The 43,529-nt window shown below is 41.0% G+C and carries 34 protein-coding genes and 1 pseudogene; 17 read left to right on the top strand and 18 right to left on the bottom strand.

From position 1 onward, the window contains the following. The first annotated feature begins 554 nt into the window (after positions 1-554). Entirely contained in the window at positions 555-3,191 is a 2,637-nt protein-coding gene (mprF, locus tag ACPK8D_RS14895; RefSeq protein ID WP_424718641.1) for a bifunctional lysylphosphatidylglycerol flippase/synthetase MprF, read from the top strand. A gap of 277 nt (positions 3,192-3,468) precedes the next feature. Next, positions 3,469-5,892 carry a PKD domain-containing protein gene (locus ACPK8D_RS14890; RefSeq protein WP_424718640.1) on the top strand — a complete coding sequence of 808 codons (2,424 nt, stop codon included), beginning with the start codon at positions 3,469-3,471 and terminating at the stop codon, positions 5,890-5,892. A gap of 222 nt (positions 5,893-6,114) precedes the next feature. Here the strand turns inward: ACPK8D_RS14890 and ACPK8D_RS14885 are convergent, their stop codons facing one another. After that, on the bottom strand, positions 6,115-7,293 hold the full coding sequence (locus ACPK8D_RS14885) for a DUF4238 domain-containing protein (protein ID WP_424718639.1): 1,179 nt from the start codon (positions 7,291-7,293) through the stop codon (positions 6,115-6,117). A 212-nt stretch (positions 7,294-7,505) separates the two neighbouring features. Beyond that, complete coding sequence (locus ACPK8D_RS14880; RefSeq protein WP_424718638.1) at positions 7,506-8,201, bottom strand: type 1 glutamine amidotransferase; 696 nt, start codon at positions 8,199-8,201, stop codon at positions 7,506-7,508. A gap of 280 nt (positions 8,202-8,481) precedes the next feature. On the opposite strand from ACPK8D_RS14880, the gene ACPK8D_RS14875 reads away from it, so the two are divergent. Beyond that, the gene (locus tag ACPK8D_RS14875) at positions 8,482-8,775 is read left to right on the top strand and encodes a hypothetical protein (RefSeq protein ID WP_424718637.1); all 294 of its coding nucleotides are present in this window, start codon (positions 8,482-8,484) and stop codon (positions 8,773-8,775) included. A 416-nt stretch (positions 8,776-9,191) separates the two neighbouring features. Here the strand turns inward: ACPK8D_RS14875 and metX are convergent, their stop codons facing one another. From metX to nifS, 5 genes are all read right to left on the bottom strand, one after another. Further along, entirely contained in the window at positions 9,192-10,787 is a 1,596-nt protein-coding gene (metX, locus tag ACPK8D_RS14870) for a homoserine O-acetyltransferase MetX (RefSeq protein ID WP_424718636.1), read from the bottom strand. Between the two features lie 2 nt (positions 10,788-10,789). Further along, positions 10,790-12,133, bottom strand: a complete 1,344-nt coding sequence (locus tag ACPK8D_RS14865; protein WP_424718635.1) for an O-acetylhomoserine aminocarboxypropyltransferase/cysteine synthase family protein — start codon at positions 12,131-12,133, stop codon at positions 10,790-10,792. A 403-nt stretch (positions 12,134-12,536) separates the two neighbouring features. Beyond that, positions 12,537-13,535, bottom strand: a complete 999-nt coding sequence (nadA, locus tag ACPK8D_RS14860) for a quinolinate synthase NadA (RefSeq protein WP_424718634.1) — start codon at positions 13,533-13,535, stop codon at positions 12,537-12,539. A 55-nt stretch (positions 13,536-13,590) separates the two neighbouring features. Next, positions 13,591-13,980 carry a Fe-S cluster assembly scaffold protein NifU gene (gene nifU, locus ACPK8D_RS14855; RefSeq protein WP_424718633.1) on the bottom strand — a complete coding sequence of 130 codons (390 nt, stop codon included), beginning with the start codon at positions 13,978-13,980 and terminating at the stop codon, positions 13,591-13,593. A 126-nt stretch (positions 13,981-14,106) separates the two neighbouring features. Next, positions 14,107-15,264, bottom strand: coding sequence for a cysteine desulfurase NifS (nifS, locus tag ACPK8D_RS14850; RefSeq protein ID WP_424718643.1), 1,158 nt, complete (start codon positions 15,262-15,264; stop codon positions 14,107-14,109). 297 nt (positions 15,265-15,561) lie between these two features. Here nifS and ACPK8D_RS14845 point away from each other — a divergent pair, with 297 nt between their 5' ends. The 3 genes from ACPK8D_RS14845 (at position 15,562) to cysE (ending at position 18,348) form a co-directional block, all read left to right on the top strand. Then, positions 15,562-16,002 carry a transcriptional regulator gene (locus tag ACPK8D_RS14845; RefSeq protein WP_424718632.1) on the top strand — a complete coding sequence of 147 codons (441 nt, stop codon included), beginning with the start codon at positions 15,562-15,564 and terminating at the stop codon, positions 16,000-16,002. A gap of 367 nt (positions 16,003-16,369) precedes the next feature. Beyond that, the gene (cysK, locus tag ACPK8D_RS14840) at positions 16,370-17,296 is read left to right on the top strand and encodes a cysteine synthase A (protein ID WP_424718631.1); all 927 of its coding nucleotides are present in this window, start codon (positions 16,370-16,372) and stop codon (positions 17,294-17,296) included. 104 nt (positions 17,297-17,400) lie between these two features. Then, complete coding sequence (gene cysE, locus ACPK8D_RS14835; RefSeq protein ID WP_424718630.1) at positions 17,401-18,348, top strand: serine O-acetyltransferase; 948 nt, start codon at positions 17,401-17,403, stop codon at positions 18,346-18,348. Positions 18,349-18,398: 50 nt separating this feature from the next. Here cysE and ACPK8D_RS14830 read toward each other — a convergent pair whose 3' ends face one another. Next, positions 18,399-19,865 carry a right-handed parallel beta-helix repeat-containing protein gene (locus tag ACPK8D_RS14830; RefSeq protein ID WP_424718629.1) on the bottom strand — a complete coding sequence of 489 codons (1,467 nt, stop codon included), beginning with the start codon at positions 19,863-19,865 and terminating at the stop codon, positions 18,399-18,401. Positions 19,866-20,596: 731 nt separating this feature from the next. Here ACPK8D_RS14830 and ACPK8D_RS14825 point away from each other — a divergent pair. Beyond that, positions 20,597-21,465: pseudogene (locus ACPK8D_RS14825) on the top strand (cation diffusion facilitator family transporter). Between the two features lie 213 nt (positions 21,466-21,678). On the opposite strand, the gene thiE reads toward ACPK8D_RS14825, so the two are convergent. The 4 genes from thiE to ACPK8D_RS14805 all read right to left on the bottom strand — a co-directional run bounded on the left by thiE (position 21,679) and on the right by ACPK8D_RS14805 (position 25,692). Continuing rightward, a complete protein-coding gene (gene thiE, locus ACPK8D_RS14820; RefSeq protein ID WP_424718628.1) occupies positions 21,679-22,344 on the bottom strand; it encodes a thiamine phosphate synthase in 666 nt (221 codons plus the stop codon). Between the two features lie 170 nt (positions 22,345-22,514). After that, positions 22,515-23,300: a hydroxyethylthiazole kinase gene (thiM, locus tag ACPK8D_RS14815; protein WP_424718627.1), complete on the bottom strand. Its 786-nt coding sequence runs from the start codon at positions 23,298-23,300 to the stop codon at positions 22,515-22,517. 211 nt (positions 23,301-23,511) lie between these two features. Then, a complete protein-coding gene (gene fdhD, locus ACPK8D_RS14810; protein ID WP_424718626.1) occupies positions 23,512-24,300 on the bottom strand; it encodes a formate dehydrogenase accessory sulfurtransferase FdhD in 789 nt (262 codons plus the stop codon). A gap of 210 nt (positions 24,301-24,510) precedes the next feature. Further along, positions 24,511-25,692, bottom strand: a complete 1,182-nt coding sequence (locus ACPK8D_RS14805) for a cysteine desulfurase (protein WP_424718625.1) — start codon at positions 25,690-25,692, stop codon at positions 24,511-24,513. Between the two features lie 470 nt (positions 25,693-26,162). Here ACPK8D_RS14805 and ACPK8D_RS14800 point away from each other — a divergent pair, with 470 nt between their 5' ends. The 5 genes from ACPK8D_RS14800 (at position 26,163) to ACPK8D_RS14780 (ending at position 30,293) form a co-directional block, all read left to right on the top strand. Beyond that, positions 26,163-26,543, top strand: coding sequence for a response regulator (locus ACPK8D_RS14800; protein ID WP_424718624.1), 381 nt, complete (start codon positions 26,163-26,165; stop codon positions 26,541-26,543). A 414-nt stretch (positions 26,544-26,957) separates the two neighbouring features. After that, positions 26,958-27,296: a hypothetical protein gene (locus ACPK8D_RS14795; RefSeq protein WP_424718623.1), complete on the top strand. Its 339-nt coding sequence runs from the start codon at positions 26,958-26,960 to the stop codon at positions 27,294-27,296. An 80-nt stretch (positions 27,297-27,376) separates the two neighbouring features. After that, positions 27,377-28,366, top strand: coding sequence for an NADH:flavin oxidoreductase (locus ACPK8D_RS14790; RefSeq protein ID WP_424718622.1), 990 nt, complete (start codon positions 27,377-27,379; stop codon positions 28,364-28,366). Positions 28,367-28,814: 448 nt separating this feature from the next. Next, positions 28,815-29,057 (top strand): SPASM domain-containing protein, encoded by a 243-nt coding sequence (locus tag ACPK8D_RS14785; RefSeq protein WP_424718642.1) that lies wholly within the window; start codon positions 28,815-28,817, stop codon positions 29,055-29,057. 807 nt (positions 29,058-29,864) lie between these two features. Continuing rightward, complete coding sequence (locus ACPK8D_RS14780; RefSeq protein WP_424718621.1) at positions 29,865-30,293, top strand: PKD domain-containing protein; 429 nt, start codon at positions 29,865-29,867, stop codon at positions 30,291-30,293. Between the two features lie 423 nt (positions 30,294-30,716). On the opposite strand, the gene ACPK8D_RS14775 is transcribed toward ACPK8D_RS14780, so the two are convergent. Next, positions 30,717-31,145, bottom strand: coding sequence for a pyridoxamine 5'-phosphate oxidase family protein (locus ACPK8D_RS14775; RefSeq protein WP_424718620.1), 429 nt, complete (start codon positions 31,143-31,145; stop codon positions 30,717-30,719). 1,007 nt (positions 31,146-32,152) lie between these two features. On the opposite strand from ACPK8D_RS14775, the gene ACPK8D_RS14770 reads away from it, so the two are divergent. Continuing rightward, positions 32,153-32,515: a hypothetical protein gene (locus ACPK8D_RS14770; RefSeq protein ID WP_424718619.1), complete on the top strand. Its 363-nt coding sequence runs from the start codon at positions 32,153-32,155 to the stop codon at positions 32,513-32,515. Beyond that, positions 32,512-33,894 (top strand): radical SAM protein, encoded by a 1,383-nt coding sequence (locus tag ACPK8D_RS14765; RefSeq protein WP_424718618.1) that lies wholly within the window; start codon positions 32,512-32,514, stop codon positions 33,892-33,894. Before ACPK8D_RS14770 ends, ACPK8D_RS14765 begins: the two co-directional genes overlap by 4 nt. 79 nt (positions 33,895-33,973) lie before the next feature. On the opposite strand, the gene ACPK8D_RS14760 is transcribed toward ACPK8D_RS14765, so the two are convergent. The 3 genes from ACPK8D_RS14760 to ACPK8D_RS14750 form a co-directional block, all read right to left on the bottom strand. Continuing rightward, a complete protein-coding gene (locus ACPK8D_RS14760; RefSeq protein WP_424718617.1) occupies positions 33,974-34,828 on the bottom strand; it encodes an NmrA family NAD(P)-binding protein in 855 nt (284 codons plus the stop codon). Between the two features lie 419 nt (positions 34,829-35,247). Next, a complete protein-coding gene (locus ACPK8D_RS14755) occupies positions 35,248-35,943 on the bottom strand; it encodes a DUF169 domain-containing protein (RefSeq protein ID WP_424718616.1) in 696 nt (231 codons plus the stop codon). A 403-nt stretch (positions 35,944-36,346) separates the two neighbouring features. Then, entirely contained in the window at positions 36,347-37,228 is an 882-nt protein-coding gene (locus ACPK8D_RS14750) for a carotenoid biosynthesis protein (protein ID WP_424718615.1), read from the bottom strand. A 491-nt stretch (positions 37,229-37,719) separates the two neighbouring features. Here ACPK8D_RS14750 and ACPK8D_RS14745 point away from each other — a divergent pair, with 491 nt between their 5' ends. After that, entirely contained in the window at positions 37,720-38,871 is a 1,152-nt protein-coding gene (locus tag ACPK8D_RS14745; RefSeq protein ID WP_424718614.1) for a hypothetical protein, read from the top strand. 172 nt (positions 38,872-39,043) lie between these two features. Here ACPK8D_RS14745 and ACPK8D_RS14740 read toward each other — a convergent pair whose 3' ends face one another. Both ACPK8D_RS14740 and splB read right to left on the bottom strand, forming a co-directional pair. Then, the gene (locus ACPK8D_RS14740; protein WP_424718613.1) at positions 39,044-39,304 is read right to left on the bottom strand and encodes a DUF2683 family protein; all 261 of its coding nucleotides are present in this window, start codon (positions 39,302-39,304) and stop codon (positions 39,044-39,046) included. 111 nt (positions 39,305-39,415) lie between these two features. Continuing rightward, positions 39,416-40,444, bottom strand: coding sequence for a spore photoproduct lyase (splB, locus tag ACPK8D_RS14735; protein ID WP_424718612.1), 1,029 nt, complete (start codon positions 40,442-40,444; stop codon positions 39,416-39,418). 295 nt (positions 40,445-40,739) lie between these two features. Here splB and ACPK8D_RS14730 point away from each other — a divergent pair, with 295 nt between their 5' ends. Continuing rightward, positions 40,740-41,960, top strand: a complete 1,221-nt coding sequence (locus ACPK8D_RS14730) for a hypothetical protein (RefSeq protein ID WP_424718611.1) — start codon at positions 40,740-40,742, stop codon at positions 41,958-41,960. 407 nt (positions 41,961-42,367) lie between these two features. Continuing rightward, positions 42,368-42,967: a thiamine-phosphate synthase family protein gene (locus ACPK8D_RS14725; protein WP_424718610.1), complete on the top strand. Its 600-nt coding sequence runs from the start codon at positions 42,368-42,370 to the stop codon at positions 42,965-42,967. Positions 42,968-43,529: the final 562 nt, after the last annotated feature.

The raw sequence follows: 43,529 nt of genomic DNA, 5'->3' as shown, positions 1-43,529 counted from the left end.
GCACAGGTATCTTCAATGAAGAGTGAAAATTCGTCAGATAGTTTTCCTGCCATCAACCCTACCCCAAAAATAGAACAAATTAAACATAAGTACAACTGAAGTAAAAAATTGTTAAAGTTCTCCCCCAATAAATACTTTACTTCTTAACCAAAAATCGACTAATAACCAAGAATCAAAGAAATGAAAATCCGTTAAAAAGATCTGAAACTGAAAATCAAAGTGCGAAAATGAAAAGAAAAGTGTGAAAGTGAAAAGAAAAAAATAAGCTATAATTAAAAAATATGAAGTGAAGGAGACTCAATACATGAAAGAAAAACAGTAGTCTCTCCTTTCTTAGCTTTTCTCATGATCTAGATAACTTACTTTTTAATTTATCTGTTCATCTATTAATTTATGGCAACCAGCTCGAAGGATTACCGAATTCAAAACATACACAGTCCTGAAATTGTCATTTGGCTCAGGTAACAAGATGTATATATCTTGAGGAAATAATTTAGTATGTTGGAATAAGAAATTAAAAATAAGGATAAAATGTGAGAAAAACGCTGATCTCAATGACAGATAAAGGAAGTATGCGAGAAAAAACCCTTAAAATCGAGAGGCTTGTAAGCTATCTTCTGCCTGCGGTTATATTTTCCCTGGCTTTGTGGACTCTAGATAGACAGGTACGTCATTTGCACTCGATGTATATTGTCAAGAGTATTGCCAGCATTCCACTTAGCCATATAGAGCTTGCTTTCTTTTTAACTTTCTTGAGTTATCTTGCTTTAACAGGTTATGATTACCTGGCAGTTCGTCATATTAACCACCCTGTGCCTTATAAGCAGACTGCCAGGGTTTCTTTTATCAGCACATCCATAAGTTACAATGTTGGCTTTAATATTCTGACAGGAAGTTCCCTGAGATACAGGTTGTATTCGAGAAACGGGCTGGATTTACGCCAGATATGGGAAATTATAGTTTTTTGCATTTTCACCTTCTGGATAGGCTTTTGCTTTGTCGGAGGCCTGCTCTTCACATTCTACCCTGTTAAACTGTCGGATTACGCACCCGAGATTCCTGTCCCGTTAAACATTGTCGGAATTTTATTACTGCTGTTTGTTGCTGCTTATTTCTTTTTATCGTTCAGGAAGTGGAGTTTCAGGAGAAAAGAGTACCAGATAAGGATTCCTGAACCGAAAACAGCTTTCATGCAGCTTGCTTTATCGTCAGTAGATTACCTGCTTTCAGGAAGCATTATCTATTTCCTTTTACCCTCAAATCCCCAGCTTACCCTGCTTCATGTACTTGTATTCTTTGCGCTGGCGCAGATTATAGGTTTGATAAGTACTGTTCCGGGAGGGCTCGGAGTTTTTGAGACCCTGATGTTGTTTATGCTGGAACCGTATTTCGGTACGATCGATATAATAAGACCACTTCTCATCTTCAGGACAATTTACTATTTTGTTCCTTTCCTATTCGGGTTCCTGGCCCTTATATTCCATGAATATGAAGAGAGAGAAGATTTTCTGAAGAAAATGGGGAAAGCGACGTATTCCAGCCTGTCACAGCTAGTACCTCAGATTTTCTCTGTTTTTATCTTTCTTGGAGGCGTTTCCCTCCTCTTTTCCGGAGCCCTGCCTTCAAACCCCAGATACCTCTATGATCTCACTTATACTGTTCCTCTTCCCCTTATAGAGTTCTCCAGACTTTTTGGAAGCATCATGGGTGTTTTACTCCTGCTTCTGGCAAACGGGCTCTGGAAAAGGATTGACGGAGCCTATATTCTCTCCCTTGCCGTACTTTTGATGGGTGGGATTTTTGCCCTGTTGAAAGATTTTGATTATTTTGAAGCTGTAGCCCTTTTTACCCTGTTTTTCTTTTTGCTTCCCTGCAGAAAGTATTTTTACAGAAAATCCTCGCTTATGCATCAGTCTTTTAGCCGGAAGAATGTAATTGCTATAATTCTGGTGCTTGTGAGCTTCGTCTGGCTTGGGTTTTTTTCTTACAGGAATGTGGAATATTCAAACGAGCTCTGGTGGCAGTTCGGGATTAATTCCCAGGCGTCCAGCTTTTTGAGGGCTACTGTTGGAACTTTCCTCCTGCTGCTGGTTTTTGGGATGGCAAGAATGCTGAGCCCCTTTTCCAGGGATGTTCGCCAGCCAGGGGAAGAGGAAATGGAGCTTGCAAAAACAATTATCAACCGGAGTCAGGAAACGGCTGGAAACCTGGTGTTTACCGGGGACAAGTACCTGCTATTCGACGACGAAAAGCAGGCTTTTTTGATGTATGGGATTTCCGGAAAGACCTGGGTTGCAATGGGAGACCTTGTTGGAACCAGCAGCCAGGCAAAAGAGCTGATCTGGGACTTTTATGAAATGAGTAAACTGAACCAGGGAAGGGCTGCTTTTTATGAGGTGAGCGAAAAGTATATTCCTGTTTATCTTGACCTTGGCCTGACCCTGATAAAAATCGGGGAAGAGGCTAAAGTTCCCCTCGAGGATTTTACCCTGGAAGGAAGTGCAAGCAAAGATTTCCGCTATACAGTGCGGAACGTGGAGAAAAAGGGATACAGGTTTGAAATTGTCTCCGGAGAAGCGGTTCTCGGTCTTATGCCTGAACTCCGGCAGATCTCGGATGCCTGGCTGGAAATGAAAGCAGGAAAGGAAAAGCGATTCTCAATTGGATTTTTCGACGAGAAATACCTGATTAACTTCCCGGTTGCCCTTGTGAGGAATGAATCCGAGATCGTTGCCTTTGCAAACATATGGCCCAGCGCAGATAACGAAGAAATCAGTGTTGACCTGATGCGCCACAGCCCCAATGCCCCGGACAGGACAATGGAATACCTTTTTGTCAAGCTGATGCTCTGGGGGCAAGAAAAAGGATACAGGAGTTTTTCTCTTGGAATGGCCCCCCTTTCAGGGCTTGAAAACCGGCAATTTGCTCCGGTCTGGCATAAAATCGGGGCTTTAATTTTTGCTCACGGAGAACACTTTTATAATTATAAAGGATTACGGGACTTTAAGGAGAAATTCAATCCCGTCTGGAGCCCGCGGTATATCGCTCTCCCCAAAGGGTTCAAACAGGGCCTTGTCTTAAAAGATATAGCAGCCCTGATTTCAGGAGGAATGAAAGGGATTTTCTCGAAAGAAAATAAACGAGCAGCAAGCCGCAGAGGGCATCAGGTGCCCGAAAAGCTGCCTGAATGATTTTTCAGAAATTTGCCGCTATATTTTTCCTTTAAACCCATCTCCGACTAACAGCCAAAATAATATAAAATTAGCCTAAATAATAGGAAGGAATCCTTTCTATTTGAATTATTTTCTTTATACAGAAAAGCGTTATGTAATTTTACTTTTAACTGTTTTTCATTCTAAATTCAAAATTAATTTGCTGAGGTTTGGAATGAAAGAAACAAAATGTGATGAAACACGAAGAGGTTATTCTCTCATTGGAATTTTAGGAATAACATTACTGGCTCTTTTAATGCTAGTGAGCATTGCAGGCGCAGAGCCGTTTGCATATATTACGAATATAAACAGCAACACGGTCTCTGTAATTGACACGGCCACAAATACAGTTACAGACACTGTTAACGTAGGGTATGGCCCTCAAGGAGTTGCAGTAACACCGGATGGAACGAAAGTATATGTGACAAACCCTGGAAATGGATATCAATACCCTGATTCCACTGTTTCCGTAATTGACACAGCCACAAATACTGTTACAAAAACGGTGAGTGTAGGAGTCCATCCTATAAGAGTTGCAGTAACACCGGATGGAACAAAGGTATATGTCACGAACTCTGAATCTTCCGGTACTGTCTCTGTTATTAACACAGCAACAAACACCGTTACAGCCACTGTTCCTGTAGGAGCATATCCTATGGGCCTTGCAGTCACCCCTGACGGAACAAAGGTATATGTGGCGGTCACCGGCATCAACGCCGTCTCTGTAATCGACACTGAAACCAATACTGTTACAGCTACGATAAATGATGAAGTTGGTCCTGCGGAAGTTGTAGTCAACCCCGAAGGAACAAAAGTATATGTGGCACATCCAAGCAAAGATCTTATTTCTGTAATTGACGTCACAACTAACACTGTTACAGATACTCTCAAGTATAATATCGATATAGGCAGCCCATATGGAATTACAGTTAATCCAACGGGAACAGAGTTATGTGCAACTCACCATAGTAGTAATATTGTCTCTGTAACTGATACAGCTACAAATACTGTTACAGCCGTTGTGCCTGTAGGATATCAACCCGAAGAAGTTGCAGTCACTCCAGATGGAACAAAAGTGTACGTGACAAACTCACATAGCAATAATGTCTCGGTCATTGACACAGACACAAACACTGTTATAGCCTCCGTGAACGTAGGACAATTTCCTTATGGAGTTGCAATCACCCCCTTACCAAAATTAATATTTCCTGTTGCAAATTTCAGCAGCAATGTCACTGAGGGCTATGCTCCATTGACTGTACAGTTTACAGACCTTTCTGAGAATGCAACAGGAGTAAGTTGGAACTTTGGAAACGGGTTCAGTTCAACCGAGCAGAATCCAACACATACTTATTCTACAGCAGGAACTTATATTGTTAATCTGACAGCAAGTAACGAAAGCGGTACAAATTCAACCCTTGGAACAATAACTGTTTTAGAAAAACCGATATTGCCGTTAGCGAACTTTAGTAGTAATGTCACTGAGGGTTATGTTCCTCTCTCAGTCCAATTTACAGATTTATCAGTAAATTCTATATCCAGAAATTGGGACTTTGAGAATGATGGAATTATTGACTCGATAGAAGAAGCTCCTGTTTATACGTACACAAATCCAGGAACCTATACAGTTAATCTAACAGCAAGCAATCCAAATGGCACAAGTTCAAAAACTGCTACAATAATTGTCTTGCCAGCACTCCTTAAGACTCCTACAATTACCTGGAATAATCCTGCTGATATCAAAGCTGGAACAGCATTGAGCTCCGAACAGTTAAATGCAATTGCAACTGACCCTAATACTGGGAATTCAGTTCCTGGAACCTTTGTTTACACTCCGGCAGCAGGTACTGTATTGAGTGCAGGTTCTCAAACATTACATGTTGATTTTACACCAACGGATGCTGCAACCTACAATACAGCATCAAAGGATATTACAATCAATGTTTTAATCCCTCCTCCCACTATCAACTCGATTTCAGTTCCTCTTGATCCAGTGCCAGTAGGCACCAGTATTACAGCCAGCGCGAATGTTACGTACCTTGGAAGTTTGGACGAATTAACTGCCGGATGGGATTGGGGAGATGGAAGCACACCTGAGTCTCAAGTTTCATCCAGTTTTGCAACTTCTCATGTGTATAATTCCCCAGGTGTCTATACAGCCAGCTTTACAGTAAAAGATAACAATGGGGGAATTGCTACACAGAAAGCACCCAATTGTGTTGTCGTGTACGATCCTCAGGGTGGATTTGTAACCGGCGGTGGCTGGATCAACTCTCCTGCAGGTGCGTATGTACCGGATAATACCCTCGCAGGCAAAGCAATGTTTGGATTCGTTTCGAAGTACCAGAAAGCTACTACAGTACCAACTGGAAAGACAGAATTCCAGTTCAATCTTGCAAACCTGAACTTCAGTTCAGAAAGTTATGATTGGCTTATCGTTGCCGGATCACAGGCCAAATACAAAGGTACTGGAACCATTAATGGGAAAGGTAACTATGGGTTCATATTGAATGCTGTTGATGGAGCAATCAAAGGTGATGGCGTTGATAGGTTCAGGATAAAAATCTGGGATAAGGAAAGTGGGAACACAATTTATGACAATGAAATAGGAACAAGTGAAGATTTGGAACCATCAACTGCTATTAGTGGTGGCTCTGTAATTATTCATAAGAAAAAATGATCTCGGAAGGTTGAAAGTTGGGAAAGATCTCTTTCCTTAACTTTTTTTATTAAGGTAAAGTAAAGAATTATAATTCTCAGGAAACGTTTGGAATATCCTGATGCCTACGGCCCCTTCATACGCATCAAGAGCAATAGTAAATTAAACATTAAGCTATATCGAGATAGAAAGCAAAAAATAGTGATGAGTTTTGAGAAGGATTAAGTCTATTATTAGGCTTTATTAGGCTTTAAATGAAAGTGTATTCCTAAGCTCCTGTCTAAATACAGTACATGGAATGTTATTCTTGTTTTTAGATTCTTCAATTTCTTTGTAGATTTTCATGCTTTCTTCATTAAACTTAAGGAAAGAAAGTCTAATTTTATAATAGGGCATAAATTGTTGTGAATAAATTTCGTCGCCTATTGCATCAGGATGTTTGTACTTTTTGTTGAGTTTAGTGAAAGTCACTTTTGGCTCTTTTATATATTTTTCAACCCTTGAACGGAGATTTTTTATATAATCTATTTCGCTTTCATCGTAGCAATAAATTTCTTCATTGCAGTTCAGCACTTGTAACGTATTAATTGAATCGATGTCTGATTTCTCTTTTATCTTAACAGTAGTTTGTGAATGTTTATGTACATGGTATAAATCTTTGTCATAAAACAGAATTGACAATTTTTCTGTTATTGGACAGAACATCATAAAACCGCTACATGCAAAAGCAGTTGTAATCTTGTATTTAGTGTATTTAGGAGCAATATAATTGTAGAATATAACCGGATTATCGCTAGTTATAAAGTTTGTTTCCGTATCATTTATTAGCAAGACTGCGCTCAAGTCGACTATTAAATGTAAGTTCTTATCTATGGAACCCAAGAGAGCTTGCATAAATTCAGTGTGAGTTACTATTGGATCTGGTAGTGCTTCAACCCTAAGATCGTCATGATCGTTCTTATCAAAATACATTTGGCCAACGCTTTCAGAGATGGTCTTAATTGATTTTACAGCATGTTCTCTAGCACCTTTTGTTCTAGTTTTTAGCAGAATAAGAAAATAGTACAAAGAATACATTTCTTCTAGTGTTAGAGCCAAATTTTTGTTGTCTATTACGTGATCTAGCAAATCATTATGTTGAGTTTCAAATCTATTAAGCACATCTTCTAAGTTTTTACAATCTAAACTATCTTCATCTGAATTTTCATCATCTAAGTCATTAACTTCATATAATTCATCTTTTCCATAAAAGTAATTCCCATAGCTTATATTTTTGATAGCACTCTTATGTCTCTTTTCAATTTTTACATTATGACAATAGATTATTTTATTTCCAGTACTAATTGTAGGATCATCTCTTTCTTTTGAAAATCCCTTTAAGTAATGCTGCGGTATGATATGTTGCTTTTTACGATATGCCATGAAAAATCGCTTCTATCTGATTATTTTAGATTTTTTATTCATTAAAAGCCATAGGTAGTAATACATTACAATATATATTGTACATTTCTATTTTATTTTGACTCATGTATCGGGATGTTTAGAGTTTGGAGTTCAGGCGGGCGCGAAGCTTAACCAGGTTGGGTAGAAGAAGTTTTTTGCATCTTTCATTAGTTTTGGCGGCTGGAGATATTTTAAATCATTTTCTCAAACTTATCCAGCACTGAAAACATAAACTCTTTTGTCCCTGCCAAGTATTCATTCTTTCCGAGCATTTCCTGCTTCTTTTGCACAAACAGCCCTTTAACCACCCCTTCTCCAAACCGCTCGATCAGAGACTGGATTCTCTCTTCATTCACCTCAGGGTGAAATTGAAGCGCTACAACCCTGCCCTTATAAATAAACCCCTGATTCTTACAGCCCTCACTTTCAAAAAGGTGAACAGCCCCTGCCGGCAGGTCAAAAGTCCGCGAATGCCAGTGGAAAACTGTGATCTCTTCCGGCAGCCCTTCAAGAAATTCCGGCTTATTTTCGCCGCCAGATGCCCTTACAGGAAACCAGCCCATTTCCATGTACCTGTTTTCATAAACGCGGGCCCCGAGGATGTCGGCAAGCATCTGGGCTCCAAGGCAGATTCCAAGCACAGGCTTTCCTGCTTCGATTGCCTGTTTGATAAACGCTTTTTCATCTTTCAGCCAGGGATTTTCGTCGTAATCATAGATTCCAATAGGACCGCCCATGATGATGAGAAGATCAAAAGAACCAGGCTCTTGAGGGCTTTTCGTTTCGTAAAAACGGGTTGATTCAAGCATGTGGTTTTTAGTTTTTGCATATTCTTCAATAGTCCCGAGGGTGTTTACGGAGGAGTGCTGGAGAACGTGGATTTTCATGAGAAATCAGTTATAGTTTCGAACTTAAATGTTTGTATTTCGTTCACTCAAAATTCTATAACTACTGCCAGTGCGAAGATGCTTTGTCCGCATCTTCTTTGTTACAGGTCTTCCGATTTTACTCTTTTATTTTAATTGATAGCGGCCGGTTCCAGCCGCGCCGGGAACAGGACAAAAATAACTTAATTCAATGCGCTCATGGGGAAGTTTCTATCCCTTTCGAAAAATCTGCAGGGTACCCGGCTGAAATAAACTTATATTTCAGGATGCAGTTATAAAGATGATCAAGATGAAATTTGAAATAATAATGCGCAGTTTAATGATAGCCACTTTAATCTCACTTGTAACAGTAATTATAGAGGCAGCTTATTACGGATTACATCCGGAGAACACCTATTCAGTCAGTAACGCCGGTTATTCTATAACCAGTCCTTTTGTCAATAATCTTTCGGATCTAAGCAGTACTGTAAACCTGATAATACTCGCGATAATATTCATCTCTACCTTTATGATAGCTTCAAGTAAAATCTCTAAAAAAGAAAAATCACCAAAAAAGCTCATGAAAGTTTATTAATAAATCCGACAACGGAAAGATCTGAGAAAGAAGGCGTATCCGTCTTACAGAATCAGATTTGAAAGATTATTTTTTGCGGCTTTTGTAGACCTCTATGACATCTGCTAAATATAAATTATTGATATTTTTAATTTCCTTTTTACATGACATCTGATGATTTCACTTTTATTCAGTCGACGGCAGCCGGTTTCAGCCGCGCATTTGCGCGGGACAATAACGGCAGGAGAATACCATTCAGGTTGCTCTGGAATAGTATGAATCGATTAAACAAAAAGAAACCTTCATTTTCAGTTTGAAAGCAAACTTGAAAAATTATATGGCGAAAGGGAAGAATTCTGCCTTTCAACCCTATTTTCTGAAAGTTAAATTACCTTCCTGAATTAACCGAACCTTCTGAATTAACCGAACCCTCTGAGTTAACCGAACCTTCCTATAAGAGCGCTTATGCTTTCACTTGTAACCATGCCTATTATCCGATTTTCGGAATCGATAACAGGAAGCGCGGAAATCGAGTAGTCTTCCATTATTGAAGAGGCGGTCTCGATTTTTTCACCTGAGTACACATATTTCACGTCGCGGGTGATTATCTCCTTCAGCTCGGTAATTTTGCAGGCGACGGCTTTTGTGATATCCCAGGAAGTAACTATGCCTTCAAGCTTTCCATCTTCGGATACTACAGGCAGATGGTTTACTTTCTTTTTTACCATAAGCATTGAGGCATTTTCCAGCGTTTCATCCTTGGAAACCGAATAGAAATTCGAGTTCATGATGTCGCTTACGAGAATCTGTGAGAGAAAGCCCCTTATAAGGTAGTTGAGCTGACCTTCTTCAAGCAGAAAAGCATCATGCCCGTACTGGGACCGGATTTCCTCGTATTTGGCATCAACCCCGTTTGCCGTAAGCGCAGCTACGATTTCCTGGGACTGGTAGGGAGGATAGAGCCAGTCTGAGGTTATGGAAATCACAAGGTATTTTTCTGTAACCCCGGAAAAGCCCTCTATAAGGGACCCGTTTTTTGAAAGGTCAAAAAAATCCACGGCTTTTGTAATATAGAGGTAGGAATTGGCATCAAAACGCTTCGTAAAGGTATCTCCCTGGTAATTCAGATAACTTTCGACCTGGAAATCCGAGGAGCGCTCCGGAAAGGTATCTGAAGAGATATCTGAAGAGGTTCTTAAAGAGATATCTGAAGAAGCTTCTGAAGAGATTTTTGGCAAATCCGGGCCTGCTTCAGCCTGCTGAGCTCTTCCGAACTTCTTTTGCATGGAAGCATCACTTAAGTAGGTAATATGGCCTATCATGCGGGCAAGTGCCAGTCCCTGTGCAGGGCTTTCTTTCCCGTAATAATTTCCCCCGTTCCAGTTCGGATCATCGGTTATGGCTTTTCGACCTATTGCCCCGAATGCGATTTGCTGCGGGGTCGTGGATGCAGTTGTTGCGATTGCAATCGCTTTTTTAACCATTTTCGGGTAACTGACAGTCCATTGAAGCACCTGCATTCCACCCATCGAGCCGCCTGCAACTGCAAAAAGCTGTTTTACCCCCAGATGCTCGACAAGTTTTTTCTGGGCATTTACCATATCCGCGATAGTGAGTACGGGAAAAGAGATGCCGTAGGGTTTTCCGGTTTCAGGGTTAATGGAAGAAGGGCCTGTAGAACCCTTGCATCCCCCGATAATATTTGAACAGACAATGCAGTATTTGTCCGTGTCAAAGGCCTTATTCGGGCCGATTACAATATTCCACCAGCCTGGCTTTTTGTCGCCTGCGTGAAACCCTGCAGCATGGGCATCACCGGTAAGGGCGTGGCAGATCAGGATGACATTGCTCTTATCCGCATTCATCCTCCCGTACATCTCGTACTCTATCCTGACACGGGTCAGGGTCTTTCCACTCTCCAACCTGAAAATCCCTGGAATTTCATAGTTCATTGAACGGACTATCCCCAGGTTCTGGCCTTTTTTTCCTGAAAAAAAGTTTTTAAAAGAAGGAATTTGAGCCGAGATTTCCATGCTCAAACCCCGGAGAGTGCCTGATCAATATCGAAAATCAGGTCCTTTTCATCCTCGATTCCTATGGAAAGCCTGATAAAGTCCTCAGTAACGCCGCAGGCAAACTGTTCTTCCTTTGATAGCTGTTCATGGGTGGTTGAAGCCGGATGGATTACAAGGCTTTTTGCATCCCCGATGTTTGCAAGGTGGGAAAAAATCTCAAGCCCTTCGATAAACTTTTTGCACCCACTGGCTCCGCCTTTGATCCCAAACCCTATCAGTGCACCAGAGCCTGATTTAAGATATTTCTTTGCAAGCTCATGGCTGCCATGGGATTCAAGTCCGGGATAGGAAACCCAGGAAACTTTAGGGTGCTTTTCCAGAAACTTTGCAATCTCCAGGGCATTGTCACAATGTTTTTTCATCCTGAGAGGCAGAGTTTCAAGCCCCAGGGTTAACAGGAAAGAGTTAAAGGGAGAAATGCATGCTCCGATATCCCTCATGAACTGCACCCTGGCTTTTGCAATAAAAGCTGCCTTTCCAAAAGCTTCCTTATATTTCAGGCCGTGGTATCCGGGATCGGGCTCGCAGATTTCAGGGAATTTTTCGGGGCTCCAGTCAAAGTTTCCGGAATCGACAATTACCCCTCCTATGGAAGTTCCATGACCGCCTATGAATTTTGTCGCAGAGAGTACGACTACGTCGGCCCCGTGCTCAATCGGCCTTAAGATCAGGGGAGAAACCGTGTTGTCCACAACAAGAGGAATTCCTGCGGCATGGGCAATCCCTGCCAGTTCTTCAAAATCGGGAATATCAAGCCCGGGATTTCCTATTGATTCCACGTACAAGGCTTTTGTTTTTTCGGAGATTGCAGCTTTGAAATTTTCAGGCTTATTAGAGTCTACGAATTTTACGGTTCTTCCGAGTTTGGGGAAAGTATAGTTGAAAAGCTCGTAGGTGCCCCCGTAAAGCTTATCCCCTGATACGATTTCGTCTCCGGGTTTTGTAAAAGTGAGAAGTGCGGTTGTAATTGCAGCCATTCCTGAGGAGGTTGCAAGCGCACCTATGCCTCTTTCAAGGGCAGCAATTCTTTTTTCAAAAACATCGGTTGTAGGGTTCATCAGGCGGGTATAGATATTGCCTTCTTTCCTGAGCCCGAAAAGGTCGGCTGCATGCTCGGTGTCATTAAATACGTATGCTGCAGTCTGATAAATCGGAACTGACCTTGCTCCTGTAGCAGGGTCAGGTTTTGCGCCTGCGTGCACGGCAAGGGTAGAAACTCCCAGACCTTCGGATCTCTTTTTTGTCCGAGTTTCCTTACTTCCCCTGCTTTCTTTCTCGTTCCGGTTACTGTTTTCGTCCGTCATCTCATCTTACCTCCGTGCCAGACTTCTCTGCTATCCCGCACGGCTATTTCTCAGCGTCTCTTTTTCGACTTTTTTTCGATCTTCTAAAAGTCAGGAGTGAGAATCGAACTCACATAATTCCGGGTTGCAGCCGGAAGCATCACCACTCTGCCATCCTGACGCTCATACTCTTTTTGCACATGTTCACAATTGTGACTGCATCATCACAATCGTGATAATAGTATAAATAATTACTTATTAAAATTATAAATGTAAATACACTTAATTACTCATAATAATAAATAATAATATAAATAATTATCCATAATAATAAACAAAGCCCAAATTCTAGAATACCGGGAATCTTTCGTGAAAAAAATTTCGTGAAAACTAAAGGAAAAGAGGCTGAAGCCCTTCTCAGTATTCAATTTCCACTAATCTCAAGCATTCTATCCAGGGCTTTTCTGGCTTTCACCCTTATATGCTCCGAAACGTGGATGTCATATTCCATATTCTGCAGGCTGTTCAGGACAGCTTCGAGGGTGATTTTTTTCATATTGTAGCAAAAAGCCTTTTCGGAAGCAGGATAAAATTTCTTATCCGGGTATTTCCTTTTCAGGCTTCGAACAATCTCCCTTTCGGTTCCGATTATGAATTCCGTGGAACCTGAACTTCCCACTTCTCTTACAATTCCTGAGGTGCTGAGAATCCGGTCTGCAAAGCTAAGGACTTCAGGCCTGCACTCGGGATGTGCAAGAAATTCGGCATCAGGATGCAGCTTTTTTAATTCCTGTATATTCTCATTACTGATATTATCATGAACATGGCAATACCCGGGCCAGAGGTGTATCTTTTTGTCGGTATGAAGGGATACAAAAGCTCCCAGGTTTCTATCCGGAATAAAAAGAATCTCCTGCTCTTCAATTGAATTTACCACATTTATCGCATTTGCCGATGTGCAGCAGATATCGGATTCGGCTTTTACGGCCGCCGAACTGTTCACATAGCTCACGACTGCGGCTTCGGGATGTTTCTCTTTTGCATCCCGCAGTGATTCCGCTGTAACCATATCCGCCATAGGGCAGCCTGCATCGGGTACGGGTAAAAGAACTGTCTTTTCAGGAGAAATAATTGATGCCGATTCTGCCATGAAGTGAACGCCTGCAAAGACTATGACATCGGCTTTTAAATTAACTGCGGCTTTGCAAAGGGAAAGGGAATCCCCGACAAAATCCGCAACTTCCTGAACTTCGCGTCTGGTGTAAAAGTGAGAAAGGATTACTGCATTCCTTTCGGCTTTAAGTTTTTTTATTTCTTCAATAAGTAATTGGTTCTCCATAACAATCTCATTTTGACAGATAATCTCATTTTGATCTGGTTTTGACCTTGTCTTAATCTTGTTTTGATCTGGTTTTAATCTCATCTTCACAAATAATCTTTTTTAATCTCACTTTAGCCGGAAAAACACGGAATTAATCTTATTCTGTCCACCGCTCAAGTCCTTTTTTCCTGAGATAATCATTAATTGCCTCATGGACCGCTTCTTCTGCAAGCATTGAACAGTGCATTTTTATCGGAGGAAGTCCGTCAAGGGCCTCTGCAACGGCTTTGTTTGAAAGTTTCCAGGCTTCTTCCAGGGTTTTTCCTTTAATGAGTTCGGTTGCCATGCTGCTTGAGGCAATTGCAGCTCCGCATCCGAAAGTCTGGAACTTCACTTCCGCAATCCGGTTATCCTCAATCCTGAGATAGATTTTCATTATGTCTCCGCACTTTGCGTTCCCGACCTCTCCTATTCCGTCACTGTTTTCAATGCTTCCCATATTCCTGGGATTTGAAAAATGATCCATTACTTTAAGGCTGTAGTCCATTAGTTGTCCTCCAATGCTATCTTTAAATTCTTAAATTATTCTAAAGCAGATTTCCAAGACAGAGTTTTTATTCAAATGTATTTCAAATGTATTTCAGTTTCCGCCTGTATCGTGCTCTGCTTTCTTTCAAAGGGTTCTGTACTCTTTCGGGGTCAGTGGGGACATATTTCTCAGCTTTTGCACGATCTCAGGCACAACCTCAAGTACCCTGTTCACATCTTTTTCGGAGTTCATCCTTCCGAGGCTGAGCCTGAGTGAACCGTGAACGATTTCGTGCGGGACTCCGCAGGCTGTAAGCACGTGCGAGGGTTCGAGAGAAGTCGAGTTACAAGCGCTTCCCGTAGACGCGGAAATTCCTTTTGCATTCAGTAGCAGCAGAAGCGATTCACCCTCTATGTATTCGAACGTGACATTTACGTTATTTGCAAGCCTCTGTGTCGGGTGTCCGTTGAGATGGGTTTTCGGGATTTTCAGAAACTCTATGATAAGGCGCTCTCTCAGCTCCAGCAGGGTTTTATTTGATTCTTCAGTTTCGGCTGCTGCAAGCTCTATAGCTTTTCCAAGGCCCGCAATAGCAGGGACATTCTCGGTTCCGGCCCTGCGCTTTTTTTCCTGGGTTCCACCGTGCAGAAGGGGCTCTATTTTTACTCCATTCCGGATGTAGAGAGCTCCGCAGCCCTTTGGGCCTTCGAACTTATGCCCTGAAAGGGAGAGAAGGTCGATATTCATTTTTTTGACATCGATAGGGACATGGCCTATTGCCTGCACCGCATCCGTGTGGAAATATACCCGGTTTTCTTTCGCAATTTTTCCGATTTCCTCTAAAGGCTGGATTGTCCCTATTTCGTTGTTGGCAAGCATTATGGAAATAAGGATGGTATCCTCTCGAATCGCCTTCTTCAGCCCCTCAGGGGAAACCATTCCGTATTTGTCCACAGGCAGGTATGTTACCTCAAAGCCCTTCCCTTCCAGCCAGGCACAGGTATGCAGGACTGCGTGATGTTCGATAGAAGAGGTGATTATGTGTTTTCCTTTATTCCGGTTTGCAAAGGCTATTCCCTTAATTGCCCAGTTATCGGATTCCGTGCCTCCGGATGTAAAATAGATTTCACTCTCTTCAGCCCCGAGCGCATCAGCAACTTTTTTCCTGGCTTTGTCTATCGCATGTTTTGAGATTTTTCCTATCTCATAAATGGAAGAAGGATTTCCGAAATTTTCTGTCATATAAGGAAGCATCTCTTCAACAACCTCTTTTCTTACAGGAGTTGTAGCCGAGCTGTCCATGTAAATGGCCCTGTCTTCAACAGTCACATTGTTCACCTTCACAATTGTGAATAATCATAACAATTGTGACTATTTAAGTTTTATCATGAGATACGCGGAAAAAATGGATATGCAGGAGAAAATCCGGAACGTTTTCGGAGAATTCTGAAAACTTTAGAAGTTGAGCTGTCTTTCAAAACTTTTACCTCCTCTTATGTCTGTCCGGACAATCTTATTATTATTTTTTTCACTGATAATAAATATATGTGGATAAGGTATATTTGTTCTCAATTGTAAACCTTAAAAATGAGGGTAGCTATGGAAACTCCGTGTCAGAAGATTGTGTGGGATCTGGTCCCCGCAATAAGGGCCAGTCTTGCAATCGAACTTGTGAAAAAAGGACAGTCACAGGCAACGTCGGCAAAATTGCTGGGGATTGCCCCATCGGCAGTTTCCCAGTATATTTCCGGAAAAAGAGGGTACAGGATCGAGTTTCAGGGCGAGACGAAAGAATTGATCGAAAAACTTGCTCAGGACCTGATCGATAATAAGACCTCTGACTTTGTAGTAAGGATCTGTGAGATCTGCGTAAGTGCCAGAGGAATTGAAAAGAAGTGCAATAGCGGCTGCGGCCCGGAAGAACAGGCCAACAACAAAATGCAATATAAAGAAGAAGGTAAAACCGAAAATAAAGCAGAAAATAAAACAGAAGATAAAGCGGAAGATAAAACCGAAGACCGACCAGAATCCGAAGCGTAGAGCCAACTTTTATCGGTTCCTTCATCGTTTTTCTATTTCCTGCTGCCGGTATCTCTTCAGTTTGCAGGCATGTTTTTTCAATAAGAAATAGCTCAATAAATATGTTCTCGATAACTATATTTAAGATAAGATGAATTCACAATTGTGAATTTCTGTGAATTGCCTGTATGTTGCAGCAGTACTGGCCGCTCAATTCCGGATTTTCAGGCTGATTGAAGTGAAATTCGAGAAACTGTAATTGCCTGAAAAAGGTTTGAGTGAAAAAACATACATCACTGGCAGTTTATAATATAGTCTAAGGGAATAAAAGGGAAAATAAAAACTACATGAGCCTGGAAGAAATAAGCTGCAGGAGACGGTAGATAATATGGGGCGAATCTATTCCGACATAACCTGGACAATTGGCAATACACCTCTTGTCAGGCTAAACCGCATAACAGAAGGCCTGCATGCGGATGTGTTAGCGAAAGTGGAATCCTTTAATCCTATGGGCAGTGTGAAGGACAGAATCGGGCTGGCAATGGTTGAAGAAGCCGAACGTGAAGGAAAAATCAAAGAGGGCACCACTATTGTTGAAGCCACCAGCGGCAACACCGGCATTGCACTTGCAGGCGTCTGTGCGGCCCGCGGCTATAAGCTCATACTGGTTATGCCTGAGACAATGACAGTAGAACGAAGAAAACTGCTCAAGGCTCTGGGAGCAGAACTCGTCCTGACCCCGGGAGCAGAAGGGATGAGAGGGGCAGTCAATAAAGCCGGGCAAATGGCTGCCGACGATCCTGCGCTTTACTTTATAACCCAGCAATTCCAGAACCCTGCAAACCCTGAAATTCACAGAAGGACAACGGCCGAAGAGATCTGGAAAGATACGGACGGCAAAGCGGATGTAATTGTAGCAGGTGTGGGAACAGGCGGAACTATAACAGGTGTTGCCAGCGTGATCAAAAAACGGAAACCTGCTTTTAAGGCAATTGCAGTCGAACCTGCCGAATCTCCCGTGCTCAGCGGAGGGAGCACTGGCCCGCACAGGATCCAGGGAATCGGTGCAGGTTTTGTTCCTGATGTACTTCGGCTTGAGCTGGTCGATGAGGTAATCAAAGTTACCGGAGACGATGCCGCTGCTACAGCCCGGCGCCTGGCAAAGGAAGAAGGGATCCTTGCAGGAATATCTTCAGGCGCTGCTACCTATGCTGCACTGCAGGTTGCATCCAGGGAAGAAATGAGCGGGAAGACAATTGTTGTGATCTTGCCGGATACGGGAGAGCGCTATCTGAGCACTGACCTGTTTGACTAAGCTATCACCAACTGTTTAATTGAAGTATCCTCGATTATTTGACAGATTGTCAGACGACTGGCTGATCGATCATAGATTTGAGAATTAAAACCGGAAGATTTCGAATGGGAATCAGAGAAGATATAGAAACCGTTTTTAAAAAAGACCCTGCAGCAAGGTCTACACTTGAGGTAATCTGCTGCTATCCGGGACTGCACGCTATCTGGATACACAGGGTATCCCACTCGCTCTGGAATAAACACTTCTACTTTCTTTCCCGTCTGCTCTCTCATATCTCCAGAATGTTGACAGGTATTGAGATCCACCCCGGGGCAAAGCTTGGAAGACGAGTTTTCATAGACCATGGGTCCGGAGTGGTGATCGGAGAAACTGCCGAAGTGGGAGATGACGTCCTGATATATATGGGGGTTGTGTTAGGCGGGACAGCCCTGGAAAGGACAAAACGTCATCCCACTATTGAAAATGACGTGGTTATCGGTTCAGGAGCAGCCGTACTTGGGCCGATTACTATTGGAAGAGGGGCTAAAATAGGTGCAGGCTCGGTTGTGATCCGGCCAGTCCCGGCCGGAGCTACGGTCGTGGGAGTCCCTGCAAGGATTGCGGAGCCGCGTCCCCCGGTTTCTACAGGGCAACTTGACCATGATAAGCTGCCTGATCCCGGACTTATTGTGATAAGCCAGATGCTTGACCGGCTGAGCAGGTTAGAAGATGAGTTCCAGGCACACGAAGAATTAATTTCCGGACATGGGGAAACTCCGCAAGGAACAGTACTTAAAGATGAGCAAATTTATTCCCTGCTAAAAGACGTGATCGACCCTGGGGTAGGAATGGATATCGTCAAACTGGGCCTGGTTAAGGAAGTAAAAATCGACGGGCCAAATGTCGACGTAAACCTTGTATTGACAACAAGCTCCTGTCCCATGATCGAGTACTTCAAGGAGCAGGTGCGGCGAAAAGTCCTGAGCGCGGGCGGGATAGAAAACGTTAATGTTAATATCCTCGATGAGCCCTGGAGCTGGGACCGATTCAAAAAAGAGGTAGAATACTCCTGAAAAATCATATCTGCTTAATAATAAAACGGATTTATCCAGGGCTTCCAGCATTAGTCGTATCTACCTATATTTTTATTATTACCTTTTTCGGCAGGGTACCCTGAAGAGCCTGATGAAGAATATCCTGCACCGATACAGGGAGAGTTTGATTTCAGGTGGTAATCATGTTTACTCCGATTTACAAAGAGAGGGGCTGCATAGATGTCTGTAGTTGAACTTGCGTTTTTATAAGTTCCACCCGAATTGTTGTATATACAGTTGTTTTCCAGCACAATTTTATGTGTCTCGGGGAGATAATTAATTACTGCATATCCTGTCCCATCAGGATCCTTTGTGCGCTTCTGGGTACCAACAATTATGTTATTGCGGACAATAGTTTTATATCCCGTTCCCTGAGGGGAAAGATCAACCGAGTGATCTAAATCTCCGGAAGAAGGATACATGTTAATAATGGCTCCATGATATATCCCGTCAAATACATTATTTTCAATAAGAGTATCAAAAAACCCACTGGTCACTATCCCTCCTACCCAATTAATACTTGGATTCGTACCGGTATTGTAGAGGGTGTTGTGATGTATATGGACATTTTTTGCCTCTTTTATGGAGTATGAGTCCTCGTATCCTATCAGCCATATCCCGGGCCCATAAGTGTTACTGATAGTATTATTATACAGCTCTACTTCATTAACGACGCCTGTCGTTTTTTCAATCAGAATTCCAGCGCCGCCTGCACTCCAGTGGTAAAAAGAATCGATTACATTATCGTGGAATTTTACGTGGTTTGAGTTCATTGCTCTAAGCCCGCCATTAGTTCTGCAGGTAATTCTGTTTTTCCAGGCTTCTATGTTTTTACTATCAATGGCAAACAGACCATCATGTCCCAGTTTATACACTTTGTTGTTGTAAAACTTGATATTGGAGCTTCTCTCTAATTTTAGCCCGTCTCCGTGACCGTCATGCATATACATACCATGAACGTCTATATGCTTAGAATCAAGAAAGTGGATCATATTGTAATATCCTTGCCCTCTCTTTTCATTTTTATTATTGTCATGGTTCCCGTCAATTTCGAATCCTTTTATTGTGACTCTGTGGACTCCGTCGCTGTTCATCTGTGTTATCACGGGCTTGCCCACTGTCCAGTCTGCATTGTCCTCAAGTTTAATTACAGCTGTACGGTCTCCCTCAAGGACTGTATTGCTCTCAATTAGAATACTGTCAGAAATAACGTATGTAGTGTTACCTTTCAAGTGAACAGTTGAATACTCCGGATTTTCTGCAACATATGCAAGAGCCTGATTTATCTCTACCTGATCATCAATCCCATCACAGGTGAAGTTTCCACTTCCATCGGCAGCCACATACACGATTTTATTTGACGGCTTGGAAAAAAAGCCGGACTCTATAGATTGAAAAATAAGTATTCCCAGTAAAATTGAGAAAAAAATAATTACAAGGGATATTCCTATTTTATCCCTATTTTGCTGTATGTATCTCAGAAGTTTTCCATTCATTGTTATCCCATATTTAAATTATAAACTTCTAATGTTGAAAAAACCAGGGAAAAATTACTGATAAAAGTTCGGAAATAATCAGTCTTTCATTTTTTAAAAAATTTAGAGAATTTATTTCACTAACGATTTCCATAATTTATCCCAAGAAGCAATTAATAGCTTTCTTAGCAAAGTATAGCATCACGAAATTTAAGGTTTACAAAGAAAATGTATTTGTCTCAAGTATCTGAGTATTTTTTAATATAAATGGGTTTTTTAAAGACGAGTAGAATTTTTAAAGACAAGTAGATTTTTTTAAAATTATAAGAGAATTTCTTTTAAAGATAAGTGGATTTTATTCATATGCATGGGGACTTTTATCAATAACCGGAATATAAGGCTTATTAATGTTACTGGTTTTTATTGCAAAGTCATGAACCTTTTAAATTTTGGATTCACATATGTGAATTTAATATATAGATAACTTTGTATTTATAATAAACCGATTTAATGAATCTAATAAGTAGTGTTTAGAAAATATGTATGCCAGAGGCAAACAATGTTTACCCTACTGTCTAAACATCATAAGCCAGGTATCTGGAGTTCTATGAAGTTGGACATCTGGAGCTCTATTAAGCTGGACATCTGGAGCTCTATGAAACAAATGCCCAATTGAACTGGGCAGTCGCTCTTTGTTTTAAATTAAATAAAATACAGAAAATTTAATAACGATATGGGTAGAAGTACTTTTTATGGGAGATAGGGAAAAAAATGTGGGATTTGCTGCATCTTTGAATATACTCTTTACAGTTATAGAATTCATAGGAGGACTCTTAACAAACAGTTTAGCACTGCTGGCTGATGCATTGCATGATTTTGCTGACAGTTTTGCATTAATAGTGCCTGGCTTGCAGAAAAGAAAGCAAAAAAGCCTGCAACGAGTAAAATGACTTTCGGATATCGGAGGTTATCTCTTTTATCTGCGGTATTTGCCACTATTGTGCTTATAGCCGGGTCATTGTTCATACTGTCCCAGGCCATACCGCGTCTGATAAATCCGGAACCCGTAAATGCCGAAGGAATGATTTTAATTGCAATCATTGGGATCATCATAAACGGTCTGGGATATTTCAGGTTGAAGAAGGGGATGAGCCAGAAAGAAAAAATCTTGTCATGGCATCTTCTCGAAGATATTATGGGATGGATATTCCTGCTCATCGGAGCAATAATTATCAGGTTCTGGAACGAACCTGTTATTGATCCCATAATGACGATAGGATTCACGATTTTTGTATTATGGGGAGTTTCAAGAAATGCAAAGGAGACATTTAACCTTCTTCTACAGGGCGTTCCGGCGTACATCGACATTGATAAGGTTAAGGAAGCTATCCTCTCGATTGAAGGAGTGAGAATGGTCCATGATATCCATATATGGTCTCTGGAAGGAGAAACGGATATTTTAACAGCTCATATCGTTGTCGAAGACAAATATCTACAAAAACCGGATAATGTGAGGCAGTCTATTAAAAGCGAATTAGAAAAACATCACATAGAACACTCAACGCTTGAATTGGAAAGTGAAGGAGCTTGTTCTGGAAAAGTATGTGTTTTGAGTAAATGATTTAAAAAGCATTTCTATAGATAAGCCGATCCCAAAACTCCAAATTACTCCTTTGAACCTAGGATTTTAAGTAACCAATGAAACTTCTGATTATGAAAGGAATCCTGAATAATTCTGATTCCTGGATAATTCTGATTTCTGATTAATTCTGAGGATTAGAGAATAGAAACGGGTTTGGAATCAACTTGATTGATACGTTTTCTATGAGCTATCTCATGATTGCGTTTTGTTTTTCCGGATAATATCAATAAAATACTTAGTTTCCCTTTTTACATCGTCACTGCACACAACTGCAGAAATTGCGACCAGGCTGTCAGCTCCGTTTTTAATAACGCTCTCGCAATTTTCCTTATTTATTCCGCCGATAGCAACTACAGGAAGCTTTATTGCAGCTTTGACTTCTCTTATCTTAAGCGGACCGATTCCGTCTCCAGCATCTTTTTTTGTAGCTGTATCGAAGATAGGACCAAGACCTACATAGTCAGCCCCGGTTTTTTCTGCCATAATTGCTTCTTCTCTGCCATGGGTGCTGAGCCCGATTATCTTATCCCGGCCAAGGAGCCTCCTTGCTATTTCAAGAGGCATGTCGTCCTGACCAATGTGGACTCCATCCGCATCAACTGCTAAAGCAACGTCGATCCTGTCGTTTACCAGGAATATTGCCCTGCCGCTGCATATTCTCTTGATTTCGGAGGCTTCTTCGACCATCGCTTTCGTACTTTTATTTTTTTCCCGGTACTGAACAATCCTGCAACCTGAGTCGACTGCTTCCCTGACATCGGATAAAATTCCTTTTTTTGAGAGTGCGGAATCCGTCACGAGATAAAAGTCGATTTCTTTTAAAAGGGAATTTTTCCGGCTGAAATCTTTCTGGTTCATATGCTTAAATCTGTCCGGTTTATACTTTTTTCAAAAAGGCTTTTTTATAAATCTACTTCGTTCCGAATTTACAGTTCTTCTCTTTTTTTTAAACTTGTGGTTTTTCTTTTTCTTCTAAACTTGTAGTTCTCCTTTCTCTTCTAAGTTTACAGTTCTTTTTTAGTCTGAACTTACTTTTCTTCAAAATTCATCATACTTTTTGCTTTTTCATCCGACAGGTTGAACACCTCATCATAGAGGTTGACCTTGAAACTTCCGGGCCCGCTTGATTTCCCGGCTGCAAGTTCCCCTGCAATTCCAAAATAACATAAAGCATCTCTGGAGGCTTCGCAGTAATCAGGATTTACTGCAGCAAACAAACCTATTACCGATGCAGCCATGCATCCGGTTCCGACAATCGACCCCATCTGCTCATGCCCGTTCTTTACAACAAATACCCTTTCTCCGTCACTTATGATGTCCTTTTTTCCTGTCATCACGACAACGGAAGAGTTTAACTTTGCAAATTCTTTTGCGATTTTCTCAGGGTCCGCAGTAATTGAAGTTGCTTCAACCCCTTTTGTCTCGGCGCTTTCGCCTGCCAGTTTTGCAATTTCCGAGTAATTGCCTTTTATAATATCGATACGGACCGAACCAAGGATTTTTGCAGCCATTTCGTCCCTGAATTTCGTAGCCCCGACCCCGACGGCATCAAGCACGACCGGGATTTTCTTTCCGTTTGCAGCGACAGCCGAGAGAAGCATGGAATCAATGATTTCGGATGTCAGGGTTCCGATGTTAAGCACAAGAGCCGATGAAATCCCTGTCATCTCAGCACATTCTTCAGGGGCATGCGCCATTACGGGCAGTGCGCCAAAAGCTCTTGTCATGTTTGCGCTGTCGTAAATCGTTACCCAGTTCGTTATATGATGTATAAGGGGTTTTGTTTCTCTTATTGCTTTTAACGGATTATTCATAAGATTCCTCAATAGACGTTTTAAATCGCAGCTTTGTGTATACTACAGTCGTATCAAGCGCTTCAATAAGGAGTATTTACCAGGCAATCCGTATACAGCCAGCGTTGCAGGGATCGCAATCAGAAATATTGCACCCGGAAATCAATGACACGCAGACTCATCACTCCTAATTCCTCTGGTCAAGCTTTCCTTCGGAAAGGTTGCAGGCAAATTACTTGCTCCTGATTCTTTCTGCTCCTGTATAGATATTCATTTTCTGGCCCCGGACAAAACCGAGAATGGTAAGGCCTGACTGTTCTCCAAGCCTTATGGCAAGCGTGGTGGTTGCACCTCTGGATGCAATAATAGGGATATTGGCTATAAGACATTTTCTTACCATCTCTGAGGAGAGCCTTCCCGAAGAAGCTACAAATGTCCTGGAAAAATCCACCCCATGCTTCAACCCGTAACCTATTGCTTTGTCAAGAGCATTATGCCGGCCTATATCCTCCATTATGCAGAGCCTGCCCTCCGGCCCAAAAAGCCCTACTATATGGATTCCCCCTGTCCTGGTGTGAAGCTCGGAAGCCAGCGTGTCTTTCATTATATTTTTTACCGCGAAAGGCTCAATGACCAGGTCGGACTGGATTTTCGGAAGCCTGTCAGCATCAAGATATGAAGTATCGCCGCCGCATCCCGAAAGAACGGTTTTGCCTGAAAGCATGATCGAAAAAGGGTTTTTTGTCAGGACATTTGCACTCAGTCCACTGGTACTTTTATTTTCTTCTCCCTCTCCCTGCTCTTCTATGCGCAGGGACTCGATATCTTCAGGTTTGCTGATTATCTTTTCCGTGTATAAAAATCCTGTCACGAATTCTTCAAGCCTTGACGGGCTTATCATGGCAGTTAGAGCGTGGCGCCCGTTGACGAAGACTGCAAGAGGCACTTCCATTACAACCTCATGAGAGGCTTGAAGAATTGATCCGTCATCAATTTTTATATAAGAAACCGTGCTGTACATCCTTACACCTATCCTTAGACCAGATTCTTATTTCTTCAGCTCATATTCCCGGAGATATCAATAGAGCGTATCCCCATACCCTCAGTTTGTGTTCCCACATCCTCAGACTATTTTCTTATATTCCCAGATCCTGTTCTCACATTCTCAGACTATGCCTTTATATTCCCAGGTTATATTCCCAGGTTATATTCTCACATCCTCAGATACGTCTTATGCGATGCGTGCGATTTCCTCAATGGTTTCAATAAGCAGGTCAACCTCTTCCAGAGTATTATACAGGTAAAGGCTTACTCTCAAAGTACCGTTTTCAAGCCCAAGATGCCTCATTAGCGGAATACAGCAGTGATCTCCCGAACGGACAAGAATTGCGGCTCTTTCATCAAGCAGATAAGCGATTTCATGGGGATGAATTTTATCTATAGTAAAAGAGACAACTCCTATCCTGTTTTTCACATTCTCCGGCCCGTGGACTGTGACATTCTCGATCCCTGCAAGCCCTGCAAGGAGATGGTCAGTAAGCTTCTGTTCATGCCGGAATACGGCATCCATCCCCAGGTTTTCGAGATATTTCACAGCCTGCGCAAGCCCGATTGCGCCTGAGATATTCGGGGTGCCCCCTTCAAACCGCTTGTAGCCCCCGGTTAAGGTATATCCTTCGGTTGTGACATCCTCTACTGTGCCTCCGCCCAGTATGAGGGGAGAGATAACCGCATCACGCATCCACAGAATGCCTGTGCCGGTCGGCCCGAGCATCTTGTGGCCTGAAAAGCATAAGAAATCGCATCCCATGCGCCTGGCATCCACAGGAAAATGAGGTATGGACTGTGCCCCGTCAACCAGAAAATAGGCTCCCCTCGCTTTGCAGATGTCAGCAATCTCCCGGACAGACTGCACGGTGCCAAGTACGTTTGAGGCATGGCTGACCGCAACCAGTTTTGTATTAGCGGTAATTGCTTCTTCAAATGCCTCGATATCAAAAATCCCGGCTTCGCCAGGCTGGATAATTCCTACCTCAATGCCTTCCTGGCGTAGACGAAGCCAGGGAAGCAGGTTGGAGTGGTGCTCTGCTCCAGTTGTGACTATTCGGTCTCCGGAATGCCAGTCAAGGCCGGCCGCAACCATATTGATAGCTTCGGTGGTATTCCTGGTAAAGACTGTCGTGCCTTCGTTCCCCCCAATGAAGCTGCTGACCCTATCATGTGCGTCCTGATATTTCTGGGTTGCAACCCTTGTAAGCCTGTGCATTCCCCGCCCAACATTGGCCCGGTACTGCCGGTCATATTCGTTCATTGCAGCTATTACAGGTTCAGGAATAAGGCTGGTTGCCGCACTGTCCATATAATGGAGGTATCGGGGTATCTGAAAATCAGCTATGCAGTCTTCAATCTTCATAAAACTTCATCTCTACTCCCACTTTCGTATTCCCTCAAAGAAAGGCATTATGCTGTAGCACAGAACGAATTTTTATATTTATTTTCCACTGCATAAATAATAGTTCTTCGCCGGATAGCAGGCGCATAAAGAGTACATATTTGGCTCTGTTGCAGAGTGCTTTTTGCGCTAAGTATTTTTTAATTGACTCAAAGTGGCTAATCTATTGGCAAAGAATATTATTTTTCTTCGTTGAGAGGGGGTAAAATTTCGACTTTATTAGAATTTAAATGAGCTTGTGTAATGCGCTGGAAGAACGGATGTGCTGATTCTCCGCACTAACCAAAAAGAATAAGACAGTTGAATGACTTAGAGTTATTGGAAATTTCGAATCTACCGGCAGGCTGAGGAGTATTCAACAAAAAGGAGTATACGTGGAAATCGCAGAATAATATAGTTATCTTAATAAAAATAAAAAAGAAGGAAGCTAAATGTCAAGGGTTATGATCGTAGAAGATGCCGAATTTATGCGGATGGCAATCCGGGATACTCTCTTTAAGCACGGGCATGAAGTGGTTGCTGAGGTGGCTGATGAGGAGGAAGCCGTTCAAAGGTATCTGGAAGTAAAGCCAGACCTCGTGTTAATGGATATAATGGTGCCGGATAATGTGCCGGACAATATGAACTGGAAAAAGTTGCTGGATAAGTTCCTTGTTATAGACCAGGAAGCAAAAATGGCAATGTTTTCTTCCCTTGGCCAGCAGGTCCTGATAACGGAATCCATGATAATAGGCGCTATGGGTTTTGTAGTAAAACCTTTTAAACCTGATGGGATGCTGGACGTGCTCAGAAAAATTGCCGAGCCTAACTAGCTTTTTGAGTGATAATAATACTTATTGATTAAATTAACAAAAAGCTGCTGAAAATCTGCAAAAGGATTTCTGTATGTGAGCCGCGCCTGTATATTGAACAGAGTATTGAACAGAGCAGGCTTTTGCATAAAAATTTATTTCTTTCAACCTTACGAGCTTTATTTATAATCAAGGATTAAAATTTCTTCACCAATCTCAAGCGAAGGGTTAACAACGGAAAGCACGGAAAACACAGAATATAGGAAATCGGGGCACAGCTCTTCCGTACTTTCCGTGCCTTCCGTGGTTATAAAGTAAGTGCAAATATTTACGTTCGGGACTACAATTAACCGTTTAATAGTTTTTACTTTCCGATCCCTCACCAGGTTATAGTTCTCAGTTTTTAATGAGTAAAAATTAAGAACGAGGTTCATAATGAATATTAACCTGAAAGAAGAAAGGCTAATTTTAGCGTTAATGACCCTTGTGATAATCTACCTTTTATTCTTCAGTTCGGTAGCATTCGGGCAAGTAAAACTTTCTCGACAAAAACATAATGTCTCGGGTACAGTTTTTTATAGCGATGGAAAAACACCATTAATTGATAATTCGTCAACTCATATTGACTTATTTAATGCCGACGTTGGCGATTATTTTGATTGGGATGGCACTGACACTGATAGCAATGGATATTATTCGTTTACTAATGTCCCTCCAGGTACATTTGCATTCATACACACTCGTTATCCGAATTTTTGCGGCAAAAACCAATAAAGGAAGAAATCAAGAAATTAACTATAATTTACTGGCTCTACAGGAAAGAAGTTGGCAAGGAAATATAGCGGGGAAATGAAATGGTTAAGATAACAGACGAATTAGTGATTCGTGGAAACCACATTAAAAACCGAATTGTAATGCCTCCTATGGTTACTTTTTCCTTTCATGGGGATAACGGATCTTATTATGGCAAGCAGCACATTGACCATTATACAAAGCGTGCAAAAGGCGGTGCCGGTCTTATTATTGTGCAGGCCACCAGCGTATTTGGGGCTGTAGATTCAACCGGGATGTGGTCAACAGGTGATATTGCAGCTTTAAAGCAAATTGCAAGCAATTGCCATGAACATGGTGCGGCGATAATGATGCAGCTTCATTGCGGCAATATGGACATTAATGAGTTGTCAGTTGCAGAAATTCATTCGATGCAGAAGAACATGAAGCAGGCAGCCCTTCGCGCCTGTGAAATCGGTTTTGAAGGCGTTGAATATCACTTCGCCCACGGATTTACCTTATGCAAGTTTCTCGATGCTTCTTACAACCGCCGAACCGACCAGTACGGCGGCGACGTTCTAAACAGAGCAAGAATTTTAACACAAGTTATACCGGAGATTCGGAACCATACTCACAAAAATTTTATTGTCAGCGTGCGCATGGGTGAATATTTACCGGAAAGCCAGGATGGCATTGAAGCAGCTAGAGCTTTTGAAAAAGCAGGTATTGATTTACTGCACATTTCATTTGGCATGCAGCCTCCGGCAAACCCGGTTCCGGAAGGTTTCATATGCAGTCCTATAGCCTATAGTGGTTATAAGATCAAAAAAGAAGCAGGTATTCCCGTTATTGCAGTCAATGAAATCCGCACGGAAGAACAGGTACGGTTCTTGATTGAAAATGACTACGTGGATTTTGCTGCTGTTGGCAGGGGCATGTTAGCTGACCCTGAGTTTGCCAATCATGTGATAAATAGCGAGCCTGTAAAAACATGCTCTGGATGTAAGAGGTGTTTCTGGTTCACTGACCATACTCTATGTCCGGCAAGAACTGAAAATAATAATCCTCAATGAATATATTATATAATATTTTTCAAATAAGTTTTGAAATCCGTAGAAAAACAAATAGGATTAGTCGTATCATTTTTACTTTTTCCATCAATAACTGCTTTTGTCATAAGTATAAGATTATTTACTGCATCTTTTGAGAACCCTGGCTTGTATCATATGTGTCCTTATGCACACTATGTGCACATACCACACATAAAAATATCAGATTAATAAGATTATGTTAGCTTTAGTGTATTCGATGAGTAAATCATTTTGTTATATCCGTTAGTTCATCGTCATTAAAAAAATTCGGATATATCTCATGCTAACCAGAGAATCGTGATCCTGCCATTTTTGCAATCTACCGAAAACTCCGCAAAGTATTGAAGAATGAGAGCCATTCTACTCAAGATTTGCCAGGGCTTGTGATGCCAACCGGACGAATGCTTTTGTCTTAGATCCCGATGGGGTTATATACAAGTGCTGGACCGAAATAGGTTACAAGACCTCAAGCATCGGAAAAATTGGCGATCTGATACAACAAAACAATAATAAGGGAAGCCACGAGATCCAGTGGCTGACCTGGGAACCTTTCGAATATTCGGGCTGCGTGAATTCGGGCTGTGTGAAGTGCAAAATGCTGCCAATCTGCATGGGAGGCTGCGCCCACCAGGCCATGTTCATTAACAGAGGCCGACCCGGATGCAAGGAATGAAAATACGGTCTGAAAATTACGTTCGAGCCAGGTTTTCCTGTTTGAAGCTCTTAGAGCAGCCATCAATAAGTCCTGTTAATGCTGCCGAAAGACGGTTATAGTCAAGAAGCTTGTTTTTGATACAACAGTATAGTTTATCTGATTTATTGTGCGATTTTTTAGATTCGTCTTTTTTACAGATCCCTTCAGTCTGTTCCAGTGAATATTTTGAGCTGGCAATTAATAAGTCCCAGGCAGTTCTTGACTATTTTAGATTAAGGTATCTGAAGTGTTAGAAGGGGTCAAAGCCGTTAAAGAAAATTCGGTTATTTCTTCTATAAACCAATCTAAGACTATCTCTCCCTGATTTATCACCTTTTTTAAGACTCTATTTGAGCGTATTGGAAGACATATGCATATGGAGTAGGTTAAGAGGATTAATGAGAAGGTCAGGAGGTATGTTGAATAGTGTGGCTGTAGGTACTATGTAATGGGTCATACTTACGTGCCTCAAATTGATGGAGTTCTGGTAAATTGTGGAGATTTCATTGATTCTTGCTGGAAATAAAAAACTGTCTTAAGATCTAGTATATATAAGCATCTAATAATTCATATTTTTTAGCTTGTAACAATTGAGAATAGGATTGAATGAATTTATAATGTTATAATCTTTTAGATAAAAAAATAAAGCATTATAAAGCTTTAAATTCGAATTGCGTTTTTTATTTAATCTCCTGAAAATAAGTATGTTTATATGTTAATTTTTCCTGTAGTTTTTGATTACGGGCGTTCCCGGATCAAACAAAGGAAAAAAACAGGAGGTAATAAATGAAAAATAATACAAAGTCTGTATGGAAAATAATAGTATCTGTTTTCACAATATTACTAATGCTGACCTTATTGTCTGCAGAAGCCTATGCAACGTGTTATGTATCCCCCACTCCTCTTGGTGCAGGAACTCCTCCAGCGACAGCCCGTCTATCCAGCGGGAGTAATCGTATTGATTATACGGCGGTAGCCGCTTCAACCAGTGATCCGCGAATAGTGCAATTTAAGGATCTATCAAAAGGTAAAGAGACATATATCAGATGGGACTTTGGAGATGGAACCCATCTCGAAGGAACAAAAATTACTCCATCACTGAAAAATCCGGTACACAAGTTTCCAAAGACTGGTTACTATATTAGCTGTATGACTATCAAATGTGATGGTTGTGTTGGAAAGTTGTGGGTTCATAAGAATATTGTTATTAAATAAATTTGAAAAGGTTAAAAGTTTACTTACCATTTCCAGTTTGTATAAATCATGTTTTTATATTGAGCTCGTCCCAAAACCAGGTTTTTCCTAAATTAATGAAAGTTTCAGAATTATTTTCCATGAGGAAACCCTATTGATAGTTCAAAATTCGAGATTTGGAGATCCAATTTTGAGTTTTGGGATGAGCTCGTAAAAACTCTGATTTGAATTCAAGATCGAGCCAGATGTTAAGTTTGTGAAATATGAAAAAATATGGTTTTGAGAGAGCTATCCCAAACTCAAAAGTACATATCTGAGCCTAAAATTTGAAATAGTCAATCGAGCTTTTGATCCTGAAAAATGATCCTGAAAACATACTGAATTAGACCAAAATTGGTTTTGGGACGAGCTCATTAATTGAAAATACTATTTCTGGAAAATATTTTAATCGCCAAATTTAATGAACTTTTTAGGTTCCAAGTTAGTTGCCATTGTCCAAAAATATGCTTCACCTTTAGCAATGCGGAAAATTATAAGCCCTGGATGATCAAATGTCAGACCAAACTCTTTAAGAAATGGCCTATCTTCCAGGACCTTCTTCTTAAGTTCCGGATCATCTACAAATTCTATATTACCTGCAACTCTCATCATTTTTCCTGCTGTTTCATCGGGTTGCCAGAAGCATGCCTCTACTTTTGGGTTTGCCTGAAGTTGCCTGTACATATCCTTCATAGCTCCAATTTGAAAGTAAAATCCGCTTTCATCGGCGAACCAGAACCCCAGTGCCCGAACTCTAGGTTGATCTCCCTCTACTGTTGCTAGATAGCAAACAGGTGTTTCATTTGCAAACTTAATGCAGTCTTTAAAATCCATATTTAACTTCCTCCAAAGTACCGTTAATTTTTAACTTGATAATATTTCAAGATAATCGTTTCAAAGTAATTGATGATCAGATCCCAAAAATGAATATTATGTTTCCAGATGTCCAGTTGGGAATAATAGTTGAGTTTCTAAAGTACAGAATTTTTGTTGATTTACCTAAAAAAGTATCATAAAAATTAAAGGGATGGCATGCCTGGAGGCTACGATTTTCGTTTTAAAACAGGAAGTAATACTCATTTCTCTTCCTTTTCCCCCATATTGCTAATGAGCAGCAACGTTAATGTAATTTCCAGTATTGCATCCTTATCGGGGATTAATGTGGGGAACAAAATAATATATCTGAAACTTGCCTTGATCTTTTTCATAAGCTCACCAAAACATGCTGGGAAATAGTGAGAGCATGAAATAGTGAGAGCATATTAGTGCGCTTCACAACAACGAAGAACAGAAACAAAAACCGAAAAACAGTCAGGTTAAGGGTTACAGAAGCCTGAACCTTTTTATTACCCCATCAAACGTGAACGGTACATAAATCTTTGACAATTTTCGTAGTCGCCTTTGCAGTACTTCAGTATCACTTCGGCAGGTAACTTACCCTTTTTTGGGGAAACATCGCATGTATAAAATTCATTATCGGAATTGGGGTTCACTGTTATAAGATAAGAACAACACATTCAAAACACCTCTAATATATTACTATCTGAATGATCTGCAAGTACATAAAACAATATCTCACTCGAACACAAAAATTAGTCTATTTTTAACGTCGATTGCAAAAATCCCGGGAATCGTGAAGGACCAGCCAGTTTATTTTTAAATGCCTTTTTTTGTAAAATTAAATACAGACAGATATTATTTTTGACAAACTATAACTGACGTTTAGATCTGTAGTTAAATGTTTATACTAATAGTCATTATTAATTAATGCTATAAGTTAGGATGTATACTCAGGTTTGAAAATAAAATCACTTACTAATAATTGATAGGGGGTAAAAGTAATGAGAAAAATTAAACAGGAAATCAAAATGGCAGACAAACTGTCCCGCGAGGAGTCCAAGCAAGAGGTCATCTCTAAAGCAGAAACGAATCAGGATGTGAAACTTAAAATCGTGGAGGAATCTGCTGATATTGTCCACCTGATATTACCCCAAAAACTAAATGCAGCCAATGGCGGGTGTATCGGATGCGACGGTGTAGGGGGTTGCGGATTCTGCGAGTGTAAAAGCAATATCGGTGATCAGGTACAAATTAGAGATCAAGTACAAATAAAGAACCAAGTACAAATTAAGAATCAAGTACAAATTAAGAATCAAGCACAAATTAAGAATAAAGAACGAATTAAAAATCAGTTACAGAAATGAAACCGTCAGTTTATAATTTTGTATGGTCAACCGATGACCCGGAAAAGGCAATAATTTTCAACAGCCTTACTACAGCACTGGCTGAGGTGAAAACGAGCCGTATAGACTTATTGAACATTCCTCAGTTTGATTACGCTTTCCTGCCAGAAAACGAAAGGCGGTTCGTTGACGAGTTACAAAGGGGAGGATTTGTCGTTGACGATACTGCCGATGAGCTGAGAATGGTCAAATTTGCCTATAACAGTGATAAATATGACAGCTCTCTGGCCAGACTGGTTATAGCTCCCACTTTAGCCTGCAATTTTGCCTGCTCCTACTGCTTTGAGCGACCGGATCAATCGGATAAAGGCCAGATCGGGCAGGGTAAGCAAAACGTTTTCATGACAGACGACATAAAACAGGATTTACTCAACTATATTGAAAAGATAGTAAAGACAGGAAAAGATATATTCGTAACCTGGTATGGCGGAGAGCCACTCCTGGCAAAGGAAATTATTTTTGATCTGTCACAGAGCATAATTGCCATTACGGAAAAGAATAAAGTTGAATATTCGGCCGGCATGGTTACTAACGGTTACCTGCTTTCGGAAGACCCTCATACCGTGCAGAACCTTAAGAAAAACAATATTAAGTTTATCCACGTTACCCTGGACGGACCCCGCGAAGTGCATGACAGCCGCCGAATGCTCAAAGGGAGCAAGGGCCCGACCTTCGACCGGATTCTTGAAGGGATCAGGCTTCTGAAGGCAAACGGTATTGAGACATATATCCGCGTAAATATTGACCGCTCCAATATTGATAATGTTAGCAGGCTCCTAGACGTGTTAAAGGAGAACGACCTGAGTGACGTATTCATTTACCTGGGCCAGGTTATACCCTACACGGCGGGATGCAAGTCGTATGAGAGTTCCTGTATACTGACCGAAGAATTCTCGCGAACAAACCAGGCTTTTTATAAAAACCTGAACCTTATGGGATTCGAGGCAGGCAGAGAGTCCTTTTATCCAAGATTTGCCCGCGCCTGCGACGCCAACCGGACGAATGCTTTTGTCCTGGATCCAGACGGGGATATGTACAAGTGCTGGACCGAAATAGGCAACAAGACCGCAAGCATCGGAAAAATCGGCGACCTGACACGACAAAACGAGGAGAAAGGAAACCGCGAGATCCAGTGGCTTTCCTGGGAACCTTTCGAGTACCCTGACTGCGTGAAGTGCAAAATGCTGCCAATCTGTATGGGAGGCTGCACCCATCAGGCAATGTTCATTAACAGGGGCAGACCTGAGTGTAAGGAATGGAAATACGGTCTGGAAAATTACGTCCGATCGAAGTTTTCAAGTTTGAAGGATCTGAGAGCAGCCAGCAGTAAGTCTTGTTGATATGATTGAATTCAGCTATACGAATCTCTAAGAATGAGATCCTCACGGAAGAACAGGTGCAGTTCTTGATTGAAAAAGGTTATACAAAATTTTTCAAATAAGTTTTGAAATCCGTAGAAAAACGAATCGGATTAAGTGCATCATTTTTAGTTTTTCCTTCAATAACTGCTTTTGTCATAAGAATAAGATTATCCGCTGCATCTTTTGAAAACCCGGCCTGTAGTAACGTACTCTCCCATTCTTCAGGTAGTATTTGCTGCAAAGTTACATTTCTGTTCAATACTTCTCTAAATATGTTTGCAATATCTAGAGAACTGTAAGCACGGGGGCCCATTATTTCATAGATTCTTTCCTGTGGATTTTTACAGATCATTACATCAGCTAAGAATTTTGCAACATCGGGTGGAGCTATCATTGGCAACTCCATTTCAGGTGGAAAAAAAGTTGGCAGTATGCCATGTTCCTTAACCAATTCCAAATATCCAAGCCAGTTACTGAAATAATAAGCAGGCCGAACAAAAGTTTGTTCAATTTCAAGATCGAAAAAAGCGTGTTCCAGTATATAAGACGCCATCAGATTCCCGGTTCCTGCTTCGTGCTGTGCCCCCATAGAAGATAAACCAACGATTTTAGTAACGCCGGATGATAAAACAGCTTCTCTATAATTGTTTATAATCATCCGGACTTCTTTTAAGCAGTTTTTACATTCCGGATTTTCAGGAGTTAGCAGGAAAACCGAACTTCCTCCCTGAAAGGCTCTTTTTAAGGCTTCTGCATCAAAATAGTCTGCAATAACAACCTCAGCACCCTTATTTTTTAATTCCTGTACTTTAGAACTATTCCGAATAACGGCTCTTACCGGTTGATCTTTCTTCAAAAGATTGCTCACAAGCATTGAACCTATCTGGCCTGTTGCTCCTAATATTATATTCATCTTATACCAACTCAGTTCCAAATCTATTATTCTTTTAAACTCAATTCCAGACTTATTATTTTTTATTTTTACCGGAATTTAATTCTCAGAAGTAACCTGATTCTCAGAACTAACAAGTAAATTATGAGTAATGAACTCTATCAAAGAAAAATACAATTATAAGATCTGAACTGAGGTAGTACATACACTCCTACACTGACTTCCTCCGGATAATATCAGGTTTTGATAGCTGCTACTTATTTTTCTCATCCATTTTTTATACTTTTAAGTTTATTGTCCCTTGTATGCCTGCTTTAATTTCTCTATGCCAATTTACCCTTTTGAGGCATTGTGTTTATAACCCGTTACGAGTTCTCAGGATCAGGATCTTCTGGAATAACTTAAAAATTAAAGAACTGTTTGTGAAAAGATGCAGAATTTTAACCATATTTAGGGCAGATTTCCTTGAGGCCTGAAACTACATCAGCTAGAAGTTCAACAGGAATGCCCATAATCATTTCTTCATCTTCCATTTTAGAAAAAGTCCTGCTGCCGAGACAACCGAAACCAACCCCTATTTTGCCTTCTTTGTATGTCTGCACAATACCTTCAGCGCATAAGCTCTGCGTTCCTGTGAAACTTGCTTCAAGCCTTCCTCCGTTCCTGTACATATAAGACTGGATGAGTATCATGATTTGTTTTGGGTTACAGAGGAGTACTACAATGTCTGGCACAAATGTAGTTTTCTCAAGGGGAGAATACATAACAACCTCAGTAGAACTGGATGGAAGGACAGGCATCATTTCTGCGGTACGCCTTGCAGCTCCCTGGGTGCTAAATAGCCCAAATTCTTTGTAATACGATTCTCCACTGGGCACTTCTGCAGGTAATTCATTAAGGCCGAGTGTACCGGATCCAATTTTACACATGTGATCTTCACATGAGGTATAGAATTCTTCTCCTGTTCTCCTCACTCTGTCAATGAACTGGCAGTGAGTCATAACCTCGCCTACTTTTTTAATTCCGGCTGGAATTTCTCCTCCTTTCGGAACTAATTTTACTGCGACAGGAGAGGTTTTTAGTTTAAGACATTCAACCATTTCCTGTCCATAGCTGTTTATTTCTTTTACCTCCATATTCTTCACCCCGACTTTTAACCAGTTTCAAAAATTTACTAACACCTGAATAGGAAATATTCTCAATTTCTGTTTGAACACTATATTATTTCTTTTTAACATTATATTAGAATATTCTTTTCAATACAATGAAAGTATGTATGAAAATAGAAATTATATACAAGATAAAAGAGACATTGAAGATTTTTTTATGTTAATTTATCTCTTCATAGATCTGGTGTGTTTTGTTCGTTTTTAGCCTCTGGAAGCTGATTTAATTAGGTTTTCTACAAAACAGAAGATGATTCAGATAGATTTCCTATAAAGCCATTTTTTCGGAATCATCTTACCATTTTTCTTAGTTTGGCTTTTTATAGACTAACAGGAGTCTATTTTACGTTCAATCCTGGGGTCAGTCGGCGGTCTAATTACTTGCTTTCTCTATTTTGCTTTCTCTATTCGACCGATACCAGTAATTTAGAGCATCTCGATGAAGCCCAAGTGCTATTATGCTCATAACTACACTTACCACCAGCAAAAAGGGTGGGTCCAGGATGGCGCTTGAAACTAACCCAGCTATCAGGAAATAGGCATGAAACCCGAGAGACACAAGAAAGACAAATGCAGCCTGAGACCGGACCGAGACTTCCGGGCGTAGTGCCAGTATCAATAGCAGAGCACTCCCTAAAACTGCAATGATAGTAGCATAATGTATCAGGTCATTGGGAATGTTGGTAATGAGCTCGTTGGTAATAAGCACGCCTGTCGTGCCACAGATTATAGCTCCTGCAGGGGAGAACCAGCGCCCCCAGAAGCCAGGGAGCTTTGACAGCAACCGAAGGCTTGCCGAAAAAAAGAACACAACCCAGAACCATGCCCAGAAGTTGTTGTAAGGAACACCGAAGTACTGATAATCAAAACCTTTTCCCCAATCCCACATGCCCAGGCGGATGGCTATTGCATCTATGGAAAGGTCGATATTCAAAGCCATCAGCCCGTCGAGCACAGGCCGTGCCCATTCCGGAAGGCTGGTTTTATCGGAAAAGGCGCAAACGCTATAGATAATAGTCCCCCAGGCCACCCCAACGACCACAGGGACAGGCCCAAGCATTACCAGAAAACTTCCGTACTCGTAAGCGTCGAGCTGCTGGATTGTAGCCCATTCCAGCAGCAAGCCGAAGAGCACCCCCGCAAGAAGTTGCCAGGCTACCCAGGAGCCTCGTTGCCATGCATTTTGCAGACAGGCCAGAAAGAGCACTAAAACCAGAATCTCAAAGGCGAGAAAGTATAGATTTAGCAAGGGCATGCGCATTAAATAATAAATGACGGTTTAAAAAACTTGCGAGAATGTTTGATAACATAATTTCTAGTATATGGATAATTTCTCAAGAAATTAGGCAAAGAATCATGAATATCTCTTATGTTGATTGAAAAGACTAGGGTTTCCGAAGGGAACTTTACATTAAATGAAACAAAATACCGGTGATAAGCCTTTTACTCTTAACAACCATATTTTGGAAAGAGTTAAAGCCTGGGAAAACTTGGTTTCTAAGGCGCTAGGTTAACCCCTAAAGAAGTTTTATTTTCAGGCATTCTTGAACAGATGACTATAAAGGATAACCAGAACGAGAACGAACAAGAAAATGTATAGAAAGGTGGCACATATTCAGAGCTTAATACAGGAAAACAGTAAGCTAAATACTAAGCTATTACCCGAAGTCAATGATAATAAGCCTTGGTGGAAGTTTTGATAATATCGGATATTTAGAGTAGTAGCATTTCATTTAGGTGATTTAAATGGATGCAGAAAATTCAGAAGATTTCGAGATCAAGTTTCAAGCGGAAGGAGAAGAGAGAGATCTCACCAAAAAAGAATCGATAGATCTCTTAAAAAGTAAAGGCATTATCCATATATCAACTAAAAAACAAGAAATAAACATTGAAAAGACCGATGACGGTAAAATCATACATTCAGGAGAAGACGCGAAAATATTTGCAGATGCCTTAAAAAGGATTGGAAATATAAAAGATGATGATATTCTCAGTTCGACGTGGACATTAAAAAATACTTGCTTTAAGCTTTCACCAAGAGTAAAAATATTTGATTTAAATAATCAACAAGTGGGTTTTAATGCTACAATATTAGATAACGAGATTAATTTTAATGATGGGTTTATTGAACTTTGCCAATCCGATGATAAACAGACCCAAGACAGTATTTTAGAATTTTTTAACAAACTAATATCAATTTTTAATATTCTTAATATTCCTTTTGACTTTGTCCACGATTATGAACTTATACGTCTTGCAGATATAAACTTTGAAAACGGAACACATAAAGAAGATGTTTATGTGGTATGCTCACAAAAAGCACGTTCAAGAGGTAAGGGATATAAAGCTATAAAATTGAACACAAATGATCTTTTTGATTTAATCATGGCCGTAAACTTAGTTTGGTCATCTATAAAAAATAATGATATTTTAAAGACTGGGGACGTGTTTATTTTTTTAGGATATGGAAAATACTATCATTTCCACGGTGATTACCTGTTATCTTTTGCTAACACGTGGATGTTTGTTGAAGCAGTTCTCAACCTGACATGGGAAAAAATGATGAGAAATAACGGTTTTAGTAATAAGTATTTAAAAACAATTTCAAGAAACTGGACATCACAAATAAAAATTGACGCACTACAATTACAGGGGATCATAGATAAAGAAACCTGTATAAAAGCTCAAGATATGAGAAATAGAAGGAACAGCCTGTTTCATGTTTCAAAAGAAGAAAACAAAAGAAAAATTGATAAAAAAATATCCGAAGACTGTATTGATTTAGGACTAAGTCTTTTCTATCAAAATTTAGATTTAATTGATTTAGGTTATGTAGTGAGTTTTGATGATATCGCATCATATGTAAATAATAGTATTCATGAACCTCAAAAAATCTAAAACGTATTAACAAAAATGTGCATACTCTTCTATTTTCTGAATTTTTATAATGCTGAGGATTGATACAAATTCATCAGCTTTCTTGAAGATGACTCGAATAGTACACGATTTTTCTTGTTTAATTTTTTCAAGTATTTCGAAAGCTTTCCTGTGACCAGTAATTTGTACAAGCTTACTCATCCCCATCAGGCAAGCTCTTGATGTATGCTTTTAATTCATCGGCGTTTTCGAATGGGCCAATTAATTCATCATTCTCCGAATCCAGCATTTCCTTTATGAACTCAGGGCTGTATTGAGGCTCAAGTATTTTCTCTTCATATTGAGCTATAACTAAGTCGATAGCGGCACTCTTATCCTTCAGGTTATATTTGGCTTTAACAATGTTCAGAACATGATTTGTTCTGTCTGACAGTTTAATCCTGGCCTGTATCATGTGCATCCCTTATGCACACTATATGCACATTCATATATAAAGATATCATGTTTATAAGATAATGTAAACTTGCCAACCTGTCAACTTTAGCTGTTCTCTTTTTTAAAAGCCTTACGTGAAATATTCAATCCTGGCATCTGGAAACCTCTCCCCAATCAGCGAAGTAAGATATTCCCTGATTTCTACCGCGTCCTTCCTTTGATAGATATATTTGTACCTGCCGAACTTTCCCCATTTCAGGGTGCGTTTGCTCTCGTCCATGTCCAGGCGGGTGTCAGGGAAACGCTCCAGTATGACCTTCTTTGCGGCTGGGGTGAACCTGTGCTGGATGAGTTCGAAGGTGACGGGTTCGGTTGATTTGACCGCATCAAGCCGGGTGCGGAGCTTTTCAAAGAGTTCAAGGTAATCCTCTTTCCAGCGGTCGTAGAGCATAATGGGAGCAACTATAAACCCGATCGGGTAGCCGGCTGAAGCGAGCTTTGAAGCGGCTTCAATCCTTTCTTCGAGGCTGGCTGTGTTGTGTTCGAAATTCTCTATGACGTAGCTGGAGTTGATGCTCACGCGGAAGCGGGTGTGACCGTTGTGCTTCAGGCCGAGCAGGGGGTCGACGTTGTTGAATTTTGTTACGACCCGCAGCCTGGCGTTGTCCAGGGTTCCGAAAAACTCGATTGTCCGTGCAAGGCTGCCTGTGATGTGTTCGATGGCGAGGGGGTCGCCTGCGCTTGCCACCTCAAAGGTGGTGAGCCGGTCGCCGCTGCGGGAGATATGGTTTTTGATGGAATCGAAGATCTCATCCAGATTTACATAGGTCCTGAGATAGGGCTTGCTGCTCTGCGTGGTATAGAGGTAGCAGTATTCGCAGCTTGCCGGGCAGCCGGTCACCAGCGAAAATTCAAAATCGGCAGACGGTTTGCATACGTCGAATTTCAGGCTTTTTTTAACTGTGACAACAAGAGTTTTCTTGCCGGCTGCGTATCTCTGTCCCCCGGTGGTTCCCGGAATAAAGGAGGATATCTTTTTAATGGGCGCCTTTATGATTTCAGTAGAGGTGCCCTCAAAATAGGCGTAGATCTTCTGCCCAAGAGGATAGTCCAGGGCCCTGGGCTCAAAGATCACCCTGTCGGGCGAAAACAGTTTCATCGCTAACACCTCCTGCGTATCGTAATCCTTTAAGCGTCTCTTCAGGCCCTGTCAGCATCTCTTCACGTCCTGAAACGTCTCTTCATATCCTGTAAGCGTCTCTTGAGAATCTGTCCTGTACTGCGTTCTTTTCACTGCGAATTTCATAGATGCAGCATGCCAGTGAAACTTTTCGATAGGCTTTTAATCGGTGCAGAATCTGCCTGCAGTTATATATATTATCTAAATTTATAATAATCACGGGGAAACTCAAATACACGTCCAGATAGGAGAAGGAAATGGAGGATGGAAATAAATGAGGAAAGATAGTTCACACTTAACATTCTTGACTTCAGCAGTCCTGGTTTGTTTTTTAATTCTTGGCTCATCGGCTGCACTGGCATCTAACGGACAGAGTGCATCGGATAACGACTCATCGAACAACAGTGAATTTCCGTATCCGCGTGGCACAGTTCCGGCATATGGGATGATGGGATGGGAGACCGGCACTCAGTTTTTAACGGATAATGCTACGCTTGTTCACCTTGGATGGAGCACTTCCATAACTCCACAACAGTTTGTTGATAACATTAACAGAGGCAAGCAGCTGGGAATTTCGAAATATTTAGTAGCCACTAGCGGCCCGCAAATGGAGTCCGAAAGCTTCTGGAAAGAAGTCAGGGATATAGGCGTTACCGATAATGATTTCTATGGGGTCTATCTCCCTGATGAGGAAGGAAGTCCTTCAACGCTTATCAGTATGTACACAGGTATGAAGGAATACTTCCCCAATGCTGTTGCTGGCGATTATTTAGGTGATATGCAGACCGGACGTGATGATGAAGAATTTATTCCGGGGCTGGATGTTTGTTATTTCACGACCTACACTAAATTTCATCCTGAACGCCCGCACGCCTGGGTATATGGTAACCTAATTGCCAATGCCCCTGACTGGAAAAACGCAGGAAAAACCGTATATGTAACAACAGAAGCCTTTGGTCAGGCTCTTGAAGTGAATGATTTAGATCCGGACCTGAATACTGAGCAAAAAGTGGCTGATCGTCACGAAAGTCAGATTGTTATGGGAATTTTAGGTGGAGCGCAGGGGGTTTTTTCATATGCCTATAAATACGCAGAAGATACTCCAAACTATGCCGGATGGGCCGATTTTAAGCCGAAATATGAAGAGGTCTGGCCCTGGATTATGGAAGGCAACCGGACACTTTTAACAACGGACGTAACCAGCGGCAGAACCAGTATAACTTCAGATCCGGGCGGCACAATCGATGCTGTTACAGCTTATATGTTTACTGATGCGGATGGTAGAAAATTAGTTGCGTCCTCAAGCATGCTTGATTTTACTGAAGCAAATGGCACGGCAAATAATGCAACAATTACCGGCGTGCCGGATGGAGCGTATGATGTCTTATGGGAGAACAGAACCGTGACTGTTACCGATGGAACCATCAAAGATACCTGGCAGCCATACGAGTACCATTTCTACCAGTTAAAGACGAATGATACCGGTACCGGATAAGCTCTTACTGTTACCGGCGGTTTCGGGTTATTTCCCAGGGATTAGCAGGTTATTATCCCTGCTAACTCTCCCATTACCGGTAAAGTCTTTGACATTCACAAGTGCTGTGACTTTAAATTTCATCTTTTTTCTGTTTCTATTTCTGTTTCTATTTCTGTTTCTGTTTCTATTTCTGTTTCTGTACATTTTTCTGTACATTTTTCTGTTTTTTTCTGCTCTTTTTAAAATTGTTAGTACTCTTTTCGATTAAGCATATGCCAGGTAAATATATATTAAATAAAAAATAAATTCACAATTACTAATATCCTGTAAATTGCTTTGTATTCTATTGTCCGACTGGTTGCAGTCCAAACTCGCAAAGGCGGGAGAGATATCATAAGATAAACTGGATGGGGAGCCGTGATATTATGGATCTCAAAGAAAAGATAGACATGATAGGGCGTTTATACCTTGGGCTTGAACAAATAGAAGAATGTGCGGAATTCTCGGTTTTGATTCCTGAAGTTCGAACTAATTTTGTTTATGCATCAAAAGAATCAACCACTCCTGAAGACGTTCTCGCAGTTGACGGGAGAATTTCCGTAGTTGATGGATTTCCGAAAGCTATCGGAAAAATAAAGTTCGGGGCTTCCGGCTATATGGCACACCTTCTGCTGGAAATCCGGAAAAAATACCCTGAAATAAGGTCTATTATAGATTTTGCAAATAATCCCGATATTGCCGACTTTCTAAAAACTTACTGCAAAGAGAAAGGATGGGATTTTTCAGTTGTGGACCGAAGCCGTGAGCCTGAGAATCTGAAGGATGCGGAAGGAGAAGCCATTTCCTGGATGGTCGAGGAAGCTATCCGGGCTGCAGGGGGAAAAATGCCCAGGGTCTTTTACGAAACAGGTGCGGTTGGAAAAGAGCCGGTGAGTATTCTTGTGGGGAAAGACCCAATCGAGGTTGCGAAACAGATGTGTGAGCTTGCCAGAAGTTACCACGAGCCAGGACAGAGAACAAGATGAAAACGAAAAAGCCGTAAGATAAGAAAAACGAAACTGGTAAAGAGGAGAAGAGGAACGGGGAAAGGATTGTAAAAACCCTCTCCTCCGGGAGTGAAGGAAGCCGAAGAACCGGCTTTTTATCATAACCGGCATCATTAGAAGTGGTAAATGCCGGTTTCGGTGTCCGTTTTGAAAGGTATGGTTTGTTCGCTTTTAGTGATACTAAATAGCACTTTTGTGTATTTAAATCTATGTGGTATGCTAGTAGAGTACATGCTAACACGAATTTCTTAACAGGATATCCTGAATACAAATTCTGGCTTTCAAAGTTCTGGCTTTCAATAGAGTATCTATTCGCCCAGTTTTAGGAGACTTTACGGGTAATGTCTAAAAGCAATTCTGGTGATTTTATTTCACTGTCTTCTGAAGAGATCGAGAATTAAAGAAAAAAATTAAAAAAATTAGTAACTATTCAGGTAGCCTTGTTAGGGCTCCACAATTTTTCCTCGTTCCGAGGAAAAATTGGATATAAAATGAATTATTTTTTTCTTTTATGAAACGTGAAGAGATTCTTGCTCTGTGT

Origin of the sequence: Methanosarcina sp., from assembly GCF_049706645.1 — an archaeon.
Lineage (GTDB): Archaea > Halobacteriota > Methanosarcinia > Methanosarcinales > Methanosarcinaceae > Methanosarcina.
Note: the sequence above shows the minus strand (reverse complement) of the source record. Positions and strands in the feature narration are given on the sequence as shown.

Bases quoted from the DNA above. Each gene is read 5' to 3' on its own strand.
- mprF (WP_424718641.1), top strand. From the start codon at position 555: ATGACAGATAAAGGAAGTATGCGAGAAAAAACCCTTAAAATCGAGAGG.
- ACPK8D_RS14890 (WP_424718640.1), top strand. From the start codon at position 3,469: ATGCTAGTGAGCATTGCAGGCGCAGAGCCGTTTGCATATATTACGAAT.
- ACPK8D_RS14885 (WP_424718639.1), bottom strand. From the start codon at position 7,293: ATGGCATATCGTAAAAAGCAACATATCATACCGCAGCATTACTTAAAG.
- ACPK8D_RS14880 (WP_424718638.1), bottom strand. From the start codon at position 8,201: ATGAAAATCCACGTTCTCCAGCACTCCTCCGTAAACACCCTCGGGACT.
- ACPK8D_RS14875 (WP_424718637.1), top strand. From the start codon at position 8,482: ATGATCAAGATGAAATTTGAAATAATAATGCGCAGTTTAATGATAGCC.
- metX (WP_424718636.1), bottom strand. From the start codon at position 10,787: ATGGAAATCTCGGCTCAAATTCCTTCTTTTAAAAACTTTTTTTCAGGA.
- ACPK8D_RS14865 (WP_424718635.1), bottom strand. From the start codon at position 12,133: ATGACGGACGAAAACAGTAACCGGAACGAGAAAGAAAGCAGGGGAAGT.
- nadA (WP_424718634.1), bottom strand. From the start codon at position 13,535: ATGAGATTAAAACCAGATCAAAACAAGATTAAGACAAGGTCAAAACCA.
- nifU (WP_424718633.1), bottom strand. From the start codon at position 13,980: ATGGACTACAGCCTTAAAGTAATGGATCATTTTTCAAATCCCAGGAAT.
- nifS (WP_424718643.1), bottom strand. From the start codon at position 15,264: ATGGACAGCTCGGCTACAACTCCTGTAAGAAAAGAGGTTGTTGAAGAG.
- ACPK8D_RS14845 (WP_424718632.1), top strand. From the start codon at position 15,562: ATGGAAACTCCGTGTCAGAAGATTGTGTGGGATCTGGTCCCCGCAATA.
- cysK (WP_424718631.1), top strand. From the start codon at position 16,370: ATGGGGCGAATCTATTCCGACATAACCTGGACAATTGGCAATACACCT.
- cysE (WP_424718630.1), top strand. From the start codon at position 17,401: ATGGGAATCAGAGAAGATATAGAAACCGTTTTTAAAAAAGACCCTGCA.
- ACPK8D_RS14830 (WP_424718629.1), bottom strand. From the start codon at position 19,865: ATGAATGGAAAACTTCTGAGATACATACAGCAAAATAGGGATAAAATA.
- thiE (WP_424718628.1), bottom strand. From the start codon at position 22,344: ATGAACCAGAAAGATTTCAGCCGGAAAAATTCCCTTTTAAAAGAAATC.
- thiM (WP_424718627.1), bottom strand. From the start codon at position 23,300: ATGAATAATCCGTTAAAAGCAATAAGAGAAACAAAACCCCTTATACAT.
- fdhD (WP_424718626.1), bottom strand. From the start codon at position 24,300: ATGTACAGCACGGTTTCTTATATAAAAATTGATGACGGATCAATTCTT.
- ACPK8D_RS14805 (WP_424718625.1), bottom strand. From the start codon at position 25,692: ATGAAGATTGAAGACTGCATAGCTGATTTTCAGATACCCCGATACCTC.
- ACPK8D_RS14800 (WP_424718624.1), top strand. From the start codon at position 26,163: ATGTCAAGGGTTATGATCGTAGAAGATGCCGAATTTATGCGGATGGCA.
- ACPK8D_RS14795 (WP_424718623.1), top strand. From the start codon at position 26,958: ATGAATATTAACCTGAAAGAAGAAAGGCTAATTTTAGCGTTAATGACC.
- ACPK8D_RS14790 (WP_424718622.1), top strand. From the start codon at position 27,377: ATGGTTAAGATAACAGACGAATTAGTGATTCGTGGAAACCACATTAAA.
- ACPK8D_RS14780 (WP_424718621.1), top strand. From the start codon at position 29,865: ATGAAAAATAATACAAAGTCTGTATGGAAAATAATAGTATCTGTTTTC.
- ACPK8D_RS14775 (WP_424718620.1), bottom strand. From the start codon at position 31,145: ATGGATTTTAAAGACTGCATTAAGTTTGCAAATGAAACACCTGTTTGC.
- ACPK8D_RS14770 (WP_424718619.1), top strand. From the start codon at position 32,153: ATGAGAAAAATTAAACAGGAAATCAAAATGGCAGACAAACTGTCCCGC.
- ACPK8D_RS14765 (WP_424718618.1), top strand. From the start codon at position 32,512: ATGAAACCGTCAGTTTATAATTTTGTATGGTCAACCGATGACCCGGAA.
- ACPK8D_RS14760 (WP_424718617.1), bottom strand. From the start codon at position 34,828: ATGAATATAATATTAGGAGCAACAGGCCAGATAGGTTCAATGCTTGTG.
- ACPK8D_RS14755 (WP_424718616.1), bottom strand. From the start codon at position 35,943: ATGGAGGTAAAAGAAATAAACAGCTATGGACAGGAAATGGTTGAATGT.
- ACPK8D_RS14750 (WP_424718615.1), bottom strand. From the start codon at position 37,228: ATGCCCTTGCTAAATCTATACTTTCTCGCCTTTGAGATTCTGGTTTTA.
- ACPK8D_RS14745 (WP_424718614.1), top strand. From the start codon at position 37,720: ATGGATGCAGAAAATTCAGAAGATTTCGAGATCAAGTTTCAAGCGGAA.
- ACPK8D_RS14740 (WP_424718613.1), bottom strand. From the start codon at position 39,304: ATGATACAGGCCAGGATTAAACTGTCAGACAGAACAAATCATGTTCTG.
- splB (WP_424718612.1), bottom strand. From the start codon at position 40,444: ATGAAACTGTTTTCGCCCGACAGGGTGATCTTTGAGCCCAGGGCCCTG.
- ACPK8D_RS14730 (WP_424718611.1), top strand. From the start codon at position 40,740: ATGAGGAAAGATAGTTCACACTTAACATTCTTGACTTCAGCAGTCCTG.
- ACPK8D_RS14725 (WP_424718610.1), top strand. From the start codon at position 42,368: ATGGATCTCAAAGAAAAGATAGACATGATAGGGCGTTTATACCTTGGG.